We start from the raw sequence: 56,645 nt of genomic DNA on the forward strand, positions 1-56,645 counted from the left end.
GTGCGGTTGCTGACGCGACTTGAACTGGGTGAGCAGATCCCCGAAGCGCTGTACCTGACCATCGCCGAAATCATCGCCTTTGCCTGGCAATTGCGCGGCAAGGTGCCGGTTGGCTTCAACGACGAGCCACCTGGCGAACGCGACATCACCCCCGACCTGCTACACCTGCCGCCAGGCCAGGCTCGCTAGTTATCTACCACCGTCAGCCGGTCACCCCGTAGCAGCCTTGCCAGCTCCTCCGCCAAGCAAGGCCATACCCATGTCCGGAAACATCAATGCCAGCGGCGTACAGTACGTCCGCGACCACCTGAGCAACCTCCCTCGCCCCGATCGCGAAGCCAACCGCCTGATCCGCGCATGGCTCGCGCAACGCGGCTTCGACCTGGACCCGCGACAGATCGACGTGGTGACGTTGCACTACCGCGCCGATGGCGAGGGCGGTCACCTGGCCGCCGTCACCCAACGACAGGACCTGGTCCAGGCCCTGCTGGGCAACTGGCAGGGCGAATCGAACAACGATCTGTTCGGTGCGCTGTTTGCCGCGCCTTGGGCCGGCACCCTGCCCAAAGGGTCGATTCGCCTCGTCGAAACCCTCCCTGCCCCGGCGTTCAATCACTATGGTGCCGACCATGCTGTGTTCAACGGCCTGTTCAGGCGCACCGACCCGGCCCGTCTTGACGCCTCGACACACCTGCCAATCAACGCCGAGGCGTTCCAGCAGTTCATCGAGCAACTGGACTTCCAGGCGCCGTTCAAGGCCATGCTTGACAGCTATTGGGGCAACCATCTTGAGACCTATCGGTTGTCCTGCAAGCTCAGTTTTGTCGCCGCCTGCAACCTTCAGGTCGAGCAAGGCAGCCTCAGTGATGCCGGGCGCCAGCTGGCCTGGCGCGCCGCCGACCTGCAGCCGCGAGGCAAAGGCCTGCGCATGAGCACCCTGAGCATCTATGGCTACGCAGCAACCGACCTGCTCTACATCAACGACACCAGCACCGGTCTGACGTTGCTCTACGCCCCGGGCAACAGCGCACCGCTACTGGAGTTCGCCAGCGAAACGCTGCTCAAGGACTGGGTCGGCCAGCAATGCAAGGACCCCGCCCGGCGTCAGGCACTCAGGCAACATTTCAGATTGGCCGATGGCCCTCAGGGCCCGGACTTCAGTGGCCTGGACACCGCACTGGCGGGCCTGGCCGAGTACCCGCACAGCCATCGCCTGCCGCCGGAACACGGCTTCTTCAACGACGATGGCGTCTGGTCACCCCAGACTTATGTGAACTACCGACCGGGCAAGTACAACCCCAGGATTACCGGTGACCTGTTCCAGGCGCTGGCCGAGTGGCAACGCCAACGCAGCTACGACGATGCCGACTTCATCATCACCGCCGACAGCGAGATCACCAAGGCACGCTGGCGCGGCTACCTGGCCACCACGCTCAACCTGGTGGCGCCGCTGAGCCTGGTGGTGCCAGGCCTGGCACCACTGCTTGCCTTGGGTGGCATTGCCCAGCTGGGCCTTGGCCTGGACCAGGCAATCAATGGCAAGCACCTGCAGGACAAACAGGACGGCGTCGCCAATATCACCTGGGGCCTGCTCAACGCCCTGCCCCTGATCGCACATGGCGCAGTCAGGGGCAAAGTGCGCTTCGCCACCAAAAGCGACCGTTTCGTAACGCCCAGCCGCGTCAACGACCAGTACGGCTACCCGCTGAGCCCGCTCGTGGCGCCGCACCTGCCGGACATCGATGTTGCGCCTTACTTCCACATCCATGAGCCCATCGCTCCCTTGCCCGGCGCTGATCAGGCGATTGCCGACTCGGTGATCCGTGTACCCCGTTACGATGGCGGCCCGGATTCGCTCGATGCGGCCATCGATGGCTACCAAGCCCACGTGATCTATGACATGGCGGCGGACGTATTCATCAACGAACTCGATATCAATGATGTCGATCCCGTGGGTTACCTTGCCCGCCCAGGTAGCAACAACTTGCGTGCCCTGGCTACCCCGCGTGCCGTAGACGATGCCATGCGCACTCGCAGCCTGCGCGCCCTGGGCGTCGAACTGCCATTACCGGTCGAGCTGCCTGGCCTGGCGCCGCAGAGCATGCCGATACCCAGGCAGATCAGCTGCCTGTGGGTCGGCGACCGGGTGATCAACCAGGCCCTGATCGGTAACCTGGCGAACAATGCCGCGCGGTTGGCCAACAGCGAGTACCGCATACGGCTGTTCCTGTCCAATGCTTCGCCCGCCGCCTACGCCGAGAACCTGCGCTTGCTCACCGAACAAGCGCCAGGCCTGCAGGTACTGTCGCTAGAGGAGCAGCCATTCTTCCGCGATTTCCGCCAGGGGCCCTACCATGCGCAGTATCAGGCAGCCCTGGACGGCAACGGCGGAGTCGCCAGCAACTTCGCCTCGGCATCGGACGTGCTGCGCTATCCGATGCTGCACCATGAAGGGGGGTTGTACATGGATGTCGACGATACCTTGCTGGCACCCGGTGACGCCGGCGAGCACATTGATCAGGTGCCTCTGCTCGCCACGCCGGCTGGCCTGCTGTTGGCACCGCCCCAGTCCAACGAAGCGCTCAGCATGAATTGCCTCTACAACACCAGCATCATCGGCAGCCACCCCGGCAACCCGACGTTGCTGGCGATTTCCGAGGAAATGCGCACCCGCTACCTGAACGAGGCGGACTTCTACGACCACCGGCCGAGCCGGCGCGAGGATCCGCAAGGCTTCTACCGCTATGCCAGCCGCCTCAGCCGGCTCACCGGGCCTGCGCTGCTCTCGGCGGTGGTCGACCAGCACCTGCCGGCCTTGCATACCTTGCGCCAGGTCACCAACCTCTATTCCCTGCCGCGTATCAACTCCTGGCAGTTCATCAACGCTGAGCATTACCAAACGGCGCTGCGTGAACTGCTGCCGCTGAACCGCTTCGCACGGGTCGGCAGCTTCAACGCCTGGGCGCGCCCCTGACCCTGGGGATTAAAAAAGGCGACCCTGGGGTCGCCTTCTTCATCACTCGCTGCGGTGCAGCTTGCTCATCAGCTCCGCCTCGGCCTGGGTCAGGCCGCAGGTTTCGGTGAGTTCCGCCACGCTGGCGCCCATGCCCACCAGTTTGGCAGCCTGGGTGAAGGTCACGCTGTTCGGGTCGCGCTGCTCCAGCTGCTGGAGCTTCTCCGGCAGCGGTGCCACGGTCGCGCGCAGTTCATGGAGGGCCTCCCCCATGCGCACGGTGCCGTTCTGGTAGTCGTCCAGGCGCTTGGCCAGGTCCTTGATGCGCTGGTCGCGCAGGGCATCGCCCACGGCCTGCTGCGCCGCCAGTTCGCGCTGGCGCTTGCTGTAGTTGAGGAAGAACCACAGGCTCAGGGCCCACAGCAGCGCCAGGAAGATTACCGCCACCTCGAAGATCAACTCAGATGTTCTCCAGCTCGGACCACTCTTCCTCGGTCATCATCTTGTCCAGCTCGACCAGGATCAGCAGTTCGCCGTTCTTGTTGCACACGCCCTGGATGAACTTGGCCGACTCTTCGTTACCCACGTTCGGCGCCGTTTCGATTTCCGACTGACGCAGGTACACCACCTCGGCAACGCTGTCGACCAGGATGCCGACCACTTGCTTGTCAGCCTCGATGATGACGATGCGGGTGTTGTCGGTCACGTCCGACGGCATCAGGCCGAAGCGCTGGCGAGTGTCGATCACTGTCACCACGTTGCCGCGCAGGTTGATGATGCCCAGCACGTAGCTTGGCGCACCCGGCACCGGAGCGATCTCGGTGTAGCGCAGTACTTCCTGCACCTGCATGACGTTGATGCCGTAGGACTCGTTGTCCAGACGGAAGGTTACCCACTGCAGGATCGGATCTTCAGAACCTTGCGCAGACGACTTTTTCATTCCCCTAGCCCTCTAAATCCGCTGTTGGCGGTTGTGTTCGGTGTTATTTCTGTTTGGCATGCAACTGCTTGACCGCGCCGCTGGCGATCAGCTCGGCCAGTTCGGCGACGTCGAGCAGTGCACACATGTGTTCGATGACCGTGCCGGCCAGCCAGGGGCGCTGGCCACGCTGGCTACGCCACTTGATCTCGGCCGGGTCCAGGCGCAGCGAGCGGCTGACCTGATGCACTGCCAGGCCCCATTCGTAGCCCTGCACGGAAATCACGTAATTCAGGCCCTGGCGGAAGTCGTCGCGGTAGCGGTCGGGCATGACCCAGCGCGCGGTGTCCAGCACCTTGAGGTTGCCGGCCTGGCAGGTCAGGATGCCGAGGAACCAGTCCGGCTGGCCGAACAACGGTGTCAGCTCCTGGCCTTCCAGGCTGTAGATCGAGCCCAGGCACACCAGCGGCACCGCCAGGGTCAGCCCGGCAACGTCGAACAGCAGGCACTCGAACGGCTCGGCAGCCCAGGCCGGGCGGCCATCGACGCTGGCCGGCGGGGCTGGCGTGTCGGCCATGACTGCCGCTGGCAGGTGCACTTCCACCAAGGGGGCAACCGGCTCCGGCGCTGGCACTTCGGTCAGCACCGGGATGCTGGCCTCAGCCACCACTTCAGCCTCGACCACGGCCACCACCGGCGGCTCGACCGGCAGCACGGCTGGCAGTACTTTCACCTGCGGCTCGGCAAAAGGCCTGGCCACGGGTGTTGGCTGGCGAGCGTCCCGCGCCTGCTCTTCGCGCACGGCGGCGGCGAATTCGTCGTTGGCCATGGGCGCCTGGGCAGGCGTTGCCAGGTCGAGGATATCCTCGGCCTCGGTGGCCTCCTGCAACAGCCCATCGAGGTAGGACTGCAGGGCCAGTTGCGGCTTGGTGCCGACGGGCCGATTCATGAAGCCACCTGCGCGACCGGCTTGTAGGTCAGCATATGCTTGAGCAGTGCGCGGTAGGCGATCACGCCACGGCTCTTGCCATCGAACTGCGACGGCGTAACGCCATTGCGGCTGGCATCGCGCAGGCGCGTGTCGACTGGGATGTAACCCTGCCACACCTGGTGTTCATAGGTATCGCGCAGCACCTTGAGGGTGCCCAGCGAAGCCTGGGTACGGCGGTCGAACAGGGTCGGCACGATCTGGTAGGGCAAGGCCTGCTTGCGCGAGCGATTGACCATGGCCAAGGTACCGATCATGCGCTCCAGGCCCTTCACCGCCAGAAACTCGGTCTGCACCGGAATCACCAGCTGCTGGCTGGCGGCCAGGGCGTTGACCATCAGCACGCCGAGCAAGGGCGGGCTGTCGATCAGGGCAAAGTCGAAATCCTGCCACAACTGCGCCAGACTCTTGGCGATCACCAGGCCCAGCCCACTCTGCCCTGGCGACTGGCGCTCCAGTACCGCCAGCGCCGTGCTCGAAGGCAGCAGCGAGATACGCTCATCGCTGGTCGGCAACAGCAGCTGCCCCGGCAGGCCCTCGGGCACGCTGCCCTTGTGCAGGAACAGGTCGTAGCAGCTGTGCTCCAGGGCGTCCGGGTTGTGCCCGAAATAGCTGGTCATCGAGCCATGCGGGTCGAGGTCGACGACGACCACGCGCTTGCCCGCCTCAGCCAGCAGGCCGGCCAGGGCGATGGTGGTCGTGGTCTTGCCCACGCCGCCTTTTTGATTGGCTACTGCCCAGACTCTCATAGGACAACTCTTGCTTCATGGGTGCCGCCGGCTGCCACAGGGCATGCGGTGACGGAGAATTGACGGCTCACTTGGCCGTCGTCGCTGCTGGGGCTGGCGGTGCACTTTGTGTGCCAGCACGGCGCAACGCTGCGTCCGGGGTGGCATTGGCACTGCCTGTGCCGGTCAGGCTGCGGCGCACTTCGAGGTTGCGGGAAATCACCAGCACCACCCGTCGATTGCGCGCACGCCCTTCGGCGGTGTCGTTGCTGGCCACCGGCTGGTACTCGCCATAGCCCACCGAGGCCATGCGCGCCGGGTTGACCCCTTCCATGGCCAGCAGGCGCACGATACTCGCCGCCCGCGCTGCCGACAGCTCCCAGTTGGTCGGGTACTGTGCCGTGCGGATCGGCAAGTTGTCGGTGAAGCCCTCGACGTGTACCGGGTTGGCGAACGGCTTGAGGATGTTGCCGACTTTTTCGATGATGGTGAACGCCTTGTCACTGGGCATGGCATCGCCACTGCCGAACAGCAACGACGAGTTGAGCTCGATCTCCACCCACAGCTCGTTGCCGCGCACGGTCATCTGGTCGGACTTGATCAGGTCGCCGAAGGCATCGCGCACGTCGTCGCTGATGGTCTTCAGCGGGTCGACGTTGGTCTGCGCCAGGCCCGCATCAGTCTGCTCGCTGTCCTTGATCAAGGGCTCTGCCGGTTTCACGCTGAGCGGCTGCTCATCGCCGATCGGGATCGGCTTCATGCTCCGCTCAGGGTCGTTGAACACCCCGAGCAGCGCTTGCGAGATGACCTTGTACTTGCCCTCGTTGATCGAGGAAATCGAATACATGACCACGAAAAAGGCGAACAGCAAGGTGATGAAGTCGGCGTACGACACCAGCCAGCGTTCGTGATTCTCGTGCTCCTCGGTATGACGGCGACGGCGCATGGCTTACTCCATGAAGCCTTGCAGCTTCAATTCGATCGAGCGCGGGTTCTCGCCCTCGGCGATCGACAGCAAGCCTTCAAGCAGCATCTCGCGGTAGCGCGACTGGCGCATGACGATGGCCTTGAGCTTGTTGGCGATCGGCAGCAGGATCAGGTTGGCACTGGCCACGCCGTAGATGGTGGCGACGAAGGCCACGGCAATGCCGTTGCCCAGCTGCGACGGGTCGGCCAGGTTGCCCATGACATGGATCAGGCCCATGACCGCACCGATGATACCGATGGTCGGGGCGTAGCCGCCCATGCTCTCGAACACCTTGGCGGCCTGGATGTCACGGCTTTCCTGGGTCAGGAAATCGACTTCGAGAATGCTGCGGATCGATTCCGGCTCGGCGCCATCGACCAGCAATTGCAGGCCTTTGCGGGCGTACGGGTCGGGCTCGGCATCGGCCACGCCTTCCAGGCCGAGCAGGCCTTCCTTGCGCGCCACCAGGCTCCAGTTGACCACCCGGTCGATACCACCGGCCAGGTCGACTCGCGGCGGGAAGAAGATCCAGCGCAGAATCTGCAGCGCGCGCTTGAACGACGACAGCGGCGACTGCAGCAATGCCGCCGCCAGGGTGCCACCGAGCACGATCAGGCCGGCCGGGCCGTTGAGCAAGGCACCGACGTGGCCACCTTCAAGGAAGTTGCCGCCGACGATGGCAACGAACGCCAGGATCAGGCCAATCAGGCTGAGCACATCCATCAGACGCAAGCCTCGACCAGGTGTTTGCCGATTTCATCCAGGCTGTACACCGCGTCGGCCAGGTTGGCTTTGACGATGGCCATGGGCATGCCGTAGATCACACAGCTGGCCTCATCCTGGGCCCACACGGTACTGCCGCCCTGCTTGAGCAGGCGCGCGCCTTCGCGGCCGTCGGCGCCCATGCCGGTGAGCACCACCGACAGCACCTTGTCGCCGTAGGACTTGGCCGCCGAGCCGAAGGTGATATCCACGCACGGCTTGTAGTTCAGGCGCTCGTCGCCCGGCAGGATCTTCACCGTGCCACGGCCGTCGATCATCATCTGCTTGCCACCCGGGGCCAGCAGCGCCAGGCCCGGGCGCAGCATGTCGCCGTCCTCGGCTTCCTTGACGCTGATCTTGCACAGCTTGTCGAGGCGTTCGGCAAATGCCTTGGTGAAGGCGGCGGGCATGTGCTGGATCAGCACGATCGGTGCCGGGAAGCTCGCCGGCAGCTGGGTCAGCACACGCTGCAGGGCCACCGGGCCGCCAGTGGAGGTACCGATCGCCACCAGCTTGTAAGGCTTGCGCTTGGGCGCCGGGGCATGCGCCGCAGCCGCTGCCGGCGCAGCCGCACGGGCAGGCGCGGCGGGACGTACCGGCGCGCTGCTGGCCAGCCTGCTGGCGGGTGCATGACTGCTGGCCGGCGCCGGTGCACTGACCGGCGCGTGGCTGGCGTAGCCACCGAAACGGCGGTTGCTGCGCGAGATGGTATGCACCTTCTCGCACAGCAGCTGCTTGACCTTCTCCGGGTTGCGCGAGATGTCTTCGAAGTTCTTCGGCAGGTAATCCACCGCACCGGCATCCAGCGCGTCGAGGGTGACGCGGGCGCCTTCATGGGTCAGCGAGGAGAACATCAACACCGGCGTCGGGCAGCGCTGCATGATGTGCCGCACGGCGGTGATGCCATCCATCATGGGCATTTCGTAGTCCATGGTGATGACATCGGGTTTGAGCGCCAGTGCCTGGTCGATCGCTTCCCTGCCGTTGGTCGCGGTGCCGACCACCTGGATCGTCGGGTCCGCCGAGAGGATTTCCGAAACGCGGCGGCGGAAGAAACCGGAATCATCCACCACCAGGACCTTGACTGCCATAAACACTCCATTAGGCGGCGCCACCCGCCAGGGTGCGCCGCCGAAAATCAGATACGCCGTGCCGCGTAACGCTTGAGCATGCTCGGCACGTCGAGAATCAGCGCGATGCGGCCGTCACCGGTGATGGTGGCGCCAGACATGCCCGGGGTGCCCTGGAGCATCTTGCCCAGCGGCTTGATCACCACCTCTTCCTGGCCCACCAACTGGTCGACCACGAAGCCGATACGCTGGGTACCGACCGAGAGGATCACCACATGGCCCTCACGCTGCTCCTCGTGCACCTGGCCCTGCACCAGCCAGCGCTTGAGGTAGAACAGCGGCAGCGCCTTGTCGCGCACGATCACCACTTCCTGGCCGTCGACCACGTTGGTGCGCGACAGGTCGAGGTGGAAGATTTCGTTGACGTTGACCAGCGGGAAGGCGAATGCCTGGTTGCCCAGCATCACCATCAGGGTCGGCATGATCGCCAGGGTCAGCGGCACCTTGATGACGATCTTCGAGCCCTGGCCCTTGGCCGAGAAGATGTTGATCGAGCCGTTGAGCTGGGAAATCTTGGTCTTCACCACGTCCATGCCGACACCACGGCCGGACACGTCGGAAATCTCGGTCTTGGTCGAGAAGCCCGGGGCGAAGATCAGGTTGTAGCAGTCCGACTCGCTCAGGCGGTCGGCGGCGTCCTTGTCCATCAGGCCCTTTTCCACGGCCTTGGCGCGCAGGATGCTCGGGTCCATGCCCTTGCCGTCGTCGGAGATCGACAGCAGGATGTGGTCGCCTTCCTGCTCGGCCGACAGTACCACGCGGCCGGTGCGGGCCTTGCCGGAGGCTTCACGCTCGTCCGGCATCTCGACACCGTGGTCGACGGCGTTGCGCACCAGGTGCACCAGCGGGTCGGCCAGGGCCTCGACGAGGTTCTTGTCGAGGTCGGTCTCTTCACCGACCAGCTCCAGGTTGATCTCTTTCTTCAGTTGCCGAGCCAGGTCGCGAACCAGGCGCGGGAAGCGCCCGAAGACCTTCTTGATCGGCTGCATGCGGGTCTTCATCACCGCGGTCTGCAGGTCGGCGGTGACCACGTCGAGGTTGGACACGGCCTTGGACATGGCCTCGTCGCCGCTGTTCAGGCCCAGGCGCACCAGGCGGTTACGCACCAGCACCAGTTCGCCGACCATGTTCATAATCTCGTCCAGGCGTGCAGTGTCGACACGCACGGTGGTTTCCGCTTCGCTGGCAGGCTTTTCGGCCGCAGGGGCCGGGGTGCGGGCTGGCGCCGGCTTGGCTGCGGCGGGCGCAGCGGCAGCCGGGGCTGCAGCAGGCTTGGCGAGCGGTTTGCTTTCAGCCACGGCCGCAACCGCTGCTGCCACGGCGACCGGCGCTTCGCCAGCAACGGTTTCACCGGTGAACTTGCCCTTGCCGTGCAACTGATCGAGCAACGCTTCGAACTCGTGCTCGGTGATTTCGTCACTGCTGGCGGGCGCGACAGCGCTTTCCACGGCAGCGGCAGCAGCCGGCAAGGCATCGGCCTGGAAGGTGCCCTTGCCATGCAACTGGTCCAGCAACGACTCGAATTCTTCGTCGGTGATTTCGTCACTCACCGGTGCACTGGCATCGACCACCGCCTCAGTAGCGGCGACTTCAGGCGAGAATTGACCCTTGCCATGCAACTGGTCGAGCAGTGATTCGAACTCGGCGTCGGTGATGTCATCACCCGAACCGCTCAAGGTCTCGCCCTGCATCTGCGCATCGGCAGCGGCCGCTTCGGCCTTGACTGCGTCGAGCGAGTCGAGCAGCTGTTCGAACTCGGTGTCGGTGATGTCCGCCTCGGCAGCCACAGGCTCCGGTGCAACCTCGACCACCGGTGCAGGCGCATCGGCGCTGGCAGGCTCGGCCAGGCGCGACAAGGCCGCCAGCAGCTCCGGGGTGGCCGGGGTCACTTCGCTGCGCTCACGCACCTGGCCGAACATGCTGTTGACCGTGTCCAGCGCTTCGAGCACCACGTCCATCAGTTCCGCGTCGACCCGGCGCTCACCTTTGCGCAGGATGTCGAACACGTTCTCGGCGATGTGGCAGCACTCCACCAGCTCGTTCAGCTGAAGGAAGCCGGCGCCCCCTTTTACAGTGTGGAAACCGCGAAAGATCGCATTGAGCAGGTCGGCATCGTCGGGCCGGCTTTCCAGCTCGACCAGTTGCTCGGACAGTTGCTCAAGAATTTCGCCGGCTTCTACCAGGAAATCCTGAAGGATTTCTTCATCGGCGCCGAAGCTCATTAAACGTGCTCCTTAAAAACCCAGGCTGGACAGCAGATCGTCGACGTCGTCCTGACCGGACACAACGTCTTCACGCTTATCGGCATGAATCTGCGGACCTTCACCCCGAGTCGGATGTTTTTCTTCATCTTTTTCAGCACGCAGCTGCTGGTGGTCGTGTTCGATACCGGCAAAACGGTCGACCTGACTGGCCATCAGCACGAGCTTGAGCAGATTGCTTTCCACTTCGGTGACCAACGCCGTGACGCGCTTGATCACCTGGCCGGTCAGGTCCTGATAGTCCTGGGCCAGCAGAATGTCATTGAGGTGGCCGGCGACCTTGCGGTTGCCCTCGGCGCTGTGCGTCAGGAAACTGTCGACGCGCTTGACCAGCTCGCGAAACTCCGGCGCTGCGACTTCGCGGCGCATGAAGCGCTGCCAGTCGACGCTCAGGCTTTGTGCCTCGGCCGACAGGTCGTTGAGCACCGGGGTGCTCTCCTCCACCAGGTCCATGGTGCGGTTGGCGGCACCCTCGGTGAGCTTGACCACGTAGGACAGGCGCTCGGTGGCATCGGTAATCTGCGAGACTTCCTCGGCCTGCGGCATGCGCGGGTCGATCTGGAAGCTGACGATCGCGCTGTGCAGCTCACGCGTGAGCTTGCCGACTTCCTGGTACAGGCCACGGTCGCGGGTCTGGTTGAGCTGATGGATCAGCTGCACCGCCTCGCCGAAACGCCCCCGTTCCAGGCTCTCGACCAGCTCCTGGGCATGTTTCTTCAGGGTCGATTCGAACTCCCCCAAAGACGTCTGTGTTGATTCCATGGCGCCCCCTGACGTGACTCAGCCGTTGACGCGTTCGAAGATCTTCTCGATCTTTTCTTTGAGCACCTGGGCGGTGAACGGCTTGACCACGTAACCATTGACGCCGGCCTGGGCCGCTTCGATGATCTGGTCGCGCTTGGCTTCGGCGGTCACCATCAGTACCGGCATGGTTTTCAGGCGGTCGTGGGCGCGCACCTTGCGCAGCAGGTCGATACCGGACATGCCCGGCATGTTCCAGTCGGTCACCAGGAAGTCGTAATGGCCGCTTTCGAGCATCGGCAGCGCGGTGGTGCCGTCGTCGGCTTCATCGGTGTTGGTGAAGCCCAGGTCACGCAACAGGTTCTTGATGATCCGCCGCATCGTCGAAAAGTCGTCAACGATGAGGATTTTCATGTCTTTGTTCAAGTAGACCTCCAAGCAGTCTCAAACGCGCTCGGCCCCGAGCACGCGTATTCATTCAATTCGGTGCAACTATGGAAAACGCACGTGGAAAACGACTGCAACGACCCCGGGCTCAACGCGCCCGCCATTCCCCCAGGCGGCTGCGCAGGCGCGCGGCACACTGGCTGTGCAACTGGCTGACACGCGATTCGCTGACCCCCAGCACCTCACCGATTTCCTTGAGGTTCAGCTCTTCGTCGTAGTACAGCGCCAGCACCAGGCGCTCACGCTCCGGCAGGTTGGCGATCGCATCGGTCAGGGCAGCCTGGAAGCGCTCGTCTTCCAGATCGCGCGACGGCTCGATCTGGCCACTGGCGCCGTCCTCGTGCAGCCCTTCGTGCTCGCCGTCCTGCAACAGGTCGTCGAAACTGAACAGGCGGCTCCCCAAGGTATCGTTCAAGATCCCGTAGTAATCATCGAGACTCAACTGGAGTTCGGCAGCAACTTCATGATCTTTAGCGTCGCGGCCAGTTCTTGCTTCCACGGCGCGCATCGCGTCACTGACCATGCGCGTATTGCGGTGCACCGAACGCGGTGCCCAATCGCCCTTGCGGACCTCGTCGAGCATCGCCCCGCGGATGCGGATGCCGGCGTAGGTCTCGAAGCTGGCACCCTTGCTGGCGTCGTACTTGTTGGCCACTTCCAGCAGGCCGATCATGCCGGCCTGGATCAGGTCTTCGACCTGGACGTTGGCCGGCAGGCGTGCCAGCAGGTGGTAAGCGATGCGCTTGACCAGCGGCGCGTAGCGTTCCACCAGTTCGAACTGGGCATCTTTCGACGCCTTGCTGTACATCTTGAAGCCGTTCGCGCTCATAACACCGGCCCTGCGCTGGTGGGTTGCACCAGGCGCTCGACGAAGAACTCAAGGTGCCCGCGCGGGTTGGCTGGCAGCGGCCAGCTGTCGACCTTCTGCGCGATGGCCTTGAAGGCCAGGGCGCACTTGGAGCGCGGGAAGGCCTCGTACACCGCACGCTGCTTCTGCACCGCCTTGCGCACGCTCTCGTCGTACGGCACGGCGCCGACGTATTGCAGGGCGACGTCCAGGAAGCGGTCGGTGACCTTGGTCAGCTTGGCGAACAGGTTGCGCCCTTCCTGCGGGCTCTGCGCCATGTTGGCCAGCACGCGGAAACGGTTCATGCCGTAGTCGCGGTTGAGCAGCTTGATCAGCGCGTAGGCGTCGGTGATCGAGGTCGGCTCGTCGCACACCACCAGCAGCACTTCCTGGGCGGCGCGAACAAAGCTGACTACCGAGTCACCAATACCCGCAGCGGTGTCGATCACCAGCACGTCGAGGTTGTCGCCGATCTCGCTGAAGGCCTGGATCAGCCCGGCATGCTGGGCCGGGGCCAGGTGCACCATGCTCTGGGTACCGGAGGCGGCCGGCACGATGCGCACACCGCCAGGCCCCTGCAACAGCACGTCACGCAGCTCGCAGCGGCCCTCGATGACATCGGCCAAGGTGCGTTTCGGGGTGAGGCCCAGCAATACGTCGACATTGGCCAGGCCGAGGTCGGCGTCCAGCAGCATCACCCGGCGGCCGAGCTCGGCCAAGGCCAGTGACAGGTTCACTGAAACGTTAGTCTTGCCGACGCCACCTTTGCCACCGGTTACGGCGATCACCTGTACGGGATGCATGCTACCCATGTTCGTTGTTTACCTTGTCTCGCTTGGACCCAGACCACGTGCAACGCACGACAGCCGGCTCCGGAATGTAGGTACTTTGCATACGCTTGCCCCTCAACCCGCACGTCGCGGATTGTGGTAGAGATCAGCGAACATGTCGGCCATCGCCTCTTCGCTGGGCTCGTCCTGCAACTGCACGTTGACTGCGCGGGTCACCAGCTGGTGCGGGCGCGGCAGGTGCAGGTCGTCGGGAATGCGCGGGCCATCGGTGAGGTAGGCCACGGGCAGTTCATGACTGATGGCCAGGCTCAGCACATCGCCGAGGCTCGCCGTTTCATCGAGTTTGGTCAGGATGCAGCCGGCCAGGCCACAGCGCTTGTAGCTGTGGTAGGCAGCAGTCAGCACCTGCTTCTGGCTGGTGGTGGCCAACACCAGGTAGTTCTTCGCGGCGATGCCGCGCCCGGCCAGGGTTTCCAGTTGCATGCGCAGGGCCGGGTCACTGGCCTGCAGGCCGGCGGTATCGATCAGCACCACGCGCTTGCGCAGCAGTGGCTCCAGCGCCGCAGCCAGCGACTGGCCCGGATCGACGTAGGTCACCGGCACGTTGAGGATGCGGCCCAAGGTCTTGAGCTGCTCCTGGGCACCGATGCGGAAACTGTCCATGCTCACCAGGGCCAGGTTCTGCGGGCCGTACTTGAGCACATAGCGTGCCGCCAGCTTGGCCAGGGTGGTGGTCTTGCCCATGCCGGCCGGGCCGACCATGGCGATCACCCCGCCGTCTTCGATCGGCTCGACCTGGGGCACTTCGATCATCCGCGCCAGGTGCGCCAGCAGCATGCGCCAAGCCTGGCGCGGCTCTTCGATCTCATTCGTGAGGTCGAGCAGCTCGCGGGCGATCGGGCCGGACAGGCCGATGCGCTGGAGGCGCCGCCAGAGGTTGGCCTGGGCCGGCTTGCTGCCCTGCAGCTGGTTCCAGGCCAGAGAGCCGAGCTGCACTTCGAGCAGCTCACGCAGGCCCGACAGCTCCGAACGCATGGCGTCGAACAGGCGCGGGTCGACGGCCGGCTGCGCCAGCGCAGGCGCCGGGGCCGGCGCATTGACGTGCGGCTCGATCAATGGTTCGGCGGCGGTCAACGACTGGCCGGCAAACAATTGGCGGTTGCCTTCGCTGGCCTCGGTGCGGTTGTCCAGCTCGGCCTGGGCAGTGGCGATGCGCGACTGGGTCTTGCGCAGCTCTTCTTCCAGTTCGGCGTTGGGCACGCGCGGGGCCAGCGCGGACAGCTTGTAGTCCAGCGCGGCGGTCAGTTCGACACCACCAGCGATGCGGCGGTTGCCGATGATGGCGGCATCGGAACCCAGTTCATCACGAACCAGCTTCATGGCCTGACGCATATCGGCGGCGAAAAAACGCTTGACTTGCATAACCCACTACCTCAGCCGTTGGGGCCCACTGTGGCAACGATGGTGACTTGCTTGTTATCCGGTATTTCCTGATACGCCAGAACATGCAAATTCGGTACAGCCAGGCGGCCGAAGCGCGACAGCATGGCACGGATCGGGCCAGCCACCAGGAGAATGGCCGGTTGGCCTTGCATCTCTTGGCGCTGGCAAGCGTCGATCAGCGAACGCTGCAGCTTTTCGGCCATGCTCGGCTCCAGAAGAACACCGTCTTCCTGACCTTGCCCGGCCCTTTGCAAACTATTGAGCAAGATCTGTTCCAACCTTGGCTCAAGGGTGATCACAGGCAGCTCGGACTCAACGCCGACAATGCTTTGGACGATGGCACGACACAATCCGACGCGCACTGCCGCCACCAGCGCGGCGGTATCTTGACTCTTGCTGGCATTGTTGGCGATGGCCTCGGCAATACTGCGGATGTCACGCACCGGCACTTGCTCGGACAACAATGCCTGCAGGACCTTGAGCAGCCCCGACAAGGAAATGACACCGGGCACCAGCTCTTCTGCAAGTTTAGGCGATGCCTTGGACAACACCTGCAACAGCTGCTGGACCTCTTCATGGCCGATCAGCTCGTGGCAGTGCTTCTGCAGGATCTGGTTGAGGTGGGTGGCAACCACGGTACTGGCGTCGACCACGGTGTAACCCAGCGACTGTGCCTGGGCGCGCTGGCCGACGTCGATCCACACGGCCTCCAGGCCGAATGCCGGGTCGCGCGCAGCGATACCGTTGAGGACACCGAACACCTGGCCCGGGTTGATCGCAAGCTCACGGTCCGGGTAGATATCGGCCTCGGCGAGAATCACGCCCATCAGCGTCAGGCGGTAGGCGCTGGGTTGCAGATCGAGGTTGTCGCGGATATGCACGGTCGGCATGAGGAAGCCCAGGTCCTGGGACAGTTTCTTGCGCACTCCCTTGATCCGCGCCAGCAGCTGGCCACCCTGGTTGCGGTCGACCAGTGGAATCAGGCGGTAGCCGACTTCCAGGCCGATCATGTCGATTGGCGTGACGTCGTCCCAACCCAGCTCCTTGGTCTCCATTGCGCGCTGTGGTGACGGCAGCAGGTCCTGCTGGCGCTGCGCTTCCTTCTGCGCCTCGACCTTGACCTTTTGCTGCTTCTTCCACACCAGGTAGGCACCACCCCCGGCCAGCAGGCCAAGGCTGAGGAAGGCCATGTGCGGCATGCCCGGCACCAGGCCCATGATGATCATCAGCGCGGCAGACACACCCAGTGCCTTGGGCGAGTCGAACATCTGGCGGTTGATCAGCTTGCCCATGTCTTCGGAACCCGAGGCACGGGTGACCATGATCGCGGCAGCGGTGGACAGCAGCAGGGATGGCAATTGCGCCACCAAACCGTCACCGATGGTGAGCAAGGCGTAGACCTTGCCCGCATCGCTGAACGACATGTTGTGTTGCAGCATCCCGATGAGCATGCCGCCGATCAGGTTGATGAAGAGGATCAGCAGGCCGGCGATGGCGTCACCGCGGACGAACTTGCTGGCACCGTCCATCGAACCGTAGAACTCTGCCTCCTGGGCGACCTCGGCGCGGCGCGCCTTGGCCTGGGCCTGGTCGATCAGGCCAGCGTTGAGGTCGGCGTCGATGGCCATCTGCTTGCCGGGCATGGCGTCGAGGGTGAAGCGCGCGCTCACCTCGGAAATACGCCCGGCACCTTTGGTGACCACCACGAAGTTGATGATCATGAGGATGGCGAACACCACCGCACCGACGACGTAATTGCCGCCGATCACCACCTCACCGAAGGCCTGGATCACTTTACCGGCAGCGCCATGACCTTCCTGGCCATGGAGCATGACCACCCGCGTGGAGGCCACGTTCAACGCCAGGCGCAGCAAGGTCGCCACCAGCAGGATGGTCGGGAACGCGGCGAAGTCCAGCGGGCGCAGGGCATACACGCAGACCAGCAGGACCACGATCGACAGGGCGATGTTGAAGGTGAAGAACACGTCGAGCAGGAACGGCGGTATCGGCAACATCATCATTGCCAACATCACCAGCAGCAGCAGCGGCACGCCCAGGTTGCCCCGGCCGAGCCCGGCCAGGTTGTTGCGGGCGTTGCTGATTAACTGAGTGCGATCCACCGCGAGTCCTCTTGATGCAAAACTTTGACGCCCAAGGGGCGCTTGGGCGTGGCTTTGCAAGAAGCCTTCCAACTTTGTCTGGCAGGGGATCTAACTTTCTGCGCGAACCTTGTGGGAGCGGCCTTGTGTCGCGAAAGGGGTGCGCAGCGCCCCCAGGATCTCGGCGTTGCCGCATAAATTGCCGGGACTGCTTCGCAGTCCTTTCGCGACGCAAGGCCGCTCCCACAAAGACCGTGCCAGGCTGGAATCAGTTGTCGCGGCGCAGGTCCGGTGGAATTGGCAGGTCTTCTTTAAGCGGCTCGGGCCGCTTGCCCTTGCCGGCGCGGTACTGGCGGATCTGGAACACATAGGCCAGCACCTGCGCCACCGCCAGGTACAGCCCCGCCGGGATTTCCCCCTCAACCTCGGTGGAGTAGTAGATCGCCCGCGCCAGGGCCGGCGATTCGAGGATCTGCACCTTGTGCTCGACGCCGATCTCGCGAATTTTCAGGGCAATGAAGTCGGTACCTTTGGCCACCAGCAACGGCGCGACCCCGCCCTTCTCCGGGTCGTATTGCAGGGCCACGGCATAGTGCGTCGGGTTGGTGATGATCACGTCGGCCTCGGGCACAGCGGCCATCATGCGGCGCTGCGAAACCTCGCGCTGCAGCTGACGGATACGCTGTTTCACCTCGGGCTTGCCTTCACTGTCCTTGTACTCGTCCTTGATCTCCTGCTTGGTCATCTTCAGCTTCTTGTGGGTCTGCCACAGCTGGAACGGCACGTCGGCCGCAGCGATCAGCAGCAGCCCGGCAGCCATCCACAAGGCACTCCAGCCAACCACCTGGACACTGTGGATGATCGCCTGCTCCAGTGGCTCGTTGGCAATGGCCAGCAGCGCCTGACGGTCATTGCCCAACACCACCAGCGCCACGACCAGGATCACCATGAACTTGGCCATCGCCTTGAGCAATTCAGTGAGCGAGTTCAGCGAAAACATCCGCTTGATACCCGACAGAGGATTCATGCGGCTGAATTTGGGCTGCAGCAGGCTGCCCGAGAAAATGAACCCGCCAAGGGCAATGGGGGACACGAAGGCGATGACGAACAGCAGCATGAGAATCGGCTGCACCGCCCAGATCGCCATCTTGCCCGAAGCCAGCAGGAACATGCCCATCGAACGCTCGTCGGTCAGCACTTCGCGGGTCAGGGAAAAGTTCATCTGCATCAGCGCCATCAGCGTTTGCGCCAGGTTGCCGCCAAAGGCCAGCAACGCCCCGGCACCGGCCAAGGTCGAGGCAACGGTGTTGAGCTCCTTGGAACGGGCGATCTCACCTTTCTCCCGCGCGTCGCGCTTGCGCTTGTCGGTGGGGTCTTCCGTCTTGTCCTGACCGCTTTCGCTCTCTGCCATGCTCAGGGCGCCCTCGCCAGCTCACGCAGCCATAGCAGCGCTTCACTGGCCAACGTCTGGTAGTGGGAAAGCACATCGGCCAGGCCTATCCAGAAGATGCCCATGCCCAGCACCAAGGTCAGCGGGAAGCCGATGGAAAAGATGTTCAACTGCGGCGCGGCACGGGTCATCACGCCGAACGCGATGTTCACCACCAGCAGCGCGGTGATCGCCGGCAGGATCAGCAACAGGCCGGCACCGAACACCCAGCCCAGGCGGCCAGCCATTTCCCAGAAGTGACTGACCACCAGGGCGTTGCCCACCGGCAAGGTGGTGAAGCTCTCGGTCATGACCTCGAACACCACCAGATGGCCGTTCATCAGCAGGAACAACACACTCACCAGCATGGTCATGAACTGGCTGACCACCGCCACGTTGACCCCGTTGGCCGGGTCGACCATCGAGGCGAAGGCCATGCCCATCTGCACGGCGATGATCTGCCCGGCGATAACGAAGGCCTGGAACAGCAACTGCAAGGAGAAACCGAACAATGCGCCGACAATCACCTGCTCGCCACACAGCAGCAGGCCGCGCAGGCTCAGCGGGTCGAATTCAGGCAACGGCGGCAGTGCCGGCACGATCACCACGGTGATGGCCACTGCCACGTAAAGGCGGATGCGTGCCGGCAGCATGCGCGTGCCGAAGATCGGCATGGTCATCAGCACCGCAGTCACCCGAAACAGCGGCAGGATGAAGGTGGCGACCCAGGTGCCGATCTGCGCGTCGGTCAGCTCCAGCATGGCAGGCTCAACCGATCAGCTGCGGGATGCTGGTGTACAGGCCGGTGATGTACTCCATGAACTTCTGCACCAGCCAGGGCCCGGCGACGATCAGCGTGACCAGCATCACCAGCAGGCGCGGCAGGAAGCTCAAGGTCTGTTCGTTGATCTGCGTGGCAGCCTGGAACATGGCCACGACCAGGCCGACCAGCAGGCTCGGCACCACCAGCACGGCCACCATCAGGGTGGTCAGCCACAGCGCGTCGCGGAACAGGTCGACAGCGATTTCAGGTGTCATGCGAGGGCTCTCCCTGGCGGCGTCAGACGCCGCCGAAACTGCTGGCCAAGGTGCCCATGATCAGCGCCCAGCCATCGACCAGGACGAACAGCATGATCTTGAAAGGCAGCGAGATGATCAGCGGCGACAGCATCATCATACCCATGGCCATCAGCACGCTGGCCACCACCATGTCGATGATCAGGAACGGGATGAAGATCATGAAGCCGATCTGGAACGCGGTTTTCAACTCCGAGGTAACGAACGCCGGCACCAGGATCGTCAGTGGGACCTGGTCGGGGCCGGCGATGTCGGTGCGCTTGGACAGGCGCATGAACAGGTCGAGGTCGCTCTGCCGGGTCTGTGCCAGCATGAAGTCCTTGAGCGGGCCCTGGGCCTTCTCGATGGCTTGCTGGGCCGTCATCTTCTCGCTCAGGTAAGGCTGCAGGGCATCCTGATTCACCCGGTCGAACACCGGCGCCATGATGAACATGGTCAGGAACAGCGCCATGCCGGTCAGCACCTGGTTCGATGGCGTCTGCTGCAGGCCCAGGGCCTGACGCAGGATCGAGAACACGATGATGATGCGGGTGAAGCTGGTCATCAGGATGACGAATGCTGGAATGAAGCTCAGCGCCGTCATGATCAGCAGGATCTGCAGGCTGACCGAATATTCCTGCTGCCCATCCGCAGTGTTGGACAGGGTGATGGCCGGGATCGACAGCGGGTCGGCGGCCAGGGCCAGTGGCGCGGCCAGCAGCAGCGCCAGGGTCACTACAATGCGCAGCGCGCTGCTCATCACTTCTTGTCCTTCTGATCCTTGCCCATCAGCTCCATCAGCCGCTGGGCAAATTCTGGCGTCGCCTGGCGGGCGTTGGCGGGTACTTCGACGGGCTCGGCCATGACATGCAGGGTTTCGATGCTGCCTGGCGTATGGCCAATAAGGATCTGCTCCTTGCCAACCTGCACCAGCAACAGCCGGTCACGCGGGCCGATGGCGCGGCTGCCGACGATCTCGATCACCTGCCCGCCCTTGGGCGCTGCGCCCTGCATGCGGCGCAGCGCCCAGGCCAGGAAGAAGATCAGCCCCACCACCAGCAACAGGCCGAACACCATCTGCGCCAACTGCCCGCCCAGGCTGCCGGGCGCTGCGGCCGGCGCCGCAGCCGGGCTGGCTGCAGGCGTGGCGGCGGCGATGGCCAGCTCGCTCACCAGCAGCGCGGCCAGGGCCATCACGGCCCGAATCGTGCCCTTCACTCAGCGCAGCTTCTTGATACGTTCGCTGGGGCTGATCACGTCGGTCAGGCGGATGCCGAACTTCTCGTTGACCACGACCACTTCGCCATGGGCGATCAGCGTGCCGTTGACCAGCACGTCGAGCGGCTCACCGGCCAGGCGGTCGAGTTCGATCACCGAGCCCTGGTTGAGCTGCAGCAGGTTGCGGATGTTGATTTCGGTACTGCCCACTTCCATGGAAATACTCACCGGAATATCCAGGATCACATCCAGGTTCGGACCTTCGAGGCTGACGTTCTCGTTCGGCCGCGGGGAGCTTGCGAACTCTTCCATCGGCAGGCGACCGGCACCGGGCTTGCCGCTGTCACCGGCGAGCAGCGCGTCGATATCGGACTGGCCGGCATCACCGGTTTCTTCCAGGGCCGCAGCCCATTCATCGGCCAAGGCCTGGTCTTCCGGGGAAGTGATCTCGTTTTCGTTAGCCATGATGTCCTCGACAGGCATTCAATTCGTTAAGAGCGACCGGCACGCGTTCAGCGGCGTTCGATCGGGTCGATGATCTGCAGGGCCAGGTTGCCCTTGTGCGAGCCCAGGCGCGCCTTGAACGACGGCACGCCATTGGCGCGCAGTACCAGGTGCTCGGGCAGCTCCACCGGGATCACGTCGCCGGCCTGCATGTGCAGGATGTCGCGCAGCTTCAGCTGGCGACGGGCAACGGTGGCGGTCACTGGCACGGAGACGTCCAGCACGTCCTCGCGCAGAGCCTTGACCCAGCGTTCGTCCTGGTCGTCGAGGTCGGACTGGAAGCCGGCATCGAGCATTTCCCGCACCGGCTCGATCATCGAGTAGGGCATGGTCACATGCAGGTCGCCGCCACCGCCGTCCAGTTCGATATGGAAAGTCGACACCACCACCGCCTCGCTCGGGCCGACGATGTTGGCCATGGCCGGGTTGACCTCGGAGTTCATGTACTCGAAGTTGACCGGCATGATCGCCTGCCAGGCTTCCTTGAGGTCGACGAAGCACTGGTCCAGCACCATGCGCACCACGCGCAGTTCGGTGGGGGTGAATTCGCGGCCCTCGATCTTGGCGTGACGGCCATCACCCCCAAAGAAGTTGTCCACCAGCTTGAACACCAGCTTGGCGTCGAGAATGAACAGCGCGGTGCCACGCAGCGGCTTGATCTTGACCAGGTTGAGGCTGGTCGGCACGTACAGCGAATGCACGTACTCGCCGAACTTCATCACCTGCACGCCGCCTACCGCCACATCCGCAGAGCGGCGCAGCAGGTTGAACATGCTGATGCGGGTGTAGCGGGCGAAACGCTCGTTGATCATTTCCAGGGTCGGCATGCGACCCCGCACGATCCGATCCTGGCTGGTCAGGTCGTAGCTTTTGATGCTGCCAGGCTCGGCAACGCTCTCGGTCTGTACCAGACCATCGTCGACGCCATGCAACAGGGCATCGATCTCATCCTGGGACAGCAGGTCCTGTACGGCCATTGCGGACTCCTACTGCAATACGAAATTGGTGAACAGCAGCTGGTCGACCACCGGCTTGCCGACTTCCTTCTGCGCCACTTCCTGGACCACCGCGGTGGCTTTCTGACGCAGCATCTCCTGGCCAACCGAACTGGCCGCCAGGGTGTCGAAGCCCTGCCCGGAGAACATCATCACCAGGTTGTTGCGGATCACCGGCATGTGCACCGAGAGTGCATCCAGGTCGGCCTGACTGCGGCCTTGCATGGTGATGCTCAGCTGCATGTAGCGCTGGCGGCCGTTCTGGTTGAAGTTGACCACGAAGGCGGGGGCCAGCGGCACGTAGATCGCTGGGGCCTTGACGTTGGTGGCGGCCGCTTCAGGGGCCGGTGCCGGTTCACTCTTGTGCATGATGAACCAGGTGGCACCCACCGACAGGCCGACTGCCAGCAACAGGGCCAGCACCAGCAGCAGGATCAGCTTGAGTTTGCCTTTTGCGGCGGGGTCTTTCACTGCGTCGCTCTTCGCCATGCCAATAATCCGTCGTCCATCGGGGTTTCAAAGGAGGATGACGTGGCTTGAGCAAGTGTTATGCCATGTTTGGCTTGAGTGGTGTGTCGCCTGTGAGATCGAGCGCCGCCCGCGCGGCGCATCGCGGGCAAGCCCGCTCCCACATCTGTTTCGGGCCAGTCGCTCCTGTGCCGCCAACAGGATCCGCCTTGGTGCATGACTGGAGACAGGTGGGACTGCATCAGCGCCCACCGAGATGCATCGCCATGCCAACAAGGCGGTCCCTGTTGGCTTCATAGGAGAGATTGGCCCGAAACAGATGTGGGAGCGGGCTTGCCCGCGATGCGCCGCGCGGGCGGCGCTCGATCTCACAGGCGCTGAAAATCCCAAGACAAGCCCATCAGGCGTAATAATCGACCGCACTATCGCCGACGACCACCTGTTGCTCGACAGCCCGGGAGACGTCGCCCAGCCCGCCCTGCTCGCCCTCACCACCCTGGGCCCGGCGCGCAGCCACCCCGGACAGCTGCGGGCCATCCTGTTGCGCCTGCTGCTGTTGCTGGCGCGACTGGTCGGCAACGTTGACGTCCGGCTGCGCCAGCCCTTGCTGGGCAAACAGCTCGCGCAGGCGATACACCTGGCTGTCCAGCGCATCACGTACGCCCGCATGGCCACTGACGAAGGTGATCTGGGTAGACTGGTCGGTCGCTACATTGACACGGATATCGAGGCGGCCGAGCTCAGCGGGCTCCAGCTGGATGTCCGCCGACTTCAGGTTCTGGCTGGACAGGTACATGACCCGGTTGACCAGGCCTTCGGCCCACGCGCCCTGGTTCATCTGCAAGGGCTGATGCAGGGGGTTGGCGCTCACTGGCACGGCATTGGCGGTCTTGGCGGTAACGGCCTGAGTCAGGCTGGCCAGGCGGTTGGCGAAGTCGTCGACACGGGTATCGCTGCTGGCGCTCTTGGTGTCCTTGAGGCCGTCTTCGAGCAAGGCACCAAAGGCCTTGTCGCCAGTCTCGGATTTGCCTGCCTCGCCCTCGACCTTGTCGATCAAGGTCGCCAACGGATTGACGGCCGCCTGGCCATCATCGGCCTGGGACTTGCCAGGTTCGGCAGCATGCGCCGACGTCGTGCCTTTGGCCTGTGCGCTCTGCTCAAGGGCCAGGCGCAGCGTTGGCAGGCCAGCCAAGGGATCGGCATCCGGGTCGAAGGCCTCGGCGTCGGCTTCAGGCGCCTGCGGTACTGGCTCGGCAACCGCTGCCACAGGCGGCTGCTGGATAGCCGCCTGCAACACCGGCGCCACCGCTTCGGCCTGGGCCTGCAGCAACTGCGCGCCGGGTTGCGCGTCGGTCACCTGGCCCGCCACCAGGGTGGCATCGAGCGACCCCGAATCGCTGGGCGCCGCCGCATCGGCAGCGGCCGGTGTCGTATCGTCTGCTGGCAATTTGTTGCCGTCATCGGCAACTGCCGGTTTATCGGCGGCCTGCTGCTTGCCGCCCTGGGCCACGTCGGGTTTGCCCTTAGGGTCAGGCTGAGCAACCTTGTCGTTGCGTACGGGCGCCTTGTCACGCCCCTGCCCGGCCATGACCTGATCGAAGCCGCCGCCCAGCCCGCCCGCCGGCTGCAGCGACTTGTCCACCCGTGAGGAACCCGCGCTCGACGGCTTGCTCAGGGTGTTGGCTTGCAACAAAGGGTTGGATGCGACAGGCATTGAAGGGTCTCCGCGCCAGAAACTGGAATATCATCTGGCCACAGAGAGGCAAAAGTCGCGCCAACTTGCCATCAGCTCGCCGAAACGCGCTCACGCTCGCCGCGATAGAAGCACAGCACTTCCAGGTATTCCTGGTCGATCCGGTTGATCAGGTCTTCGATGCCATACAGCGGTCGCACCTTCACCCGCTCTTCCAGTTGCTGGCACAACCGGGCAAGGCCAACAGCACCCATGTTGCTGCTACTGCCCTTGAAGCTGTGCGCGGCCATGCCGAGTTCATCGGCGCTCTTGGCCTCGTGCAGTTGGCTCAAGCGCCGCTCGGAGTCTTCCAGAAAGGTTTCCAGCAGCTGCAGGTAGCCACCTTCCATGACCTCCTGCAAGTCGCTGAGTACCTTGTGGTCAATATGCATGTCAGTCACTTGCTCACTCCTTGATCAAGCCGGATTATGCCTGAGCCGCCCTGCGGCCCTCCAGACACATCACCAATCGAACTGCACGCGGGCGCAGCGGCCGCCTTCGCACCACTGTGCATGGCTGCCAAGCCGCCGTACCAGGTGCAACCCGCGCCCGCTCAACGCCTGCTCCACGGACGGACGCGACAACACACGCTGCACGTCGAACCCTGCGCCACTGTCGCGGACCTCGATGGTGAGACGCCCGCCCGCCCCTGAGGGTTCCACCTTCAGGTCGATGCGCACGAAGCCTTCGGCCAACCTCACCAGGCGCCGGGCCCGCTCCTGATAGTAGTCGGCAAAACCCTGCACATCACGTTTGAGCTGTGAATCCAGGCCCAACACACCATGCTCCAGAGCGTTGGAATACAGCTCACTGAGTACGCTGTGCAAGGCGCCAGTACGCGGCCGCAGACCATGGATTTCCTGCAACAACTGCACCAGGTATGGCACCGGGTTGAAACGCTTGAGGCTTTCGCCACGCAATTCGAACCCCAGCGCCCAGTCCAGTGGGCTGGAGCGCCCACTGTCGGAATACAGGGTCGGCGCAGGCACCCGGTCTTCGCTACTGAACATCCGAATGTCGCACAGGCTGATGTCATCCCGCGCTCGCCCGCCGAAACGCTCCAGGGCCAGCATCACCTCATCAAACAGCTGCGCCGGGTCACGATTGGCGGCCAGCACCTCGCGCAAGCGCTCGACACCAAACAGGCGCTCCTGCTCGTCCGCGGTATCGACCACGCCATCGGACAGCAGCAACAGCCGCTCCCCTGCCGCCAACGGCAGCACTTCGGTGCTGTCATCGAAACGCTCGGGTGCCAGGATGCCCAGCGGCAAGTGACGCGACCCCAGGCTGCCGAGCACCTCACCATCGACCGACAGCCGGTAACCATCCGGCATGCCGCCATTCCATACCTCCACCGTACCGCGCTGCACACTCAGGTTGAGCAGCAGCGCGCAGCAGAACATGTCCACCGGCAGGATGCGCTTGAGCTTGGCATTCATCTCGCGGAGCATCTGCGCCAGGCCGTAGCCCTTGGCAGTCATGCCATAGAACACTTCTGCCAGCGGCATCGCGCCGACTGCGGCAGGCAAGCCATGGCCGGTAAAATCACCCAGCAGCACATGCATGTCACCGGCCGGGGTGAACGCAGCCAGCAGCAGGTCGCCATTGAACAGCGCATAGGGTGACTGCAGGTAACGGATGTTCGGCGCCGTGATGCAGCCGGAATGCGCAACCTTGTCGAACACTGCCTTGGCCACCCGCTGCTCGTTGAGCAGGTGGTGATGGTGTCGGGTGATCTGGTCCCGCTGCTCGAGCACGGTCGCCTGCAAGCGGCGCAGGCGGTCCATGGCGCGGATCTTGGCACCGAGGATCACCGCACTGTAGGGCTTGGCCATGAAGTCGTCGCCCCCGGCCTCCAGGCAACGCACCAGGGCTTCCTCCTCGTTCAGCGAGGTCAGGAAGATGATTGGCACCAGCGCCTCGCCGGCCAGCGCCTTGATCTGCCGCGCCGCCTCGAAACCATCCATCACCGGCATCAAGGCGTCGAGCAACACCAGCTGCGGTCGCTTCTCGGCGAACAGCGCCACGGCCTGCTCGCCATTTTCCGCGGTGTACACATGGTGACCCTGGCGGCGGACGATCTGTGCCAGCAACAAGCGGTCTACCGCACTGTCCTCAGCGACCAGTACGGTCAACACTTGCTCGGCCGGCATCTGGACACTCAACTGATGTCGAACAGTTTTTCGAAATTGGAAATGGCCAGAATCTTGCGAACGTCGGAACTGGCATGGACCACGCGCACGTCCGAGTCGTCCCCCCCGGCATGGTCACGCAGCAACAGCAGCATGCCCAGTGCAGAACTGTCCAGATAGGTGGCGTCCTTCAGGTCGACCACCACCGAGTCGGGCCTTTTAGGCTGGCGTTCGTAGGCATCACGGAATTCCTGATGCTTGCCGAAATCGAAACGCCCCTTGACCTTGATCGTGAGCTTTTTCCCGTCCTGCGAAAAATCAGTCTCGACTGCCATGCTAGCGATTCCTTCGATGATGGCGAATGCAACTCTTCAAGGTTTAGCAGCCCGCAGCCGGTCTAGCAAGGCAAGCCTGTACCGGCCTCTTCGCGGGCGCGCCCGCACAAGGAATACGCGATCTCCTGTGGGAGCGGGCGCGCCCGCGAAGAGGCCGGTACAGGTTAAAGATGGCCTTGTCGCGGCAAGCGCTGCGACAACTCGTCCAGCAACCGCTGCTCGCGTTTGTCTTCGGCCCGCCGCGCCTCGTCCATGTAACGTTGCACCAGCTTGCGCAGCCCTTCCACCCGGGCATAGGCCTGCTGCCAGGTGCCACGGGCATTCTTCAGGTTGTTCTCATGCCAGGCCAGGCTCTGCCGCTGCTGGGTCATGGCCGTTTCCAGCTGGGCCAGGAAGCGCTGGTAGTTGAGCAGCCAGCTGCCATTCACCCCCTGCCCGCCACGATTGATCCACTGCGCCTGGTACCCTTCACGGAATGATTCCAGCTCGGCCAGCTTGGCCTGGGCCTGAACCACCTGCTGCTGAAAGTGCCCCACACGCTGGGCGGCCTTGCGCTCAGCCTCTTCGGCCATGTCGACCACCGGGGCCAGGCGCGCGGCGCGACCGGGCAGGCTCATGGCCTATCAGCCCTTGGCCGGAGGCGTGAAGATCGCCCCCAGCTCGTCGCGGCTCTGGCCCATGCCGACATTCTCGTCCAGGCCCTGGCGCAGGAAGTCCACCAGCCTGGGCTGCAAGGCAATGGCCAGGTCGGTTTCCGGATCGCCGCCGGCGACATAGGCGCCCACGCTGATCAGGTCGCGGCTCTGGGACAAGCGCGACCACAGTTGCTTGAATTTCTGTGCCTGGCGCAAGTGGTCGGCATCCACCACCTGCGGCATGACCCGGCTGATCGAGGCCTCGATGTCGATGGCCGGGTAATGACCTTCCTCGGCCAGGCGCCGTGACAGCACGAAGTGGCCGTCGAGCACGCCCCGCGCCGAGTCGGCGATCGGGTCCTGCTGGTCGTCACCCTCGGACAACACGGTGTAGAACGCGGTGATCGAGCCACCGCCCGGCTCGCCGTTACCGGCGCGCTCCACCAGCTTGGGCAGCTTGGCAAACACCGACGGCGGGTAGCCGCGGGTGGCCGGCGGCTCGCCGATGGCCAGGGCAATTTCGCGCTGGGCCTGGGCGAAACGGGTCAGCGAGTCCATCAGCAGCAAGACGTTCTTGCCCTTGTCGCGGAAGTACTCGGCAATGCGCGTGCAGTACATGGCAGCGCGCAAGCGCATCAGCGGCGCATCGTCAGCGGGCGATGCCACTACCACCGAGCGCTTGAGCCCCTCCTCGCCGAGGATGTGCTCGATGAATTCCTTGACTTCGCGGCCCCGCTCACCAATCAGGCCGACCACGATGATGTCTGCTTCGGTGAAGCGGGTCATCATGCCCAGCAACACCGATTTACCCACACCGGTACCGGCGAACAGGCCCAGGCGCTGGCCGCGGCCGACGGTGAGCAGGCCGTTGATGCTGCGAATGCCCACATCCAGCGGCTTGCTGATCGGGTCTCGGTTGAGCGGGTTGATGACCGGGCCATCCATCGGCACCCAATCTTCGGCGCGCATGCCGCCCTTGCCGTCGAGGGCGCGCCCGGCACCGTCGAGCACCCGGCCGAGCATGCTCATGCCCATGGGCAGGCGGCCACTGTCGTCCAGCGGCACCACCCGCGCACCCGGCGCGATGCCGGCAATGCTGCCCACCGGCATCAGGAATACCTTGTTGCCGGCAAAGCCCATCACCTCGGCTTCGACCTGCACCGGGTGGTAGCTGTCGTCATTGATCACCAGGCAACGCCCGCCTACTGCGGCGCGCAAACCCTCGGCTTCAAGGGTGAGGCCGACCATGCGCAACAGGCGGCCTTCGACCACCGGCTGCACCGGCAGCTCGATCGCCTCGGCGTAACCACCGAGGCGCTTGCCGAAACTGGTGCGATCAAGGCGCATCGTGGGCGTCCAGTTCGACCGACATGTCCGCTGCCGCCGGGTGCAGGGCCTGGTCGTGCAGCTGGTCGAACAATTGCGCCACGGCTTTCTCGATGCGCGTTTCCATGGTCGCGTCGATGCGGCTGTGCAGGGTTTCGATCCGGCAGCCGCCTGGCAGCAGGGCTTCGTCTTCGAGCAACTTCCAGCTCTCCTCATGGCGCTCGCGCAAAGCCTTGGCCAGCTCGAAGTCCTGCGGGTTGAGGTAGATGCGGATGTTGTTGGCCCCCATCGGCAGCAGCTTCAGCGCCTCGCGCAACACCTGGGTGATCTGGCTGGAGTCGCTGCGCAGCTCCCGGCCGATGACCTGGCGCGCCATGTGCGCAACCAGATGCACCATGCTGCGCTCGATCTGGGTGTCCTGCTCGGCGATCGGCTCCAGCAAATGCCCCATCAGTTGCTCCAGGCTGGCCAACTTGACGGCGAGCGCTTCCTCGGCCTCCTGGCGTACCTTCAGCTGGGTGCTGTGAAAGCCCTCGCGCTCGCCGGTGGCAAAGCCTTCGTTATAGGCCTCCTGGCGGATCGCTTCGAGCTCTTCGAGGGTCAGCGGCTGGACTTCTTCCAGCGGGACTTCCTCGACCTCTTCCTCGATGACTTCCGGCTCTGGCTCGGGTTCCGGCTCAGGCTCCGGGTCGAAGCTGGGCAGCGCCCAGACATCGACGGCCTCGAGGTCGCGGGCACGGATCAGGTCGCTGGGGTGGGATTCTTTGGTGGGCATGTTCTCAGCTACTCATCTGCAAGCGACACGCCCTTGTAGGAGCGGCCTTGTGTCGCGAAAGGGCTGCAAGGCAGCCCCAGCAATCTATGCAACAACGCTGAAATCCTGGGGCTGCCTTGCAGCCCTTTCGCGACACAAGGCCGCTCCTACAGGGGCTCGCGTAGCCTGTGGATCAGATCATTTCCTCGGCACCCTTGCCGCCGAGCACGATCTCGCCGGCCTCGGCCATGCGGCGAGCGATGGTGAGGATTTCCTTCTGCGCCGTTTCCACGTCGCTGACGCGCACCGGGCCCTTGGCCTCGAGGTCGTCGCGCAGCAGCTCGGAGGCACGCTTGGACATGTTCTTGAAGATCTTGTCCTTGACCCGCTCGTCGGCGCCCTTGAGCGACACCACCAGCACGTCGGACGAGACTTCGCGCAGCAGCGCCTGGATGCCACGGTCGTCGACGTCGGCCAGGTTGTTGAAGACGAACATCAGGTCTTCGATCTGCTCCGACAGGTCGCTGTCGATTTCGCGGATCGCGTCCATCAGCGCACCTTCCACCGAGCTGTCGAGGAAGTTCATGATGTCGGCAGCACGCTTGATGCCGCCCAGGGTGGTGCGCGCTGCGTTGGAGTTGCCCGAGAACTGCTTCTCGAGGATCTGGTTCAGCTCCTTGAGCGCCGCCGGCTGCACAGTATTGAGCGACGACACGCGCAGGACGATGTCCAGGCGCACCTTGTGGTCGAAGTTGCTCAGCACTTCACCGGCCTGGTCGGGGTCGAGGTAGGCGACCACGATGGCCTGGATCTGCGGGTGCTCGTAGCGGATCACATCGGCCACGGCACGCGGCTCCATCCACTTGAGGCTGTCCAGGCCGCTGGTGTTGCCACCGAGCAGGATGCGGTCGACCAGGCCGTTGGCCTTGTCCTCACCCAGGGCCTGGTTGAGCATCTTGCGAATGTAGGCGTCAGAGCCCACGCCCAGGCTGGTCTGGTCGCCGACGATCTCGACGAACTCGCTCATCACCTGCTCGACCTGCTCGCGATGCACGGTGCCCATCTGCGCCATCGCCACACCGACCCGCTGCACTTCCTTCGGGCCCATGTGCCGCAGCACTTGTGCAGCATCGGTCTCACCGAGCGACAGCAGCAGGATCGCGGCCTTGTCGACGCGGCTCAGCTTGGCGGTAATGGCTCGATTGTCACTCATCGGCGTTGATCCACTCTTTGACGACCTGGGCTACGCGGCCCGGGTCTTCGGCCACCAGGCCCTTGATTGCGTTGAGCTGTGCTTCGTAACCCTCGGTCGGGCTCGGCAACAGAATGCTTGACGGGCCACCGAGGCTGACACGGTCGTTGGCCAGTTCGCCATCCAGACCGATCATCCCGCCCAGTTCCATGTCGCTGTCCGCAGCAGCCTGCTTGCCGCCACCGGTGATGTTGTTGAGTACCGGGCGCAGCACACCGAACACCAGCACCAGGATGAACAGCACACCCAGCACCTGCTTGACGATGTCCCAGAACCACGGTTGCTGGTAGAACGCGATATCGGCGATCTCTTCGCCACGGTCGGCGGCGAACGGCACGTTGATCACGGTCACGCTGTCGCCACGGCTGGCATCGAAGCCCACCGCGTCCTGCACCAGGCGCGTGAAGCGCGCCAGGTCTTCGGCCCCCCATGGGGCACGGCTGGTTTCGCCATTGGCATCGACCTTGACCTGGTCGTCGACCACCACCGCCACCGACAGGCGGGTCAGGCGACCTTGCTGCTGACGGGTGTGGCTGATCGAGCGATCCAGCTCGAAGTTCTTGGTGGTCTGCTCACGCTTGTCCGACGGGTACGGCGCGAGCATCGGCTGGCCGGTGGCCGGGTCCATGATCTGCTGGCCATTGGCATCCACCAGGGGCTGACCCGGCTGGATGGCAGCGGCCGGCGCGGCAGCGCCACCGGTGGTTTGCGGCGCCGACGCCGGGCCTGGCGGCTGGTTGCTCAGCGCGCCCGGCACGCCCTGCGGGCCCTGGCTGCTGGCACGTTGCTCGTTGACCGCCTGCTCGCTGCGCAGTGCCGGCTGGTCCGGGTTGAACTGCTCGGAGGTCGACTCGACCGCACTGAAATCCAGGTCGGCGGAAACCTCTGCCTTGTAGCGGTCATTGCCCAGCACCGGCTGCAGGATGTTATGTACACGCTGGGTCAGCATGCCTTCCATGCGGCGGCTGTAGTCGAACTGCTTGCCGGCCATGGTCAGTGCGGTGTCCTGCAACTGCTCGGAGAGCAGGTTGCCGCGCTGGTCGACCACGGTGACCTGCGACTTGTCCAGCTCGGGCACACTGGTGGCGACCAGGTTGACGATGGCCATGACCTGACCGGCTTCCAGCGAACGGCCCGGGTACAGCTCGACCAGCACCGAAGCGCTTGGCTTGCGTTCGTCACGCACGAACACCGAGCTTTTCGGGATCGCCAGGTGCACGCGGGCGGCCTTGACGTTGTTCAGGCTGGAAACGGTACGCGCCAACTCACCCTCCAGGCTGCGGCGATACCGGGTGGCTTCCATGAACTGGCTGGTGCCCAGCCCTTGCTCTTTGTCGAGCAGTTCGAAGCCGACATTGCCATCGCTCGGCGCAACGCCGGCCGCCGCCAGTTTCAGGCGCGCACGGGAGAGGTCGTCGGCCTTGACCAGCAGAGCACCGGAATTGGGCTCGACATGATAGGGAATGTCTGCAGAGGCCAGGGTATCCATGACCTGCTTGGTGTCCATGCCGGCCAGGCTGCCGTACAGCGGACGGTAATCCGGCTGCTGCGACCACAGCACCACGGCGAAGCCGATCGCCACGCTCGCCGCCAACCCGACCAGCAGGCCGACCTGACGCAGCATGGGCATCTGCGAGATGTTTTCCAGGAACGCCATGTTGAACCGCGCAGGCTTGGAACCTGGCGCACCGCTCTTGGCGGGGGCGTTATCGACGACTGCTTCAGCCATGACTTACTTCCGTCCTCAAACCGGCATCTGCATGATGTCCTGGTACGCCTGGACCAGCTTGTTGCGCACCTGGGTCAATGCCTGCATGGACACGCTGGCTTTCTGCGAGGCGATCATCACGTCAGTCAGGTCGACACCGCTCTTGCCGATCTCGAAGGCATTGGCGAGCTGGGTCGACGCCTGCTGGGTATCGTTGACCTTGCCGATGGCCTGGCCGAGCATGTCGGCAAAGGTGCTTTGGCCAGGCGCCAGCTCGGGAGCAGCGGTGGCTTTGGGCAACGACATGGCATCGGCCTGCATGGCCCGCATGTCCAACATCAGACGATTGAATTCAACACCTTGGCTCATGACCTTCTCTCTCCGGCGGCCGCATTTTTTTTGACACTCATGCGGCGGATAGCCCTGAACTAGCAACTCATGTGCCAGCCCGCACCGCAAACATATAAATGACTGTCTTCAGCCGAACAGACTGGCTTCTACATCGAGCCCGGCATCGCGCATCTGCGCCAGCTTGTAGCGCAAGGTACGCGGGCTGATGCCCAGCTTTTCGGCAGCTTCCTTGCGCCGCCCACGCTCGCTGCGCAAGGTGTCGATGATCATCTGGAATTCGTGGCGACGCATATCGTCGCCCAGGCCACCCGAGTCGGCCGCCACGTCCACGGATAATGGCGATGTAGTGGCCACCGTTCCACCTGACAATGGAATGGCGCCGGCCAGACAGAAATCCGCCGCCTCGATCAGCCCGCCCTGCTGCAAGATCAGCGCCCGCTGCAAGGCGTTGTCCAGCTCGCGTACGTTGCCCGGCCAGGCGTGCGCCTGCAGGCAGGCGCGCGCCTCGGCAGACAGCCGCACCGGCGCGTGCTTCATCTTCGCCACGTGGCGCGCCAGCAGGCGCTCGGCCAGCGGCAGGATATCGCCAGCACGCTCGCGCAGCGGTTGCCAGGCCAGCGGGAACACCGAAAGGCGGTAGTACAAGTCTTCGCGGAAGCGCCCCGCCGCCACCTCACCCGCCATGTCGCGGTTGCTGGTAGCCAGCACCCGGATGTCCAGGGCGATCGGCTTGCGCCCACCGACCCGCTCCACCTCGCGCTCCTGCAACACACGCAACAGCTTGGCCTGCAGCCCCAGGGGCATCTCGGAAATCTCGTCGAGCAGCAAGGTGCCGCCCTCGGCCTGCTCGAACTTGCCGGCCTGGGCAGCGATGGCGCCGGTGAAGGCGCCCTTCTCGTGGCCGAACAGCGTGGCCTCGAGCATGTTGTCCGGAATTGCCGCGCAGTTGATCGCAACGAATGGCTGCGCCGCCCGCGGCGACTGTTGATGGATGTAGCGCGCCAGCACTTCCTTGCCGGTACCCGACTCACCCGAGATGAGCACGGTCGAGTCACTGCGGGCCACGCGCGCAGCCAGTTCCAGCAGGTGTCGACTGGCAGCTTCGCAAGCCACCGGCCCCTCGTTGTCGATTGCCGTCAGGCGCCCGGCGGCGTGACGCTCGACCAAGCTCAGCAACGCCTTGGGCTCGAACGGCTTGACCAGGTAATCCGCTGCTCCTTGGCGCATGGCCTCAACGGCGCGCTCGACAGCCGCATGGGCAGTCATCAACAACACTGGCAACTGGGGATGGTGGCGTCGTAGCTGCGCGAGCAACTGATGCCCATCCATGCCTGGCATGTTCACGTCGCTGACCACCAGGCTGTAGGCCTCACCCGCCACGGCTTCCAGCGCTTCCTCTGCACTGCCGACCGCGTCGAAATCGAAACCGCCGATCTCCAGCGTATCGCCCAGCGCCTGGCGCAAAACGCGGTCGTCCTCGACCAGCAGCACCTTGATTGCCATCACACGACCTCCGTTGCCTGCCCGTCGATCAACGGCAGCTCAACCTTTACACAGGTGCCACGCCCGACTTTCGAGCGCAGCTGCAGCTTGCCCTGATGCGCACGCACCACGGCCTTGACCACCGCCAGCCCCAACCCGGTGCCGGTGGCCTTGGTGGTCAGGAAGGGTTCGCCCAGACGCTCCAGCAGCTGCGCATCGATACCACTGCCGGCATCGCTGATGTTCAAGTGCAGGGTGTGCTCACGACGGAACAGGTGCACCTTGAGCCGCGCCGGGCTGTCACTGGCCTGCAAGGCGTTCTCGACCAGGTTGAGCAAGGCGCCGACCAGGGTGTCGCGGTTGCACAGCAACTCACCCAGCTGGCTGTCGCACTGCCAGCGCACCGCATGCCCTTGCACGTGAGGCTGGGCAGCCTGCTGCAGGGCCTGGAACAGGCCCTTGGGGGTCAGGCGATCACCCAGCGGCAGCTCGCCACGGGCAAACACCAACATGTCACGCACCTGATGCTCCAGTTCGTGCAGGCGCTCCTTCAGGCTGCCGGCAAACCGCTGGCGGGTTTCTGGCGCAAGCTCGCGCTCAGCGTCAGCCAGATGGCTGGCATAGAGCATGGCCGCCGACAGCGGCGTGCGGATCTGATGCGCCAGCGAGGCGACCATGCGCCCCAGGGAAGACAGGCGCTCATGCCGGGCCAGCTGATCTTGCAGGCGACGGGTTTCAGTCAGATCGTTGAGCAACACCAGTTGGCCGGGTTCGGCATCCAGCGATCGCGTGGCAATGGACAGGCGACGACCATCACGCAGCGAGACCTCATGGCCGTCATCCTTGCGCGGGGCGAAGCTGCGGGCGATCACTTGGCGCCACAGCTGGCCGACCAGTGGCTCGCCGAGCAGTTCGCAGGCCGCCGGGTTGGCTTCACGCACCAGGCCCTGGTCATCAATCACGATCACCCCGCCCGGCAACAGGTCGAGCAGGTTCTGCAGGCGGTTGGCCAGGCGCTCCTTCTCGTTCAGTTCGGCCATGCGCTGCTGGCCGACCACCGCCAGCTCGCCCTTGAGCTCGCTGACGCGGGCTTCGAGCATGCTGTAGGACTGGTTGAGCTGGGTAGATACCTGATTGAACAGGGCGAATGCCTGCTCCAGCCCCTGTCGACTCTCCTGTTCGACCGGGGTACGCCCCTGCGGATCAGGGACTCGGGAAAAGTGGGCGGCCTGGGGCATCGTGCTCTCTCGCGTGGCTGACCGTCATAAAAACGGTGTGGTGCCAGCGGTGTAGCAATAGGCGTGCCGGGGATGGGGATTTGCTTCTGCAGGAATGGCCTCTTCGCGGGCAAGCCCGCTCCCACAGGGACTCCACAATGTTCGCCCTTGTGGTGATCCTGTGGGAGCGGGCTTGCCCGCGAAGAGGCCGGTACAGGCGGAATCAGTCTTCCGCCTGGTCCTCGCCGCCCTGGCGGCTCATGCCGTACTTGCGCATCTTCTCGACCAAGGTGGTGCGGCGAATGCGCAAACGTTCAGCCGCGCGCGCAACGATACCGTTGGCATCGTCCAGCGCCTGCTGGATCAGGCCCTGCTCAAGGCTGCCGAGGTAGTCCTTCAGGTCCAGGCCCTCTGGCGGCAACATCGCATGGTTGCTGAAGTTCGGCGTATGCCCGTTGATCGCCACGCGCTCTTCAAGGTCGCTGCGCAGGCTGTCGACCAGCTGCTCATCCTCGTCGTCGATATAGCGAAACTTCTTCGGCAGCTCCGACACCCCGATCACGCCGTACGGGTGCATGATCGCCATGCGCTCGACCAGGTTGGCCAGCTCGCGAACGTTGCCCGGCCAGCCGTGGCGGCACAGCGACATGATCGCCGCCGAGTTGAAGCGGATCGAACCGCGCTTCTCGTGCTCCATGCGCGAGATCAGCTCGTTCATCAGCAACGGGATGTCTTCCACCCGCTCGCGCAGTGGCGCCATCTCGATCGGGAACACATTGAGGCGGTAATACAGGTCTTCGCGGAACGTCCCGTCCTCGATCATGGTTTCGAGGTTCTTGTGGGTCGCGGCGATGATGCGCACGTCGATGCTCTGGGTCTTGTTGCTGCCCACGCGCTCGAAAGTGCGTTCCTGCAGCACACGCAGCAGCTTGACCTGCATCGGCAGCGGCATGTCGCCGATTTCGTCGAGGAACAGGGTACCGCCGTTGGCCAGTTCGAAGCGCCCGGCACGGCTGGTGATCGCACCGGTAAAGGCGCCCTTCTCGTGGCCGAACAGTTCGCTTTCCAGCAACTCGGCCGGGATCGCCCCGCAGTTGACCGGCACGAACGGCGCTTCGCGTCGCTTGGAATGGTAGTGCAGGTTGCGCGCCACCACTTCCTTGCCAGTGCCGGACTCACCGAGGATCAGCACGCTGGCGTCGGTATCGGCCACCTGCTGCATCATCTGCCGCACGTGCTGGATGGCACGGCTGGTGCCGACCAGGCTGCGGAACAGGTTGGGCTCGCGCTGACGACCGCGCTCACGGGCCTGGTCGTACATCTCGCGGTAGACCTGGGCACGGTGCAGCGAATCGAGCAGCTGGCTGTAGCTCGGCGGCATCTCGAGGTTGGACAGGACCCGACGGCGCAACTCTTCCGGGTAATCCGCAGAAGAAATTTCACCAATCAGCAGGACCGGAAGGAACTCATCCCACCCAGCCACTGTCTTAAGCAGCCCGAGGACACTGCCCGGGGCATTGACGGTACCGATCAGCACGCAGAGCACTTCACGACTCGAAGACAGGCTCCCTACGACCTGCTGCCAATCCTGGCTGGAGCATGGGAGGTTATCTTCGCCGAGAAAGTTCAGGACCACCGCCAGATCGCGGCGGCGGGCGCTGTCGTCATCGATCAGGAGAATCTTGGTTTCACGCCACATGCAATAGCAACTTCCCTAGTCATATCGGCGCCCTTCTCAGGGCATGCTCGACATCTCCGACTGAATGGTCAGTGTTCGGACGTCTGAAATTCGAAAACAGCCACTAGTAAAGTCAAAAAAAACCATGCAGTCAAATTAATGGCGCACGACTTTTTGCGAATCTGTGGTCAAGTGAACAGATGGTATACCTTGGCAGCACTTTTCGCCTGACGGATTTGCGTCATCTCGTCGACTATTGATTGACGCTCGCCACTTGCAACATCAATCAATTGCCCGTAGACCACCAGCAATTCCTCAAGACTCGCACGCACCGCTGCCTCATTGCTGAGCGCTTCGGCCAGCACATCTTCGACACAGACGCGGCACGCAAGGTCAAGCTCACCGACCGCCTGCCAGTCGCGGTTGGCTAACGCAGCCAGCAACTCGTCACGGGTCTGCTCGATACGCTCGATCACCTTGCTCATAAACCCTCCTACTGCGCAGCGATCGCGTCCCAGCCTTCCTTGACAGTGAGCAGCAGGTCCCTGACCTCGTCGAGGATTGCCGGATCGTTCTTCATGTTGGCCTCGCTCAGGCGGCGCGTCATGTACAGGTAGAGGCCGTCGAGACGATCGAGCTCGTCGGTCATGTTGTCGCGATCCAGGCCATCACGCAGCCCACCGATGATGCCGATGGCCTTGCCGATCGCGATACCCTTGCCGGCGATATCCTTGCGCTGCATCGCACCGCTTGCCTGTGCAATGCGGTCCAGGCCGCCCTCCATCAGCAGCTGCACCAGACGATGCGGGCTCGCCTCGGAGGTCTGCGCCTGGGCGCCAATCTTCTGATACTGCCGAAGGGCTAACATTGGATTCATGGGTACCTCGTCACCACGGGGGTTGCTGTATGACCGGGCTATCGGCGCGGCGTCAAAAAACTTTAGCGAGCATACAAAAAGCCCGACGGAGCGTCACGCTTCGTCGAGCTTTTGGCGTTGGCCTTTCAACCTCTAGCGGCACCACCTTGGGCGATGCAAGGCCGATCAGGCCCTATGCCGGTCAGGAGTTCTTCTGCTGGGCCGCCATGGCCTCGAAAATGGACGTCACGGTGTCGCGCTGGGAGTTCAGCTGGCCGACCAGGGTGTCCATGTTGTTGTACTTCTTGGTCAGCGAAGCTTCGAGGTCCTTGATCCGCGCATCGAGGGCGGTCTGCTCCAACTCCAGCGACTTCTTCGCCGACTCCAGCGACTTGTTGCGGGTATCCAGCACACCGCCACTCGCCGAATAAGGCTCCATGGCCTTGGTCATGCGATCCAGCAGACCGCCATCACCGTTGAACAGCTCCTGCACCTCGCCACCGAGCTTCTGATCGGTAATGGCCTTGGTGAACTTGGTACTGTCGAATTCCAGCATGCCGCTGGCCTGGGAAGTATTGATACCCAGCTGCGACAGCACGGTCAGCTGCCCGGAACCCGAGGTCGACGGAACCACCAGCTCATTGCGCAGCGCAGTCAGCATGCCGCTCACTGCAGAGTCACCCGCCAGCGCCGGGGTACTCCAGGTACCATCGGCGCCCTGCACGGCCTTGCTGACACTGTTTATGTTCAGCACCAGCGAGTTATAGGCGTCAACGAAAGACTGCAGGGAGGTCTTCAGGCCATCGGTATTGGCGGCCACGCCAATTGATACCGACGAGTTGGTGTCGGTCTTGGCCAGCAGCTCGAAGGTCATGCCACTGATCGCGTTGTCGACTTTGTTCGACTTGCTGGTGAGCGCCATGCCATCGATGTTGAACTCGGCGTCCTTGGCCAGATCGCCAATGCGCCCGGCGCCACCGGCAGCGGTCATTTCGGCAGCCGGGCTGATGGTCATTACACCAGAGACGGAGATGTCCGAGTCCTTGCCCATGGTGTCGGAGCTCAACACCAGGCGCGAACCCTGCCCATCGTTGACGATGTTGGCAGTGAAACCCTTGGAAGTGGCTTGGGCGTTGATGGCATCACGGGTCTGCTGCAGCGTGGCACCGGCCGGGATGGTGACATCGACGCTGGCGCCGTTCTGGGTCAGGGTCAGGGTACCGCCACTGGCGGATACCACCGAGCTGCTGTCGGTGTAACGATCACTGGCCACCCGCGAGGCGGTGGCCAGTTGCGAGACCTGCACCGAATAGCTGCCATTGACCGCCGAGCTGCCAGCAGTGGCCTTGACCGTCTTGTCGTTGGAGCTGGTAGCCACCGACCCCAGGAATGCTGGGTTGTCGCTACTGTTGAGCTTGTCCAGCACAGACTTGAAGGCCGACAACGCACTCTTGATACCACCCACCGCCGAAATCGACGCGGTGTTGGCCGAGGTACGGCGGTCGAGCTGGCTCTGCTTGGGGGTTTTCTCGGCATCAACCAGGGCCTTCACAATGGCCGTAGTATCGAGACCGGAACCCAGCCCCAAACTCGGTAGAATTGGACTTGCCATTACAAACTCCTTATCTGGTTAACGCCAACAAGCTCAACCGCCCCTGCAACGGAGGGGGGCGAATTGGTCGGCCAGCCGTCAGGCCTTGATATCGAAAAGCACGCTGTTGGCATCCTGCAGGCTGCGGGCCAACTCCAGCGCGGTTTCCGAGGGGATCTGGCGAATCACTTCACCGCTGTCGCGGGCGACCACCTTGACGATCCACGTGCCGGTGGAATCATCCACCGAAAATTCCAGGTTGCGCTGCAACGACTGGACGAAATCCTGTATTTCCTTCACGGCCGAGTGTAGCTCGGCCTCGCTACCGGGGGCAGTAGCGTCTTGTAGCTGCGATGCGTCGCGGACCTGGCCGAAGGCCTTGAGCGCTGCATCATCCTTGTGCAGGTTGCCGGCGACCGACGACACCGGATACGACGGGCTCGACTTTACGCTTATGTCCATCGTGCATCACCTCTGAAATTAAAAAGCGAGAGAGTGCGCAGGCACCCTCTCGCTGATCGCATCGCGCTATTACTGAAGCAGTTTCAGTACGGCGGATGGCAGTTGGTTGGCCTGGGCCAGAACTGCGGTCGAAGCTTGCTGCAGGGTCTGCTGCTTGGTCAGCTGAGCGGTTTCTGCGGCGAAGTCGGTGTCTTGAACGCGACCCATGGCGGCAGCCGAGTTCTCGTTCATGCTTTGCAGGTTGTTGATGGTCGACTGGAAGCGGTTCTGGATGGCACCCAGGTCCGACTTGGTGTCGTTCACGGTTTGCAGAGCAGTGTCGATTGCGTCGATTGCAGCGTCAGCCGCGGTGTGCACAGCGGCGTCGGTGGTACCCGAAATCGCCAGGGTACCAGTGCCAACACCCAGGGTCGAAGCTGCGAACGAGGTGCTCAGGGAAACGGTCAGGGTCTGGCTGGTACCAGTCATCGCGCCAACCTGGAACTCCATGTCGCCAGCCGAACCGTCCAGCAGTTGCTTGCTGGTACCGTAGGTGGTGGACGAAGCGATACGGGTGATTTCGTCGGACTTGGCAGCGAACTCTTTGTTCAGAGCGGCGCGTTCAGTGGTGCCGTTCGAGTCGTTTCGAGCTTGCAGAGCCAGCTCACGCATACGCTGCAGGATGTTGGTGACTTCCGACAGAGCGCCTTCAGCGGTCTGGGTGATCGAGTTACCGTCGTTGGCGTTCTTGATGGCAACGGTGGTACCGGTGACCATGGTCTGCAGCTTGGTGGCGATCTGCTGACCGGCGGCGTCGTCCTTGGCGCTGTTGATGCGCAGGCCCGAGGACAGACGGGTCATCGAAGTGCCCAGAGCGTCGGAAGCTTTGTTCAGGTTCTTCTGCACGCCCAGCGAAGTGGTGTTGGTGTTTACGGTTAATGCCATGACGAATTCCTCGTTGGATGGATACTGCGGCTTCCGGCCCTGGCATCCGCCGGGTGTGGCCTAGAGAACCTTCGTAATGGTTATCGTCGGTTTTGCAAGTTGCTTTAGGGGTTTTCCAAAAAAAAATGCCATCACCGCGCCACCCCTTGTAAACCGGGCCTTGCAGCCGTGTCCTGCGACGCGACGGCCGCAGGCGGAATGTGATGCAGATCACATTTCGATGCGAGGGGCCTGCTCGATCAGGTGCCGCAGTTCGTACTCGAGGTAGTCGGCGAGCGACAGCCAGTCCTGGCGCTGCTGCGCGGCGAGCATGGCCTGCAGCACCGCCGCCCCCGCCTGGGGTTCGACATGCGGCATTGCCACATCGAACAGCTCGACCATGCGCAGCGCCCCCTCCACATCCCGCCCCAGGCGGAACAGCGCAGCGCATTCACAGGCCGCACTCACTTGGCTGGCAGCGTTCATTGGCAGTACTCCGGAGCGTAAGTGGTGCCGGCGATCAGCGCGCCCGCCCGGCTGGTGTTGTAGAAGCGCACCTGGGGATGATGCGCGATGAACCGCTCCAGCTCGATCAGGTAACTGCGGAAGTTCAGCTGGGTGCGCACCCGCTGGCCATGGCCATCCAGCACCCAGTGCCGGGACGCCGAGATTGCCGGGCCGAGCACACCATCACCCCAGCCGGTGTGGGTACGGTCGCCAGGGAAGGCGAAATCTGCTCCGAAGAAGGTGATAGTGCCCGCCCCCATTTTTACCGCCAGGTCCGTCGCCGGATGAATCACGCTGCCGCCCACGAACAGTTCGGCACGCGGTATCGCTTCACGCACCCGGGCATACAGGGCACTGCCGGAATAGGCGCTGTAGCGCGGCCCGCGCCAGTGGCCGAGCAGCTCGATATCCAGCATCGGCATATACACCAGGGCGGTTGCCGCCGAATCATCCGGCGGCAAGTGATGGATGCGGATCTTGTGGTCAACGCTGACCACGATGTCCGGCTGGATGCCGGCGCGCAGCAGCGGCAGGTAGGCGGTGTCGACGCAGATGAACAAAGGCCGCTCGGCTTGCGCACGAACGCTTGCCAGGGCCGGCAGGTGCCCGGCAAGGCTCGGCCCCGTGGCGATCACGTAGCAGTCACGCCCGGCCTGGGTGGCGAACAGCGCAGCCACGTCAGGATCCTGGCGCAGTAGCGGCAGGCTGTCTTCGAGCAGTTGCTGCAGGCCCGCGTCGGCCACGTCGAAGGCGCGGTTGTTGTCTGCCAGGTGCGCTTCGCTGATCAGCCGATCGCGAATCCTGGCATTGAAGTCATCGGCCAGTACCAGCTCCGAGGGCAAGGCGAAGAACGGCAGGGCGATTTCCCCGCCGTCACCGGCGCAAGCCAGCTCGACCCGGGGATCGGCCAGCCAGTCGGACTGGTCCAGCAGTTGCAGCACCAGGTGGAACAAGGCGTTATTGAGCAAGTACACCCGCAGCCGCACAAGGCCTGGCCGCTCCAGCAGCACGCGCTGCAGATCGCCCAGGCCGGCACCGTAGAGATGAAGGGTGGAACTGTCCGAAGGCAGGCTCTGTGCCTGCAGGCGCGCTTCTGCGAGACGGTCGTGGCGGCTGGTGAGCTGGATGCCGGAGACGCTGAGGGTCGACCCCAGGCCTTCCACCAACTCGACCTCGAGGGCCTCACCCGCCTCGTTCTGCAGGCGCTCCAGCAGCGCCGGCCAGCGGCGCTGCAGCACTTCAACGTTGCGCTGGAAAAACTCGCTCATGGGTTGAGCTTCCCTTACCTGCGAAACGCCGAAGGTTAACCTAATGGCGGCGGTTATTCAGCTTTGTAGAGAATCGCCGAGCCCCACGACAGGCCGACACCGAAGCCGCTGATAGCCACACGCTTCCAGCTACCGTCGAACATGTGCTTCTGCAACAGCAGCGGAACACTGGAAGAAACGGTGTTGCCGGTCTCCAGCATGTCCTTGACGAACTTGTCGGCCTGGGATTTTTCCGGGTCTTCCTCGAAGCGCCGCGCCACGGCATCGACGATCGCCGCGCTGCCTTGGTGGATGCAGAAGGCGTCGATGTCCTTGTTCTCCAGGCCCGACTCGCCCAGCAGTTCATGCAGGTGCGCCGGCACCTTGACCAAGGCAAAGTTGAACACCTGGCGGCCGTTCATGTAGAACTCGCCATCGGTCACCTTGAGGTGCGGTGCGCCGGCGCCGTCGGTGCCGAACTTGGACTTGCCCAGTTGCCAAGTGGCATCTTCGCCCATCCAGGTAGCGGTGGCGGCGTCGCCGAACAGCATGGTGGTGTTGCGGTCTTCGGGGTTGACGATCTTGGAATACGGGTCAGCGGTCACCAGCAGGCCGTTCTTCAGGCCAGTGGCCTCCATGAAGCCCTTGAGCGCATAGATGCCATAGACGTAGCCGGAGCAACCCAGGGAAATGTCGAAGGCCGCGACGTGGGTCGGCAGGCCGAGCTTGTGCTGGACGATGGCAGCGGTGTGCGGCAAGCCTTCCTCGTCGCCATTCTGGGTAACGACGATCAGCGCGTCGATCGACTCGCGCTTGAGTTGCGGGTTGGCCGCGAACAGGTTGTTGACCGCCTCCACGCACAGGTCGGAAGTTTCCTGCTCGGCATCTTTGCGCGGCAGGAAGCTCGCGCCGATCTTGCCGAACATGAACTCTTCGTCCTTGCCGAATTTCGCGCCTTGCACATAGTTGTCCAGGCCGGAAGCGGGCACATAGCTCGCGATGCTTTTAATGCCGATCATCATGGCTTCCCAAAAAATAACAGCTCGATACCGCCGCCCGGATGACTCGGGCAGCGCCAGAATAACGGGATCTGCTGGCGGGTAGACCGGCCAGCAGGGGGAGCAGGCAAACGACGGTTGGCGCGCCGGCCCCATTAACGGTTACAGAGGGAGATGCACGCTCTGACCGATAGGTCACGAATATTTCGAGACAATCGCACATTTTGCCTGGGTGCGTCACCTCGACATTACGCTTGCCCGCTCACGCATTCCGGGAATCAGGCCCCGTTTGGGTTGCACTTCAGTCGAGCAGCGGCCAATCCAGCGCCGTACCACGTTTGAGCGGCTGCCGGGCCTTGCGCCCAAGCACCGCATCGATATGCCCTGGCGCCAGCCCCAGGCCCGGACGGATGGCGCGCACATTGCTGCGGTCGAAGACCTCGCCAGCGGCCATGTCGCGCACCACATACAGCGAGCGGCGGAAGCGCCGCGAAGCCTGCTCGGCCGGGGTCGCGCCATAGTGCACACGCCCCAGTGCCTGCCAGCCACGCTCGGTTTCCTGCACCAGCGCGGCCATCTCTGCGGGTTCCAGGGAGAACGTCGCATCCACCCCACCCTCGCTGCGGTCGAGCGTGAAATGTTTTTCCACCACCGTCGCCCCCAGGGCCACCGCCGCCACGGCCACGCCGACACCCAGCGAGTGATCCGACAGCCCGACCTGGCAACCGAACAGCTCGCGCATGTGCGGGATGGTCAGCACATTGCTGTTGTGCGGGCTCGCCGGGTAGGTGCTGGTGCACTTGAGCAGCACCAGGTCGCGACACCCTGCCTCCCGCGCCGCCTGAACGGTACGCTCGAGTTCCGCCAGGCTGGCCATGCCGGTCGAGATGATCAGCGGCTTGCCGGTGGCCGCCACCTTGCGAATCAGTGGCAGGTCGGTGTTCTCGAAGCTGGCGATCTTGTAGGCCGGTACATCCAGGCTTTCCAGGAAGTCCACCGAGGTTTCGTCAAAGGGCGTGGAAAACACCAGCATGCCCAGCTCACGGGCACGCTCGAAGAGGGGTCGATGCCACTCCCAAGGGGTATGGGCCTTCTGGTAAAGCGCGTAGAGCGACGAGCCCTGCCAGAGGCTGTCCGGGTCGGCAATGAAGAACTCGCCGTGGGCCAGGTCCAGGGTCATGGTGTCGGCGGTATAGGTCTGCAACTTCAGTGCATGGGCACCGGCAGCTGCGGCCGCTTCGACGATCTCCAGGGCGCGCGCCAGCGATTGGTTGTGATTGCCGCTCATCTCCGCGATCACCAGCGGTGGCTGGTCCGCGCCGACAAGGCGATGGCCGATGTTGAAACTGTTCATGGGCTACTCCTGGAAAACCCGCTCGAACGAGCACGGCGACTGCACGAAGCCGGCACTCGCGAATAATTGCAATGACGCCTGATTGTCCGGCAGCACCTGGGCCTCGATCGCCTGCAGGTCCGGCCATTGTTGGCGCGCGCAGGCCTCGCCGCGGGCGAGCAGGGCCCTGCCCCAGCCCAGCCCGAACCGCCCGGCAAAGAGGTACAGCGACACTCGCGCACGCTGCCCCGGCAAGCGGTCGTAGCGCACGCTGCCGACCGCTCCATCGGCGGTCTCGGCGATCAGCAGCAGCCGCTGCCGGTCTGCCAAGGTCGCGGCCAGCCAGGCTTGATGCTCGGGCCAGTACAGCGCCTGCCCCTGCTGCGAACGACGCCGTACTTCGGGTGCATTGCGGCCTTCGAACAACAGCCGTGCGTCCTCATTACGGGCCGGGCGCAGTACCAGGTGCTCGCCCAGCAGGGCCACCGCCACTCGCTGCGCACCACGGCCATCGACCAGGGTTCGACTGCGCTCGGCGAAACTCTGGCGCAGCCCCTGGTTACCCAACAGCAAGGCGATCGCCTGGCGCAACGCTGGCACGTCGACCTGCCGGGCATCGCCCAGGTAAAGGTGCATGCCCGCCCGGGCCATGGCCTGGGCAGCGGCCTGCTGGTTGTCCGCCACGCTCACGCACACGCACGGCAAACCCAGCGCGGCGCGCTCCCAGGTGGTGCCGCCAGCAGCGCCGATGAACAGGTCTGCCGCCGCCATCCGCGCCGGCATGTCATCGACATAGTCATGCAGCTCCCAACCCTCGCGCCCGGCGCACAGCTGGACCAGCACATCGTTCTGGGCGCTCCCGAGCCCGGCGATGCAAGTCACCTGCAGCCCTTCCAGCCCGGCCAGTGCCTGCAAGGTGCGCGGCAACATGCCAGCCACATCGAACCCCCCGAAGCTGACCAGCACCCGTCGCGCGTGCTGAGGCGGCGTAATCGGCGGCCTCTGGAACGCTGGCCGCACCAGCGCATAGCGTGGCCCCAGCAAACGCCGACAGGCCGCTGTCAGGCGGGACGCGTAGCGCGCCTCGCTGGCGCCGAAATTCTGATCCAGCAGCAAGTCGGCCGCATGATCACGGTCAGCCAGGTCGTCGATCACTGCGATACGCCGGGCGAATGCCCGGGCAGCCTGCTCCCAGCGCGCATCCAGGGCGTAATGATCGACGATCACCCAGTCGAACTCGGCATTCGCCGGCAACACGGCGCGCAGTGCGGCGATGTCCGCCGCCCAGCGCTCGCTGCATGACGTACGCTCGGGCAGTGGCCAGGCAAAGACCTCGAAGCCCTCCTGCTCGATGGCCGCCCGGCGGTGGCCTTCAAGCAGGCAACAAGCAAAACTGACCTGCGCCCCCTGCGCACGCAGCGCCTGGGCCAGGGTCAGGCAACGCGCCGTATGACCGATACCGATGGACGAAGATGCGTCAGCCCGCACCAGCACCTTCATGAGTCCAGTTCCCCTCCGGCCTTGAGCGCGGCGTACAGGTACTGCGCACGCAGCCAGTCGTCCTCGGTATCGATGTCCTGCACCAGATGCCGAGGGATGATCACTGGCAAACTGCGTTCGGAATAAAGCACCTCGTTTTGCAACCAGGCCTCCACCCGCCCCCAGTAGAACTGGCCGGCATCCTGGTAGGCCGGTGCGAGGTCCTGCGAGCGGGTCTCGCGGAACTGCGGGTTCAGAGGCACCAGCGCGCCCTCGGCGTCCAGCGTCAGCGCCCGCTGCACCGGGAAGCCGAAACCGCTTACCGAAAAGGCGAAAGCGCGCTCGGGGTGCTGGCGCAGCAGTGCCAGCCCCTCGTGCAGGAAGCGCTGCTGCAGGAAAGGCGCGGTGGCATAGATGCAACAGGCATGGGTCAGCACCTGGCCTTGGCTGGTCAGTACTTCCAGAGCGTGGCTGACCACCGCATGGGTGGTCGCATGGTCGTCGGCCAGGTGTGCAGGGCGGCGAAATGGCACCTGCGCACCATGCTCCCTGGCTATAGCCTCGATATCCGCATCGTCCGTGCTCACCACCACCTGATCGAACAAGCCACTGGCCAGTGCCGCGCGAATCGAGTGGACAATGATCGGCAGCCCGGCAAAGGTCTTGAGGTTCTTGCTCGGGATCCGTTTGCTGCCACCACGGGCCGGGATGATCGCGACGTTGATGTCCCTGTGCTCGGTCATGTCAGGAGCCCGCGCAGGCTGTCGACCACATGATCCTGCTGAGCCTCGGTCAGGCCCGGATACATCGGCAGGCTAAGGGCGCCTGCGTAATAGGCCTCGGCCTGGGGGAAGTCCCCAGGCTTGAAACCCAGCTCGCGATAATAGGGCTGCAAGTGGATAGGAATGTAATGCAGATTGACCCCGACTCCCGCTGCCCGCATCCCGTCGAAGACCTCCCTGTGCGAGCGCTGCATGTGAGCGCCCTGCAGCCGCACCACAAACAGGTGCCAGGCGGATTCGGCCTCCGGCTGGGGCGCCTGCAGGCGCAGCGGCAGGCTCGTGAGCAGCGTCTGGTAGCGGGCAGCCAGCGCCCGACGGCGATCAAGGAACTCATCCAGCCGCGCCAGTTGGGAAAGCCCCAAGGCAGCCTGCAGATCAGTGATGCGGTAGTTGAAGCCCAGTTCGAGCTGCTGGTAATACCAGGCGCCGTGGCTCTCTTCGGTCATCTGGCTGGAGTCACGGGTCACGCCGTGACTGCGCAGCAAGCGCAAGCGCTGGGCGAGGTCGGCACGGTGGGTAAGGACCATGCCGCCTTCGGCCGAGGTAATGATTTTCACCGGGTGAAAACTGAACACCGTCATGTCGGCAAACTCGCCATTGCCGACGGCCACACCCGCATAACGCGCACCGACCGCGTGGGCCGCATCTTCGATCAAGGTGAAGCCATACTGGCGGGCCAGCGCCTTGATCGAACGCATGTCGGCGCTCTGCCCGGCGAATGCCACGGCAACCACCACCTTGGGCAGGCGCCCTTGGCGCGCGGCCTGTTCGAGTTTCAGCGCAAGGGCTGCGGCATCGAGGGTCAAGGTATGCGGGTCGATGTCGACGAAATCGACGCTGGCGCCGCAGTAGCGCCCACAGTTCGCCGATGCGACGAAACTGATCGGGGACGTCCACAGCCAATCCCCACTACCCAGCCCTGCGGCCAGGCATGCCAGGTGCAGGCCGGCGGTGGCGTTGCACACTGCCACTGCGTGGCGTGCGCCACAGCGCTGGGCAATGGCCTGCTCGAAGCGCTCGATCAGCGGTCCCTGGGTCAACCAGTCGGACTGCAGCACCTCGACGACCGCGCTGATGTCAGACTGATCGATACTCTGCCGGGCATAAGGAATCACGCCAGCATCCCTGTGTGCGGGATGGTTGGCTGGCCCTCGAAGCAGGAGGTGGAAATGGACTTGTCGTCGAACATACGTCGATCCTAGGGGCGACGCCATCGACTGGCGACGGCGCCCGGTTGCGGGGTGAGGCCGACGCGCAGCCTACAAATTTCTGACTCGCGCGCGTTGTATCCCTGCTCGAAGCAAGATACAGGCCAGCCCCGCCACCTAACGCTTCAGCCGATCAGGCCGGCCCAGTCCAACGCCGCCTTGCCCGGGGCCAGTACTTGGCCATGGGCAGCGCCCGGCCACTGCGCCGACCATTTGGCGCGCAGGGCCGCCAACGCCGACGGGTCCGTGGCCAGCACCCCGGAATGAATGATCTGCACCTGCGGGGTCCAGACCGTCAGCAGGCCGGCTGCAGCTGCTTTCAGGCACAGGTCGACATCGCCAAAGGCCTGGGCGAAGGCGGTTTCATCCAGGCCTTCCAGGGCCTGGTACACCTCGCGACGGACCATCAGGCAGCTCGCCGAGACGGCCGGGCGGTTCTGCTCGACGGCCAGGCAATTCAGGTAACCCAGTGCATTGCCCGCCTCACCGGCGTACGCAGGGGTGACGCCGAAGTCGGCATCCAGCAGCAAGCCGGCCTGGGTAAGCTTGCCGTCAGCACTCTGCAGCTTGCCGCCGACCACGCCCACCTCCGGGCGCTGCGCCTGGTTCAGCAGCGCCTCGATCCAGTTGGCGTTGACCACCTCGGCATCGGCCGCCAGCAGCACCAGGTAATCGCCCTTGGCCTCGGCACTGGCGGCGTTGCACAACGCCGCCGGGCTGAGGCGCTCGGCGCTTTGCAGCACGCGCACCTTGCCGCCATCGCGCTGTTGTTGCGCCAGCCATTCGAGCAGTTGCGGCGACTGGCTGGCGTTGTCGGCGATCAGCACTTCGTAGCGCGCATAGCGGGTTCGCTGCAGGATGCTCTTCAGGCAGCGCTGCAGCGCGTCCAGGTTGTCCTGGCTGCGCAGCAGGATGCTCACCAGCGGCCGTTCGACGTGCCGATAGTCGATACGCAATGTGCCGGCCAGCGGCGCACTGACCTGGGCCCTGTAACCGCGGGCCGCCAGGTGCCGGACCAAGGCCTGGCGAGCCTGTTCGCTTGCCGTGGCCTGCGGCGCCAGGGTAATCAGCAACGGCTCGTCAAGGTGGGCCAGGCCGTTGAGGCCGCCGCGCTCGATCAGGCGCAGCAGCAGGTCGAATTCAAGGGCATCTGCGTACTGTTTGTCGAAGCCCCCCGCCTCCACCAGCACCTCACGACGCAGCAACCAATGGCGCGCCATCAGCCCGGGGTTGGTCTGCAGCAGGTCCAGGTTGACGCCCGGACGCAGCAGCTCACGCCAGGTGCCATCGGCCTGCTGCTGAATCTCGTCGACCGCGACCGCACGGCATTCCGGCGCGTTGAGCAGTTCGAGGCCGGCACGCAACAGGCCAGTGGCGGTGAATTGATCTCCGGCCTCGGCCAGCAGCAGCCATTCACAAGAGGTCTGCCGGGCGATCTGGTTGATCCGCTCGACATAGTCGTCACGGCTGACCTTGATGAAATGCAGAGTGTTGTGCAGCGAGGTGGCCATCGGCGGCTCACCCGTGGTGAACACCATGATGCGGAACGCCTTGCTCAGGCCGCCGACCAGGCTGTCGAACGTCTCCTGCAGCGCGGCCTGGTTGTTCTCCAGGTCCAGCAGCAGGATGCCGAATTGCGGCCCGCCCTGGTGCAACGCCAGGTGCTCGGCGATTGCGCCTTGCGCCGCAGCGTCCGGCTTGCGGGCCTCCAGCCAGTCGAGCAGACGCCCCGAGCGCATGCTGCCCAGCAGTTCGCGGCCGCGCTGATGCGGTACGCCTTCCAGGCGCTCCAGCCAGGCGAACATCGCCTCGCTGTCCTTGGCCTCGCCCCTGTCGCGCAACTGCTCGGCGAGGCCGCGCACCACCTCGCGGTTGAAGCCGCTGCGCTTCAACGCATCCCACAGACGGGACCAGACCGTCCCCGGGGTGTCGTGCGCCTGCGCCTGCAACAGTTGCTCCTGGCGCAGCAGCAACGGTTCCAGCTGCTGCAACTGCACGCGCCCGGCCGGCATGGCATGGATCAGGAATTCGAGCGAGGTCAGCAAATCGAAGAACGCCTGGTTGTAGAACGGCATTTCGACGTACTGGGACCGCTCGAAGCTGCGCACCGGTGGTTTCAGCGGGTCGAGCCAGCTCGACGTCCAGAGCAGTTCCAGGGTCAGCGCTCGCCCCGCGAACAAGCCCTCGGCCATGGCGGCGAAGCTGTCCAGGGCCAACTGGCGCCGCTGCCCATGATCCAGCCCTTCGATGGCGCTCGGCAGGCCGGCGAGGAAGTCAGCGAACTGTTCGCGCTCAGCCACTGACTTGGGGTCGGTGAAGGCCAGCACATGGATGACCTCGGTATTGTGGTCGGAAACACCGTAGTTGGTTTCACGCACGGCATAGGCGATCGGCAGCACCCGCGCCTTGGCGTTGGTCAGCAGGAAGTACACATGGCCGATTTCCTGCCACTCGAAGCTGGTGCCCTCGGGCAGCAATTCGAACCACTGGCGCAACAGCGCGGTGCGGGTGACGGCAAAGAACGGCGGCAGGAACTCGCCCATGTAATCCAGCAAGCGCTGTTCAGCCTGCGGGGCGTTGTAGTCCTCACTGACCTTCTTGTTGCGCCGGTAGTAGTTCACCCGCGTGGCTTCGGCCAGGTAGTTCAGGCAGTAGCCATGGCACATGCCGTAGTCAGGGTTGGCGTCAAGAAAGTCCAGCGACTGGTTCAGCCCGTCGAACAGCAGGAAGTCGTCATCGGCGGCAAAGGCCATGAACGGCGTGCTCACCCGGTTCACGCCATAGGTCAGCTTGGCCTGGAAGCCCAGGTAGGAAAACTGCGGCAGGTGCAGGTATTCGACGCCCGGGTACCGGGCTGCCACGGCCTCGGCCGATTCGGTCGAGGAATCCAGCACGAGGATCGAGCACGGGTAGTCACTGTAGTACTGCAGCGTGCGCTGCAGAAACGCCGGCCGGTTGTGCGTCATCAGTACCAGCGTGAACCGCTCGCGCAGCGTGGCTGCCTGGTCTGCCGCGAAATTGCCTTGCATAGTCTTCACCACCATTGGCGTTGCCGCCGAAGAAATCGAACCGTTGTTGAATGACTCAGCGAACCCGGCGCAGGTAGCCGTCCGGTGCCACGGTGACCAGCAGCTTGTTCTGCAGCTGGTAGTCGATCTCGAAGCTGTCATTGCCCTTGAGGTATTCCCAGACCGCGGTCTTGGGGTTGTCGCCATGGCCCCACGGGCGGTCGGGGAAGAAGTCGGCCGGCATGTCCTCGACCACGGTGTCCATCACCACGCAGTAGCTGCCCACGGCCACCAGTGGCGCGTACAGCTCCAGCTCCTTGAGCACGTGGTCGTGGGTGTGGTTGGAATCAAGCACCAGGATCACCTTCTTGCCTTCGGCAATCGCCCTGACCTGTGTGGCGATGCCAGCGTCGATGCTCGAGCCTTCGATCATGCGCACGCGCTTGCTCATCGGGTGCGCTTCGATGGCTTCCCGGTTGTGCGGGCGGATGTCGATGTCGATGCCCAGCACCTCGCCATGGCCCTGCAGTTCCAGCAACGAGGCGTAGTAGAGGATCGAACCACCGTGGGCGATGCCGCACTCGATGATCAGGTCCGGCTTGACCTGCCAGACGATCTCCTGCATCGCCATCATGTCCTGGGGCAGCTGGATGATTGGCCGGCCCATCCACGAGAAGTGGTAGGTGTATTTGTGCGCGGCGGACTGGTTGAAGAAGTCGCGGGCCACTTGCTGCAGCGCCTGGTCTTCACCCTGGGCGGCGATTTGCGCGGTGCATTCGGCTTCAAAGGCCTTGATCGGCGAGTCGGTCATTGTGCGGTCTCGGTTGGCAGGTGTGTGAAATCAGCGCTGTCGACGGCGTGGTAGGTGAAGCGGCCAGCGGTCATGCGGCGGATTTCATCGAGGTAGTTGGAATTCATCACGAACAGGTGTGCACCGTCGGGCAGGGCGTCCAGCGCCTCCTGCGGCGAGCTCACCCGGGCGCCGCTGAGCGGCAGGTAACGGCCCTGCTTGGCCGGGTTGATGTCGATCACCCAGTCCACCGGCGTGCCGGCGCGTTGCAGGAACAGCGAATAGATCACGCCCTTGGACGACGCGCCCCAGATCGCCGAGCCGCGCCCGGCGTCGCGCTGCACGATGCCCACGGCGTGGTCCAGGCTGGCGCTGAAGTCGGCCGGCAGGGTCAGCGCCGGCACCGGCGTCAACGTGGTACGCAGGCTGGAGAGGTCAGCGACGACGTACAGGTACTGGCCGTCGAACAGGTGCCCGGCCTCGGCGACCGTGCCGAACAGGCGGCGCAAGTCGTCCAGGCGGAAGTAATTGACGTGCTCGTAGAACAGGTCGAACCAGGCTTTGTGCTCGATGATCCAGTCCAGGCACGGCACTTCGATGTAAATCTGCCCGGCCCCGCCGTTGGCGTCGGCGATGGCGGCCAGGAACGCCACTGGGTCCTGGATGTGCTCAAGCACATGGCGCAGCACGATAGCGTCGGCCCGGCGATTGAGCTCACGGGTGAACGGCGCCTTGACCACGTCCGGGCTGTCGCCCTCGTAGGCCGGGTCGATGCCGGTGACGGCATAGCCACGCTCGCGCAGCAGCTCGAAGAACCAGCCTTTGCCGCAGCCGACCTCGATCAGGCTACGACCCTTGAAGTGCCGGGCAATCACGCCTTCGACGTCGTCCAGGTGGCGCTGGAAGCGCGCCGAATGGCCTTGCTCGTTCTGGTAATCGCTGTCGTAGCTGAGCAGGTCGGCGTCGAAGGCGTCGTTGTAGACCAGCCCTGTGCGGCCATCCTGCACCAGGCGCATGTCGGCACTGGCCGAAGCGCGCGCCGACGCCGCGTCGGCAAAGGTGCGGTTCTGCAGTACCGGCAAGCCGGTGGCGCGGTATAACTCATGCTTCATTACAAGCGACTCCCAAGAGCGCCCGCAGCTGGCGGGCATCACCCCAGAACGCCATGGGTTCGTGGGCCGGATAGGGGTAATGCCCCAGGTTCAGTGCGATGTGCGCGCTGCGCTTGGCGATGTGCGACTCGACCAGCGTACGTACAGCTATCGGCTGACCACTGCAGCAATTGACCACACCGTTGAAATCGCTCCGCTCGAGCAGGCCGGCCAGATAACCAGCGGCCGTTTCGATGGGCAGAAAATCGCGCAATTGCTCACCGCCCGACATGTCGAAGTGCGGCAAGCCAGCGTCTATGGCCCGGTCCAGCGCCGCCAACAGGCTGCTGGGGTTCTGGCCTTCGCCAAACAGGTAGAACAGCCGCACCCATTGCAAGCTGAACGGTTGCTGCCGGGCCAGGCTTTCGAGGAACAGACGCAGGCTGTGCTTGGCCAGGCCATAGGGGTTGCTTGGCTGGCAGACCTGCGACTCGCCCAGCGCTCCGTCTTGCAGGCCGTATTCCAGGCAGGTGCCGGTGACCTGAACCTGGGCAACGCCCGCTTGCACCACACGCTGAATGAACCCGTAATCGGCCATCAGGTTGCGCTCGAAGTGGAACAACCCCTGGTAATTCGGCAAGCCCGGCCAGGCCAGGTGCACCAGTGCATCGATACCTTCGCACAGCGCGCCGACATCCAGCTGCGGATCATGGACATCGGCGCAGACGAACTCGACCTGGTCGAACCATGGCATCGCCTGGGCAACTTCCAGGCGGCGCGCAACGGCACGCACCTGATGGCCTCGCGTCAGAAGCTCGCCAACCAGGTGCCGGCCTACAAAACCGCTGGCGCCGGTCACCAGCACATTCATGCGGCTCACAGGACGGTCAGCTCGGGCACGGCGATGACGAAGCGCCCGCCCCATTCACGGACCTGCGCCTGCTGCTCGCTGACTTCCTTGAGCAGGTTCCAGGGCAGCACCAGCACATAGTCCGGCTGTTCGATGGCCAACCGCTCGGGGGCCACCACCGGAATGCGGCTACCCGGCAGAAACTTGCCTTGTTTGTGCGGGTTGGCGTCAGCCACCCAGGCCAGCAGGTCAGGCTTGACCCCGGCATAGTTGAACAAGGTGTTGCCCTTGGCCGCCGCGCCGTAGCCGACCACGCGCTTGCCTTCGGCCTTGGCCTGCAGCAGGAAGCGCAGCAGCTGATGCTTGATGCGTTCGGCAGCCGGCGCCAGGGTGTTGTAGAACGCCGCCGTGGCCACCCCCACCCCGGCCTCGATGCCGAGCAGGTCATCGACACTGGCGCGCCGTGCCTGCGGGCCACCGGCGCGCTGGGCGAACACCCGCAACGAGCCGCCATGGGTCGGCAGCTCGGTGACATCGAAGATTTCCAGGCCATTGCGCAGACAGAGGGTGTGCACCGCCGTCAGCGACAGGTAGGAATAATGCTCGTGGTACAGGGTATCGAACTGATGTTCGGCCATCAGGCAGAGCAAGTGCGGGAACTCGAACGTGGCGACGCCATCGGCCTTGAGCAACGTGGCGAAGCCGCGCAGGAAGTCGTTGATGTCCGGCACATGGGCCAGCACGTTGTTGGCTGCCATCAGGTCGGCCGACCAGCCTTCGGCAGCCAGCGCCTCGGCCGCCTGCTGGCCGAAGAACACTTCGCGGATCTCAAGCCCTTTTTCGCGCGCCGCCTGGGCCGTGCTGCGGGTGGGTTCCACACCCAGGCAGGGAATACCGCGCTCGGCCACGTACTGCAGCAGATAACCGTCGTTGGCGGCGATCTCCACCACCCGGCTCTGCGCGGTCAGGCCAAAGCACTCGACCATCTGCGCCACGTAGTCGCGGGCATGGGCCAGCCAGGAGCTGGAGTAGGAACTGAAATAGGCATAGTCGGCGTCGAACAGCGCATCGGCGCGGGTGTAGTCCTCGGTCTGTACCAACCAGCACTGCTCGCACACTGCGACCTTCAGTGGCACCCAGGCTTCAGCTGCGGCCAGTTGCTCGGCGCGCAGGTAGGCGTTGGACGGCGGCGCGGTGCCAAGGTCGATCAGGGGCAGGCTCAGGCAGGTACCACAGCCACGGCAATTCATGGACAGACTCCGGTGAACGTTGGGGCCAGCCAGGGATGTTCGGCATCCCGGGCTGACAGATTCTTGACAGCCAGCGGCCAGGTGATGGCCAGCCGTGGATCGTGCACCGACAGCCCACCCTCACGACCCGGGGCATAATCGGCGCTGTGCAAGTAGAGCAATTCGGCCTCGTCGCTCAATACCTGAAAACCATGGGCGAAGCCGGCCGGGATCAGCAGGCTGCGCCCGTCGCCGGCCTGTAGGTGCTCGGCGTGCCAGTGCAGAAAGGTCGGCGAGCCCTGGCGCAGGTCCACTGCCACGTCCCAGACCTCACCGCGCAGACAGGTGATCAGCTTGGCTTCCGGCGTATCACCGAGCTGGTAGTGCAGGCCGCGTACGCTGCCCTGGCCGACGGTCTGCGAATGGTTGATCTGACGCACATGGAATGGCGCCGCCAATGCCCCCAGGCTGGTTTCGCAGAACAGCCGGGCGAACTGGCCACGGGCATCGCCGTGACGCTTGTGCTGGACACTGAACAGACCGTCCAGGGGCAAGGCATGCAGCAGCAGATCAGTCACGACAACTCCGCGTACAGGTTCAGCTGGCCCAGGGTGAAGGCGCGCATGTCGTCGCCACGCTGCCAGGCCAGGTGCCAGTCCAGTGTGTGTTTGAGGCAATCGTGCAGCGACCAGCGTGTGCGCCAGCCCAGCAGCTGTCGTGCACGCGAACTGTCCAGGCGCAGCAGGCCGGCTTCGTGCAGCTCGCTCGGCTCAACCTGCATGCCCGGCGCCGCCGGCCACTGGCGGGCGAGATGCGCCACCACTTCACCGACGCTGCACATGTCCTGCTCACTGGGCCCGAAGTTCCAGGCACCCGCATAAGCCGGGCCTTGGCGATACAGGCGCTCAGCCAGCTGCAAGTAACCGGCCAGCGGTTCCAGGGCGTGCTGCCAGGGGCGCACGG

At 64.1% G+C, this 56,645-nt stretch carries 56 protein-coding genes (2 of these 56 running past the window's edge); 2 read left to right on the top strand and 54 right to left on the bottom strand.

The genetic code is table 11. The features are described 5' to 3' along the window. Positions 1-189, top strand: the 3' portion of a protein-coding gene (locus N430_RS10425) for an EscU/YscU/HrcU family type III secretion system export apparatus switch protein (protein WP_110636592.1). It extends 153 nt beyond the left edge of the window; 189 of the gene's 342 nt are visible here — the last part of the coding sequence; its start codon lies beyond the left edge, outside the window; it ends in the stop codon at positions 187-189. Positions 190-259: 70 nt separating this feature from the next. Beyond that, on the top strand, positions 260-2,974 hold the full coding sequence (locus N430_RS10430) for a dermonecrotic toxin domain-containing protein (protein ID WP_110636589.1): 2,715 nt from the start codon (positions 260-262) through the stop codon (positions 2,972-2,974). 42 nt (positions 2,975-3,016) lie between these two features. Here the strand turns inward: N430_RS10430 and N430_RS10435 are convergent, their stop codons facing one another. The 54 genes from N430_RS10435 to rfbG form a co-directional block, all read right to left on the bottom strand. Further along, the gene (locus tag N430_RS10435) at positions 3,017-3,412 is read right to left on the bottom strand and encodes a DUF2802 domain-containing protein (RefSeq protein WP_110636585.1); all 396 of its coding nucleotides are present in this window, start codon (positions 3,410-3,412) and stop codon (positions 3,017-3,019) included. Position 3,413: 1 nt separating this feature from the next. Next, positions 3,414-3,893 carry a chemotaxis protein CheW gene (locus N430_RS10440; protein WP_016393802.1) on the bottom strand — a complete coding sequence of 160 codons (480 nt, stop codon included), beginning with the start codon at positions 3,891-3,893 and terminating at the stop codon, positions 3,414-3,416. A gap of 43 nt (positions 3,894-3,936) precedes the next feature. Next, on the bottom strand, positions 3,937-4,821 hold the full coding sequence (locus tag N430_RS10445; RefSeq protein WP_110636581.1) for a CheW domain-containing protein: 885 nt from the start codon (positions 4,819-4,821) through the stop codon (positions 3,937-3,939). Continuing rightward, positions 4,818-5,609, bottom strand: a complete 792-nt coding sequence (locus tag N430_RS10450; RefSeq protein ID WP_110636578.1) for a ParA family protein — start codon at positions 5,607-5,609, stop codon at positions 4,818-4,820. Before N430_RS10450 ends, N430_RS10445 begins: the two co-directional genes overlap by 4 nt. A 67-nt stretch (positions 5,610-5,676) precedes the next feature. Further along, on the bottom strand, positions 5,677-6,534 hold the full coding sequence (motD, locus tag N430_RS10455; protein ID WP_110636575.1) for a flagellar motor protein MotD: 858 nt from the start codon (positions 6,532-6,534) through the stop codon (positions 5,677-5,679). A 3-nt stretch (positions 6,535-6,537) separates the two neighbouring features. Further along, complete coding sequence (locus tag N430_RS10460) at positions 6,538-7,278, bottom strand: flagellar motor protein (RefSeq protein WP_110636572.1); 741 nt, start codon at positions 7,276-7,278, stop codon at positions 6,538-6,540. Continuing rightward, entirely contained in the window at positions 7,278-8,408 is a 1,131-nt protein-coding gene (locus tag N430_RS10465; protein WP_110636569.1) for a chemotaxis response regulator protein-glutamate methylesterase, read from the bottom strand. The genes N430_RS10460 and N430_RS10465 overlap by 1 nt, the downstream gene beginning before the upstream one ends. Positions 8,409-8,455: 47 nt before the next feature. Then, positions 8,456-10,669 (bottom strand): chemotaxis protein CheA, encoded by a 2,214-nt coding sequence (locus N430_RS10470; protein WP_110636566.1) that lies wholly within the window; start codon positions 10,667-10,669, stop codon positions 8,456-8,458. Between the two features lie 12 nt (positions 10,670-10,681). Then, positions 10,682-11,470 (bottom strand): protein phosphatase CheZ, encoded by a 789-nt coding sequence (locus N430_RS10475; RefSeq protein ID WP_110636563.1) that lies wholly within the window; start codon positions 11,468-11,470, stop codon positions 10,682-10,684. Positions 11,471-11,488: 18 nt separating this feature from the next. Continuing rightward, positions 11,489-11,863 (bottom strand): chemotaxis response regulator CheY, encoded by a 375-nt coding sequence (locus tag N430_RS10480; RefSeq protein WP_103446503.1) that lies wholly within the window; start codon positions 11,861-11,863, stop codon positions 11,489-11,491. A gap of 121 nt (positions 11,864-11,984) precedes the next feature. Then, positions 11,985-12,725 carry an RNA polymerase sigma factor FliA gene (fliA, locus tag N430_RS10485; protein WP_110636560.1) on the bottom strand — a complete coding sequence of 247 codons (741 nt, stop codon included), beginning with the start codon at positions 12,723-12,725 and terminating at the stop codon, positions 11,985-11,987. Then, positions 12,722-13,555, bottom strand: a complete 834-nt coding sequence (gene fleN / locus N430_RS10490; RefSeq protein ID WP_054884183.1) for a flagellar synthesis regulator FleN — start codon at positions 13,553-13,555, stop codon at positions 12,722-12,724. The genes fliA and fleN overlap by 4 nt, the downstream gene beginning before the upstream one ends. 93 nt (positions 13,556-13,648) lie before the next feature. After that, positions 13,649-14,956, bottom strand: a complete 1,308-nt coding sequence (gene flhF / locus N430_RS10495) for a flagellar biosynthesis protein FlhF (RefSeq protein WP_110636557.1) — start codon at positions 14,954-14,956, stop codon at positions 13,649-13,651. 11 nt (positions 14,957-14,967) lie between these two features. Then, complete coding sequence (gene flhA, locus N430_RS10500) at positions 14,968-17,097, bottom strand: flagellar biosynthesis protein FlhA (protein WP_110636554.1); 2,130 nt, start codon at positions 17,095-17,097, stop codon at positions 14,968-14,970. Positions 17,098-17,344: 247 nt separating this feature from the next. Beyond that, entirely contained in the window at positions 17,345-18,487 is a 1,143-nt protein-coding gene (flhB, locus tag N430_RS10505; RefSeq protein ID WP_110636551.1) for a flagellar biosynthesis protein FlhB, read from the bottom strand. Positions 18,488-18,489: 2 nt separating this feature from the next. Next, positions 18,490-19,266, bottom strand: a complete 777-nt coding sequence (fliR, locus tag N430_RS10510) for a flagellar biosynthetic protein FliR (RefSeq protein WP_110636548.1) — start codon at positions 19,264-19,266, stop codon at positions 18,490-18,492. A gap of 7 nt (positions 19,267-19,273) precedes the next feature. After that, positions 19,274-19,543, bottom strand: coding sequence for a flagellar biosynthesis protein FliQ (fliQ, locus tag N430_RS10515; protein WP_110636546.1), 270 nt, complete (start codon positions 19,541-19,543; stop codon positions 19,274-19,276). A gap of 22 nt (positions 19,544-19,565) precedes the next feature. After that, positions 19,566-20,321, bottom strand: coding sequence for a flagellar type III secretion system pore protein FliP (fliP, locus tag N430_RS10520; RefSeq protein WP_110636543.1), 756 nt, complete (start codon positions 20,319-20,321; stop codon positions 19,566-19,568). Next, positions 20,321-20,779, bottom strand: coding sequence for a flagellar biosynthetic protein FliO (gene fliO / locus N430_RS10525; protein ID WP_110636540.1), 459 nt, complete (start codon positions 20,777-20,779; stop codon positions 20,321-20,323). The genes fliP and fliO overlap by 1 nt, the downstream gene beginning before the upstream one ends. Continuing rightward, complete coding sequence (fliN, locus tag N430_RS10530; protein WP_110636814.1) at positions 20,780-21,244, bottom strand: flagellar motor switch protein FliN; 465 nt, start codon at positions 21,242-21,244, stop codon at positions 20,780-20,782. It lies immediately after the preceding gene. Positions 21,245-21,291: 47 nt separating this feature from the next. Next, a complete protein-coding gene (gene fliM / locus N430_RS10535; protein ID WP_110636537.1) occupies positions 21,292-22,260 on the bottom strand; it encodes a flagellar motor switch protein FliM in 969 nt (322 codons plus the stop codon). Positions 22,261-22,269: 9 nt separating this feature from the next. After that, positions 22,270-22,767, bottom strand: a complete 498-nt coding sequence (gene fliL, locus N430_RS10540) for a flagellar basal body-associated protein FliL (protein ID WP_110636535.1) — start codon at positions 22,765-22,767, stop codon at positions 22,270-22,272. Between the two features lie 379 nt (positions 22,768-23,146). After that, entirely contained in the window at positions 23,147-24,460 is a 1,314-nt protein-coding gene (locus tag N430_RS10555; protein WP_110636532.1) for a flagellar hook-length control protein FliK, read from the bottom strand. A gap of 71 nt (positions 24,461-24,531) precedes the next feature. Further along, positions 24,532-24,879: an Hpt domain-containing protein gene (locus N430_RS10560; RefSeq protein ID WP_110636530.1), complete on the bottom strand. Its 348-nt coding sequence runs from the start codon at positions 24,877-24,879 to the stop codon at positions 24,532-24,534. A 60-nt stretch (positions 24,880-24,939) separates the two neighbouring features. Further along, positions 24,940-26,631, bottom strand: a complete 1,692-nt coding sequence (locus tag N430_RS10565; RefSeq protein WP_110636527.1) for a fused response regulator/phosphatase — start codon at positions 26,629-26,631, stop codon at positions 24,940-24,942. A gap of 8 nt (positions 26,632-26,639) precedes the next feature. Continuing rightward, the gene (locus N430_RS10570) at positions 26,640-26,945 is read right to left on the bottom strand and encodes an STAS domain-containing protein (RefSeq protein ID WP_110636523.1); all 306 of its coding nucleotides are present in this window, start codon (positions 26,943-26,945) and stop codon (positions 26,640-26,642) included. A gap of 164 nt (positions 26,946-27,109) precedes the next feature. Further along, complete coding sequence (gene fliJ / locus N430_RS10575) at positions 27,110-27,562, bottom strand: flagellar export protein FliJ (protein WP_054887153.1); 453 nt, start codon at positions 27,560-27,562, stop codon at positions 27,110-27,112. A gap of 6 nt (positions 27,563-27,568) precedes the next feature. Further along, complete coding sequence (gene fliI / locus N430_RS10580) at positions 27,569-28,927, bottom strand: flagellar protein export ATPase FliI (protein WP_110636520.1); 1,359 nt, start codon at positions 28,925-28,927, stop codon at positions 27,569-27,571. Next, entirely contained in the window at positions 28,917-29,681 is a 765-nt protein-coding gene (fliH, locus tag N430_RS10585) for a flagellar assembly protein FliH (RefSeq protein ID WP_110636518.1), read from the bottom strand. The genes fliI and fliH overlap by 11 nt, the downstream gene beginning before the upstream one ends. Before the next feature lie 172 nt (positions 29,682-29,853). Continuing rightward, positions 29,854-30,873, bottom strand: coding sequence for a flagellar motor switch protein FliG (gene fliG, locus N430_RS10590; protein WP_054887156.1), 1,020 nt, complete (start codon positions 30,871-30,873; stop codon positions 29,854-29,856). Beyond that, positions 30,866-32,641, bottom strand: a complete 1,776-nt coding sequence (fliF, locus tag N430_RS10595; RefSeq protein ID WP_110636515.1) for a flagellar basal-body MS-ring/collar protein FliF — start codon at positions 32,639-32,641, stop codon at positions 30,866-30,868. The genes fliG and fliF overlap by 8 nt, the downstream gene beginning before the upstream one ends. 15 nt (positions 32,642-32,656) lie before the next feature. Then, positions 32,657-32,989 (bottom strand): flagellar hook-basal body complex protein FliE, encoded by a 333-nt coding sequence (fliE, locus tag N430_RS10600; protein WP_110636512.1) that lies wholly within the window; start codon positions 32,987-32,989, stop codon positions 32,657-32,659. Positions 32,990-33,097: 108 nt separating this feature from the next. Beyond that, positions 33,098-34,474 carry a sigma-54 dependent transcriptional regulator gene (locus tag N430_RS10605; RefSeq protein ID WP_110636509.1) on the bottom strand — a complete coding sequence of 459 codons (1,377 nt, stop codon included), beginning with the start codon at positions 34,472-34,474 and terminating at the stop codon, positions 33,098-33,100. Continuing rightward, the gene (locus tag N430_RS10610) at positions 34,474-35,691 is read right to left on the bottom strand and encodes a PAS domain-containing sensor histidine kinase (RefSeq protein ID WP_110636505.1); all 1,218 of its coding nucleotides are present in this window, start codon (positions 35,689-35,691) and stop codon (positions 34,474-34,476) included. The genes N430_RS10605 and N430_RS10610 overlap by 1 nt, the downstream gene beginning before the upstream one ends. A gap of 202 nt (positions 35,692-35,893) precedes the next feature. Then, the gene (fleQ, locus tag N430_RS10615) at positions 35,894-37,369 is read right to left on the bottom strand and encodes a transcriptional regulator FleQ (protein ID WP_110636502.1); all 1,476 of its coding nucleotides are present in this window, start codon (positions 37,367-37,369) and stop codon (positions 35,894-35,896) included. Positions 37,370-37,536: 167 nt separating this feature from the next. Continuing rightward, positions 37,537-37,833 carry a flagellar protein FliT gene (locus N430_RS10620; protein WP_110636499.1) on the bottom strand — a complete coding sequence of 99 codons (297 nt, stop codon included), beginning with the start codon at positions 37,831-37,833 and terminating at the stop codon, positions 37,537-37,539. Positions 37,834-37,841: 8 nt separating this feature from the next. Next, positions 37,842-38,225, bottom strand: a complete 384-nt coding sequence (gene fliS / locus N430_RS10625) for a flagellar export chaperone FliS (RefSeq protein WP_110636496.1) — start codon at positions 38,223-38,225, stop codon at positions 37,842-37,844. Positions 38,226-38,406: 181 nt separating this feature from the next. Then, the gene (gene fliD / locus N430_RS10630; protein WP_110636493.1) at positions 38,407-39,816 is read right to left on the bottom strand and encodes a flagellar filament capping protein FliD; all 1,410 of its coding nucleotides are present in this window, start codon (positions 39,814-39,816) and stop codon (positions 38,407-38,409) included. 78 nt (positions 39,817-39,894) lie between these two features. After that, positions 39,895-40,257, bottom strand: coding sequence for a flagellar protein FlaG (locus tag N430_RS10635; protein WP_110636490.1), 363 nt, complete (start codon positions 40,255-40,257; stop codon positions 39,895-39,897). Positions 40,258-40,326: 69 nt separating this feature from the next. Beyond that, positions 40,327-41,181: a flagellin domain-containing protein gene (locus tag N430_RS10640; protein WP_110636487.1), complete on the bottom strand. Its 855-nt coding sequence runs from the start codon at positions 41,179-41,181 to the stop codon at positions 40,327-40,329. A 210-nt stretch (positions 41,182-41,391) separates the two neighbouring features. After that, positions 41,392-41,646, bottom strand: a complete 255-nt coding sequence (locus N430_RS10645) for a hypothetical protein (protein ID WP_110636484.1) — start codon at positions 41,644-41,646, stop codon at positions 41,392-41,394. Beyond that, entirely contained in the window at positions 41,643-42,935 is a 1,293-nt protein-coding gene (locus N430_RS10650; protein WP_110636481.1) for a motility associated factor glycosyltransferase family protein, read from the bottom strand. The genes N430_RS10645 and N430_RS10650 overlap by 4 nt, the downstream gene beginning before the upstream one ends. 53 nt (positions 42,936-42,988) lie before the next feature. Next, positions 42,989-43,933 carry a ketoacyl-ACP synthase III gene (locus N430_RS10655; RefSeq protein ID WP_110636811.1) on the bottom strand — a complete coding sequence of 315 codons (945 nt, stop codon included), beginning with the start codon at positions 43,931-43,933 and terminating at the stop codon, positions 42,989-42,991. Positions 43,934-44,213: 280 nt separating this feature from the next. Then, the gene (gene pseI / locus N430_RS10660; protein WP_110636478.1) at positions 44,214-45,266 is read right to left on the bottom strand and encodes a pseudaminic acid synthase; all 1,053 of its coding nucleotides are present in this window, start codon (positions 45,264-45,266) and stop codon (positions 44,214-44,216) included. Between the two features lie 3 nt (positions 45,267-45,269). Next, on the bottom strand, positions 45,270-46,745 hold the full coding sequence (gene pseG, locus N430_RS10665) for a UDP-2,4-diacetamido-2,4,6-trideoxy-beta-L-altropyranose hydrolase (RefSeq protein ID WP_110636475.1): 1,476 nt from the start codon (positions 46,743-46,745) through the stop codon (positions 45,270-45,272). Next, the gene (gene pseF / locus N430_RS10670; protein ID WP_110636472.1) at positions 46,742-47,467 is read right to left on the bottom strand and encodes a pseudaminic acid cytidylyltransferase; all 726 of its coding nucleotides are present in this window, start codon (positions 47,465-47,467) and stop codon (positions 46,742-46,744) included. Before pseF ends, pseG begins: the two co-directional genes overlap by 4 nt. Further along, on the bottom strand, positions 47,464-48,621 hold the full coding sequence (gene pseC, locus N430_RS10675) for a UDP-4-amino-4,6-dideoxy-N-acetyl-beta-L-altrosamine transaminase (protein ID WP_110636469.1): 1,158 nt from the start codon (positions 48,619-48,621) through the stop codon (positions 47,464-47,466). Before pseC ends, pseF begins: the two co-directional genes overlap by 4 nt. 218 nt (positions 48,622-48,839) lie before the next feature. After that, positions 48,840-51,743 (bottom strand): TIGR00180 family glycosyltransferase, encoded by a 2,904-nt coding sequence (locus N430_RS10680; protein WP_110636466.1) that lies wholly within the window; start codon positions 51,741-51,743, stop codon positions 48,840-48,842. Between the two features lie 55 nt (positions 51,744-51,798). Beyond that, positions 51,799-52,533 (bottom strand): cephalosporin hydroxylase family protein, encoded by a 735-nt coding sequence (locus tag N430_RS10685; RefSeq protein WP_110636463.1) that lies wholly within the window; start codon positions 52,531-52,533, stop codon positions 51,799-51,801. Next, positions 52,530-53,624: a class I SAM-dependent methyltransferase gene (locus tag N430_RS10690; RefSeq protein WP_110636460.1), complete on the bottom strand. Its 1,095-nt coding sequence runs from the start codon at positions 53,622-53,624 to the stop codon at positions 52,530-52,532. The genes N430_RS10685 and N430_RS10690 overlap by 4 nt, the downstream gene beginning before the upstream one ends. Beyond that, complete coding sequence (locus N430_RS10695) at positions 53,614-54,474, bottom strand: NAD(P)-dependent oxidoreductase (RefSeq protein WP_110636457.1); 861 nt, start codon at positions 54,472-54,474, stop codon at positions 53,614-53,616. Before N430_RS10695 ends, N430_RS10690 begins: the two co-directional genes overlap by 11 nt. A 5-nt stretch (positions 54,475-54,479) precedes the next feature. Next, entirely contained in the window at positions 54,480-55,703 is a 1,224-nt protein-coding gene (locus N430_RS10700) for a class I SAM-dependent methyltransferase (RefSeq protein ID WP_110636454.1), read from the bottom strand. Next, complete coding sequence (locus N430_RS10705; RefSeq protein ID WP_110636451.1) at positions 55,700-56,260, bottom strand: dTDP-4-dehydrorhamnose 3,5-epimerase family protein; 561 nt, start codon at positions 56,258-56,260, stop codon at positions 55,700-55,702. Before N430_RS10705 ends, N430_RS10700 begins: the two co-directional genes overlap by 4 nt. Then, positions 56,257-56,645 carry the 3' portion of a CDP-glucose 4,6-dehydratase gene (gene rfbG / locus N430_RS10710; protein ID WP_110636448.1) on the bottom strand. Its footprint extends 694 nt past the window's final position, so the window shows 389 of its 1,083 coding nt (coding positions 695-1,083); its start codon lies off the right edge, out of view; its stop codon occupies positions 56,257-56,259. Before rfbG ends, N430_RS10705 begins: the two co-directional genes overlap by 4 nt.

This window comes from Pseudomonas sp. CC120222-01a (assembly GCF_003097235.1).
Lineage (GTDB): Bacteria > Pseudomonadota > Gammaproteobacteria > Pseudomonadales > Pseudomonadaceae > Aquipseudomonas.

Excerpts from the sequence above, each read along its gene's own strand:
- N430_RS10430 (WP_110636589.1), top strand. The coding sequence starts at position 260 with ATGTCCGGAAACATCAATGCCAGCGGCGTACAGTACGTCCGCGACCAC.
- N430_RS10440 (WP_016393802.1), bottom strand. The coding sequence starts at position 3,893 with ATGAAAAAGTCGTCTGCGCAAGGTTCTGAAGATCCGATCCTGCAGTGG.
- N430_RS10445 (WP_110636581.1), bottom strand. The coding sequence starts at position 4,821 with ATGAATCGGCCCGTCGGCACCAAGCCGCAACTGGCCCTGCAGTCCTAC.
- N430_RS10450 (WP_110636578.1), bottom strand. The coding sequence starts at position 5,609 with ATGAGAGTCTGGGCAGTAGCCAATCAAAAAGGCGGCGTGGGCAAGACC.
- motD (WP_110636575.1), bottom strand. The coding sequence starts at position 6,534 with ATGCGCCGTCGCCGTCATACCGAGGAGCACGAGAATCACGAACGCTGG.
- N430_RS10460 (WP_110636572.1), bottom strand. The coding sequence starts at position 7,278 with ATGGATGTGCTCAGCCTGATTGGCCTGATCCTGGCGTTCGTTGCCATC.
- N430_RS10465 (WP_110636569.1), bottom strand. The coding sequence starts at position 8,408 with ATGGCAGTCAAGGTCCTGGTGGTGGATGATTCCGGTTTCTTCCGCCGC.
- N430_RS10470 (WP_110636566.1), bottom strand. The coding sequence starts at position 10,669 with ATGAGCTTCGGCGCCGATGAAGAAATCCTTCAGGATTTCCTGGTAGAA.
- N430_RS10475 (WP_110636563.1), bottom strand. The coding sequence starts at position 11,470 with ATGGAATCAACACAGACGTCTTTGGGGGAGTTCGAATCGACCCTGAAG.
- N430_RS10480 (WP_103446503.1), bottom strand. The coding sequence starts at position 11,863 with ATGAAAATCCTCATCGTTGACGACTTTTCGACGATGCGGCGGATCATC.
- fliA (WP_110636560.1), bottom strand. The coding sequence starts at position 12,725 with ATGAGCGCGAACGGCTTCAAGATGTACAGCAAGGCGTCGAAAGATGCC.
- fleN (WP_054884183.1), bottom strand. The coding sequence starts at position 13,555 with ATGGGTAGCATGCATCCCGTACAGGTGATCGCCGTAACCGGTGGCAAA.
- flhF (WP_110636557.1), bottom strand. The coding sequence starts at position 14,956 with ATGCAAGTCAAGCGTTTTTTCGCCGCCGATATGCGTCAGGCCATGAAG.
- flhB (WP_110636551.1), bottom strand. The coding sequence starts at position 18,487 with ATGGCAGAGAGCGAAAGCGGTCAGGACAAGACGGAAGACCCCACCGAC.
- fliR (WP_110636548.1), bottom strand. The coding sequence starts at position 19,266 with ATGCTGGAGCTGACCGACGCGCAGATCGGCACCTGGGTCGCCACCTTC.
- fliQ (WP_110636546.1), bottom strand. The coding sequence starts at position 19,543 with ATGACACCTGAAATCGCTGTCGACCTGTTCCGCGACGCGCTGTGGCTG.
- fliP (WP_110636543.1), bottom strand. The coding sequence starts at position 20,321 with ATGAGCAGCGCGCTGCGCATTGTAGTGACCCTGGCGCTGCTGCTGGCC.
- fliN (WP_110636814.1), bottom strand. The coding sequence starts at position 21,244 with ATGGCTAACGAAAACGAGATCACTTCCCCGGAAGACCAGGCCTTGGCC.
- fliM (WP_110636537.1), bottom strand. The coding sequence starts at position 22,260 with ATGGCCGTACAGGACCTGCTGTCCCAGGATGAGATCGATGCCCTGTTG.
- fliL (WP_110636535.1), bottom strand. The coding sequence starts at position 22,767 with ATGGCGAAGAGCGACGCAGTGAAAGACCCCGCCGCAAAAGGCAAACTC.
- N430_RS10555 (WP_110636532.1), bottom strand. The coding sequence starts at position 24,460 with ATGCCTGTCGCATCCAACCCTTTGTTGCAAGCCAACACCCTGAGCAAG.
- N430_RS10565 (WP_110636527.1), bottom strand. The coding sequence starts at position 26,631 with ATGCCGGCCGAGCAAGTGTTGACCGTACTGGTCGCTGAGGACAGTGCG.
- N430_RS10570 (WP_110636523.1), bottom strand. The coding sequence starts at position 26,945 with ATGGCAGTCGAGACTGATTTTTCGCAGGACGGGAAAAAGCTCACGATC.
- fliJ (WP_054887153.1), bottom strand. The coding sequence starts at position 27,562 with ATGAGCCTGCCCGGTCGCGCCGCGCGCCTGGCCCCGGTGGTCGACATG.
- fliI (WP_110636520.1), bottom strand. The coding sequence starts at position 28,927 with ATGCGCCTTGATCGCACCAGTTTCGGCAAGCGCCTCGGTGGTTACGCC.
- fliH (WP_110636518.1), bottom strand. The coding sequence starts at position 29,681 with ATGCCCACCAAAGAATCCCACCCCAGCGACCTGATCCGTGCCCGCGAC.
- fliG (WP_054887156.1), bottom strand. The coding sequence starts at position 30,873 with ATGAGTGACAATCGAGCCATTACCGCCAAGCTGAGCCGCGTCGACAAG.
- fliF (WP_110636515.1), bottom strand. The coding sequence starts at position 32,641 with ATGGCTGAAGCAGTCGTCGATAACGCCCCCGCCAAGAGCGGTGCGCCA.
- fliE (WP_110636512.1), bottom strand. The coding sequence starts at position 32,989 with ATGAGCCAAGGTGTTGAATTCAATCGTCTGATGTTGGACATGCGGGCC.
- N430_RS10605 (WP_110636509.1), bottom strand. The coding sequence starts at position 34,474 with ATGGCAATCAAGGTGCTGCTGGTCGAGGACGACCGCGTTTTGCGCCAG.
- N430_RS10610 (WP_110636505.1), bottom strand. The coding sequence starts at position 35,691 with ATGCCCCAGGCCGCCCACTTTTCCCGAGTCCCTGATCCGCAGGGGCGT.
- fleQ (WP_110636502.1), bottom strand. The coding sequence starts at position 37,369 with ATGTGGCGTGAAACCAAGATTCTCCTGATCGATGACGACAGCGCCCGC.
- N430_RS10620 (WP_110636499.1), bottom strand. The coding sequence starts at position 37,833 with ATGAGCAAGGTGATCGAGCGTATCGAGCAGACCCGTGACGAGTTGCTG.
- fliS (WP_110636496.1), bottom strand. The coding sequence starts at position 38,225 with ATGAATCCAATGTTAGCCCTTCGGCAGTATCAGAAGATTGGCGCCCAG.
- fliD (WP_110636493.1), bottom strand. The coding sequence starts at position 39,816 with ATGGCAAGTCCAATTCTACCGAGTTTGGGGCTGGGTTCCGGTCTCGAT.
- N430_RS10635 (WP_110636490.1), bottom strand. The coding sequence starts at position 40,257 with ATGGACATAAGCGTAAAGTCGAGCCCGTCGTATCCGGTGTCGTCGGTC.
- N430_RS10640 (WP_110636487.1), bottom strand. The coding sequence starts at position 41,181 with ATGGCATTAACCGTAAACACCAACACCACTTCGCTGGGCGTGCAGAAG.
- N430_RS10645 (WP_110636484.1), bottom strand. The coding sequence starts at position 41,646 with ATGAACGCTGCCAGCCAAGTGAGTGCGGCCTGTGAATGCGCTGCGCTG.
- N430_RS10650 (WP_110636481.1), bottom strand. The coding sequence starts at position 42,935 with ATGAGCGAGTTTTTCCAGCGCAACGTTGAAGTGCTGCAGCGCCGCTGG.
- N430_RS10655 (WP_110636811.1), bottom strand. The coding sequence starts at position 43,933 with ATGATCGGCATTAAAAGCATCGCGAGCTATGTGCCCGCTTCCGGCCTG.
- pseI (WP_110636478.1), bottom strand. The coding sequence starts at position 45,266 with ATGAACAGTTTCAACATCGGCCATCGCCTTGTCGGCGCGGACCAGCCA.
- pseG (WP_110636475.1), bottom strand. The coding sequence starts at position 46,745 with ATGAAGGTGCTGGTGCGGGCTGACGCATCTTCGTCCATCGGTATCGGT.
- pseF (WP_110636472.1), bottom strand. The coding sequence starts at position 47,467 with ATGACCGAGCACAGGGACATCAACGTCGCGATCATCCCGGCCCGTGGT.
- N430_RS10680 (WP_110636466.1), bottom strand. The coding sequence starts at position 51,743 with ATGCAAGGCAATTTCGCGGCAGACCAGGCAGCCACGCTGCGCGAGCGG.
- N430_RS10685 (WP_110636463.1), bottom strand. The coding sequence starts at position 52,533 with ATGACCGACTCGCCGATCAAGGCCTTTGAAGCCGAATGCACCGCGCAA.
- N430_RS10690 (WP_110636460.1), bottom strand. The coding sequence starts at position 53,624 with ATGAAGCATGAGTTATACCGCGCCACCGGCTTGCCGGTACTGCAGAAC.
- N430_RS10695 (WP_110636457.1), bottom strand. The coding sequence starts at position 54,474 with ATGAATGTGCTGGTGACCGGCGCCAGCGGTTTTGTAGGCCGGCACCTG.
- N430_RS10700 (WP_110636454.1), bottom strand. The coding sequence starts at position 55,703 with ATGAATTGCCGTGGCTGTGGTACCTGCCTGAGCCTGCCCCTGATCGAC.